Origin of the sequence: Chitinasiproducens palmae (assembly GCF_900095735.1) — a bacterium.
Lineage (GTDB): Bacteria > Pseudomonadota > Gammaproteobacteria > Burkholderiales > Burkholderiaceae > Chitinasiproducens > Chitinasiproducens palmae.
This window is the reverse complement of sequence record NZ_FNLO01000011.1, coordinates 56,468-112,410: the sequence shown is the minus strand read 5'-3', so window position 1 is coordinate 112,410 and position 55,943 is coordinate 56,468. Positions and strand designations below refer to the sequence as shown.

The window sequence follows — 55,943 nt, the reverse complement described above, 5'->3', positions numbered from 1 at the left end:
AACGCCTTAAACGCCATTCAAGCCTCCGCTTCGTTGCGCTTTCAACGCATCCGGAATGCCGGGGAAGGCCAGGCCCGACAGCGCCTCGAATTCCCGCACGCTCTGGTACTGCGCCACCGCGCTGTCCGTATTGTCGAGCACCACCGCGAACGCCATGCGACGCGAAGGCACGTAGACCACCTTGTACAACTGCGTGGGCACCAGCACGCGCGATGCGCCGATCGTGCCGATGCGCTGGCCGACGAACAGCGGGCCGGTCACGACATAGACCTCGCCGCTCGATTTCGCCAGCTTGCGCACGCCCTGCTCGATCTTCGCCCACTGGTGCCGGTTGTTGTCGCGATCCTGCGGCACGATGTTCGCCAGTGAGAACGATTCCGCCATGCCCTGTTTCGTACTGCGGTCGCCCGCCGGGCTCATGTGCCCGCGGTCGTAGCCGCTGCGCCGGTAATCGCTGAGCCGTGACCGGTCCGCGGGCGGCAATGCCACCTCCTCGTAGAAACGATTGGTGCGCGTCAACCCGCGTCCATCGGCCAGCCCGGCACGCGTCAGGTGCTCCGCGACCCAGAGCGGGCCGTGCGTCACGCCGGAATGCAGTATCTCGAATTCACTATAGCAGAGCGCTTGCGTGCGCACCGCCAGCTTCGGATTGGTAAGCGCGGGGGCCTTGCCCGCCGGGCTGAACTGAGTGCAGTCGGCGGCATGCGCAGCCGACGCGGCGAGGACAAGCAGGACGCTGGCGAGGAACGCTTTCATACGGATGGCGGCCGGCATGGGGTGGCCATGCCGGCAGAGAAATGGGATGGAATCAAGGCCTTGCGCCGATCAGCGGCGAACAGGCATAGGCGGCCGGTGACTGGAAGCCGGAAACCGGGCATGCACGACGGCATCCCATCGACAGGCGACCGCCGGCTCAAACGGCTCAAACGGCTCAAGCGGCTCAAGCGGCTCAAGCGACTCAAGCACCTCAAGCGGCACCGGGATGGGCGCCAGCCAGTCAGTTGGGCTCGAAGCGCACCACCGCTTCGGGCGGCGCGCACGGCTCCTCGTCGAAGGCGATGTCGCCGTTCGGATCGGGACGCCCGCTGGCCCGCAGCCCGCCGAAGTCGAACAGGCCGTGGTCCATCAAATGCGACGGCACCACGCTGGCCAGGGCGTTGAACATATTGTCGACACGCCCCGGGTGATGTTTTTCCCAGTCGCGCAGCAATGCCTTCATCTCGGCACGCTTGAGATTCGGTTGGCTGCCGCACAGGTTGCACGGGATGATCGGAAACTGCCGCAGCGTCGCGTAGGCTTCGAGATCCGCCTCCTTGACGTAGGCCAGCGGCCGGATCACGACATTGCGGCCGTCGTCCGACTGCAATTTCGGCGGCATGCCCTTCAGCTTGCCGCCGTAGAACATATTGAGCAGGATCGTTTCGAGAATATCGTCGCGATGGTGGCCCAGCGCGATCTTGGTGGCGCCGAGTTCGCCAGCCACGCGGTACAGCACGCCGCGCCGCAGTCGCGAACAGAGCGAGCACGTCGTCTTGCCTTCGGGCACCAGGCGCTTGACGATGCTGTACGTGTCCTGGTTCTCGATGTGATACGGCACCCCGCGCGATTCGAGATAGGCGGGCAGGACCTCGGCCGGGAAGCCCGGCTGCTTCTGGTCGAGGTTCACCGCGACGATATCGAAATCGATCGGCGCGCGTTCGCGCAGGCGCAGCAGAATGTCGAGCAGCGCATAGCTGTCCTTGCCGCCGGACAGGCAAACCATCACCTTGTCGCCCTGCTCGATCATCTTGTAATCGCCGATCGCGCTGCCGACGAGCCGGGCGAGCCGTTTGAACAGCTTGTTGTTCTCGTAGGCGTCGCGTTCCTCGCGGCGGGTCAGCGCGGCTTGCGGCGCGCGCGGCTGCGACGGGATGGCAAAAGGCTGCGGACTGGACATCGCGAAAACTTCGTTAGGGACTGGGAGGCCGCATGGCGGCGGGCCGGACGTATACGGCAGGTCCCGTGCATCGCGCTCGGGGCGTGGCCGCTGCCGCGGCGGGCGGACCGGCGGCGGCCCGCAATGACAGTAGTTCAGAAAGCGAATCTTCTCACATTCGCGCGGGCCGGGCCGCCGCGCTCGGCGGCGCTTCGGCGCGGCGCCCGGACCGCGGGCAAGGCCGGCGCTTCACGGCTTGAGGCGAAAAACCTCGACACCGACCGACTCGCAATCCGGATAGACGTCGGGTTTCTCGGTCGAAACCCGCACCGCCCGCACTTTCGGATGCGCCAGCATCGCCGCCGCAACGTCGTCGCAAAGCGTTTCCTGCAAGTGGATATGGCCCTGGGCAACGCGCTGTGCGACGGTTTCGCGCATGAAGTCGTAGTCGACGACCTCGTCGAGGAGGTCGGCGTGTGGCGTCGACACGGCCAGGGGAATGTACAGGTCGATGTTGACCAGAACCCGTTGCTCGCCGCGCTTCTCGGCTTCGTAGACCCCGATGTTGATCGAGATCTCGTAATTGCGCAGAAAGAGGCGCCGGCAGTCGGCGAGGCTGGGAAGGCTGAGGGCGCTTGTCATACGGCTAGGGGGCGGATTCCAGGAGGCACGAATACGGGTGGCGGCTTCAGGCGCCGGTGAGAAACATGATGTCGCGCTCGGTGGGCAGCAGATGCTGGCCGCCGTCGACCAGCAGCGTGGTGCCGGTGACTGCGTCGGCACCGGCCAGGTAGAGACACGCCGCCACGATGTCCTCGGGACGCGACGAGCGTCCCAACGGCGTCATCGCGTGGGCCCGGGCGAACGATGCATCGCTCTGGTCGCCGGAGCGCAGCGTGATGCCGGGTGCGACCCCGACCACCCGGAGCACCGGCGCAAGCGCCTGGGCCAGCGTGACGGTCGCGGTCTGCAACGCCGCCTTGCTCAGCGTGTACGAGAGGTAATCGGGGTTCAGGTTGAAAAGCTTCTGGTCCAGCAGGTTGATCATCACCGCCGGCCGCGCTGCGGCCTCCGTCGCTGCCGTCCCGTCGGCCCCGCGCACCCGGTCCGCATGGGCTGCATGCAGCGCGCGCGCCAGTGCCAGCGGCGCCGCGACGTTCGCCTGCATCATACGCGTGAACGCCGCGTAACCGAAGTCGGCCGCGGTATCCGGTTCGAACAGGGAGGCGTTGTTGATCACGCAGTCTGGCCGCGCCAACGCGCGCGTGCAGGCGTCGACCAGACCTGCGGCGTACGCTTCGTCGCCCAATTCGCCTTGCAGCACGACGGCTCGTTGCCCGAGCCCGACGATCTGCTCGACCAGCGCGTCCGCCGCCGCGCGCGACGTGTGGCAGTGAACTGCAACGTGCCAGCCCTGCCCGGCGAAGCCAAGGGCAATAGCGCGCCCGAGGCGCCGCGCGGCGCCGGTAATCAGTACGGTACGGGAATGGGCGTCGAAGGCTGCACGTGCGGCCGTTGCATCGGATCGCGTCATGTCGAAAGCGGATTCAAGTCGATGGCGGGGTTCGGACCGGCGCTGCGCGGGCGGCGGCACGAGGACGCTCGATTACAATAGCGGGATGATTCCATCCACGCAGCAAGCCGGCAGTTTACCTGCACCCGACCCTGACGCGGCGGCGCGCTCGCAGCGCCTAGTCGACGCGATCGCGGCCGACTGCGCGGCCGCGGGCGGCTGGCTGTCGTTCGACCGATTCATGGAGCGGGCGCTCTACACGCCGGGCCTCGGCTATTACAGCGGCGCCAACGTCAAGTTCGGCACCAGTCCGCGCGACGGCAGCGATTTCGTGACCGCGCCGGAATTGAGCCCTTTCTTCGCGCGCACGGTCGCCCGCGTGGTCGCGCCCGCGCTCGCCGCGAGCGCGACGGACGAGATTCTCGAATTCGGCGCCGGCAGCGGCCGTCTCGCCGGCGACCTGCTCGCCGTGCTCGATCGCGATGCCCCTGGCCGCTGCCGGCGCTATACCGTCGTCGAATTGTCCGGCGAACTTCGCGAGCGCCAGCGTCAGACCATCGCGCGACTTGCGCCCGAGGCCCTCTCGCGCGTGGTCTGGCTGGATGCGCTGCCGCCCCGCTTCGACGGCGTCGTGCTCGGCAACGAAGTGTTGGACGCCATGCCCGTGCGCCTGTTCGCGCGCCGCGAAGGTGTCTGGCAAGAACGCGGCATTGCCGTCGACGCCGCGTCGGGGCGACTCGCATGGCAAGACCGCGCGGTGCCTGCCGCCGACCTGCCCGAGCAGTTGCAGCGTGTGCCGGGGCGACACGACTACCTGACCGAAACGCACGAGGCCGCCGGCGGTTTCGTGCGCACGGTGGCGACCATGCTGGGGCGCGGCGCCGCGCTGTTGTTCGATTACGGCTTTCCGGCGCGGGAGTATTACCACGCACAGCGCGACGGCGGCACGCTGATGTGCCACTACCGGCACCGCTCGCACGACGCGCCGCTTTTCCTGCCGGGCCTGCAGGACATCACCGCACACGTCGACTTCACGTTCGTCGCCGAAGCGGCAGTGGCAGCCGGCGCGTCGCTTTACGGCTATACGTCGCAGGCGCGCTTCCTGTTGGATGCCGGCATCCTCGACGCACTGGCGGCGTTGGACCCGTCCGACGCGGCGCGCTATCTGCCGGCCGCCAATGCGGTGCAGAAGCTGCTGTCGGAAGCCGAGATGGGCGAACTGTTCAAGGTGATCGCGTTCGGCAAGGGCCTGCCCGACGGTCTGCCGGTGTTCGATCGCGGCGACCGCAGCTGGATGCTCGATGCTCAACCTGACGATGCCGCGGACGACGCCTCGGACGACGGTGAGCCTGCGCCCCGCTCGCCGGGTGACGCACACGCGGTCTGACGATGTTCCGCTTTTTCCTGACCACCTTCATCGCGACGACGATTCTGTCGGCCTGCTGGCCCTGGCTGGCGCGTATCGGTGTCGGCCGCCTGCCCGGCGACCTGCGTTTCAGGATGTTTGGACGGCATTACCTGCTGCCGTTCACGTCGACTGTCATTCTGTCGCTGCTTGGCATGCTGCTGGTTCGGCTGCTCTGACGCCGGCCCGTCACGCGCCTGCCAGGTCGCTCGAAGCGGGGCCCGGGCCGGCGACAGCCGCATCGGGACACCAAGTGGCAAGCCTCACGCCGCGCGGCCGGTGGCTGCAGCGACCGCGGCGACGCGCGCCGCATGCACGGCATCCTTGATCTGTGCCGGCGCATCCCGATACTGTGCCGCGACCGCGCCCGCATCGACGCCAAGCGCCGCTTGCAGCGCCACGCGCAGTAAATCCGCCTGCTCGTAGGGACGCTTCTCGAAACCAAGCCGACCGCGCGCGTCCGCTTCGCAGGCCTGCACTACCTCCGCAAAGCGCGACGGCTTGCGGATCGCGTCGCACCGTTCGAGCAGGCGCACCAGCGCGGCCGCGCCAAGGCTGGCGCAGCGGTGGACGTTGCCGTGTTCGCGCGCGACCACGTCGGCGAGTTCCGCGCAGGCATTCGGCACCCGCAGGCGGGCACACAGCTGTTTCAGCAGCGTCGCGCTGCGGCCTTCGTGTCCGGTGTGCCGCGGCAGCGTCTCGGGCGGTGTGGTCCCCTTGCCAAGATCGTGCGTGAGTGCCGCGAAGCGTACGGCCAGCGCATAGCCGTGTTGCGCGGCGAAGTCGAGCACCATCATCGTGTGTACGCCGGTATCGACTTCGGGATGATAATCGGCGCGTTGCGGCACGCCCCACAGACGATCGACTTCCGGCAGGATGCGGGCGAGCGCACCGCAGCCGCGCAGTACCTCGAACAGCCGCGACGGCACCGCCTCCATCAGGCCGCGCGACACTTCCTGCCAGACCCGCTCGGGCACCAGCGCGTCGACTTCACCGGCCGCCACCATGTCGCGCATCAGCGCAGCGGTTTCATCCGCCAGGCCGAATTCCGGGAAGCGCGCCGCGAAGCGCGCCAGGCGCAGGATGCGCACCGGGTCCTCGACGAAGGCTTCACCGACGTGACGGAAGCGTCGTGCCGCGAGGTCCGCCTGGCCGCCGTACGGATCGATTACCGGCCCGACCAGCGCGCCGTCGGCGCCAACCTCGCGCGCCATTGCGTTGATGGTCAGATCGCGACGGATCAGATCCGCTTCGAGCGTCACGTCCGGCGCGTAATGAAACACGAAGCCGTGATAACCGGCGGCCGTCTTGCGCTCGGTTCGCGCCAGCGCATATTCCTCATGGGTCTCCGGATGCAGGAACACCGGGAAATCGCGGCCCACGGGTCGGAAGCCGCGCGCGATCATCTGTTCAGGCGTCGCGCCGACCACCACATAGTCGCGATCCTTGACTGGCAGGCCGAGCAGGCTGTCGCGGATCACGCCGCCGACTGCATAGATCCTCATGGCAGCACGTCGTATCGTGCGAGCCGATGTCCCTCGACACGTGCGTCCTCCACCCACTGTTGCAAGGCGGGCAGCGCCAATAGCCGCTGCACGTAGGCCTGCGTCGTGGCGGACAGCGTCGGACGGTAGGTCTCGAAGCGCAGCGCAACGGGCGCGTACATCGCATCGGCAATCGAGAAGTCGCCGAACAGGAACGGCCCACCGCTCGCGGCCAGGCATTCCGCGAGGAGCGCCTCGATGCGCGCAATGTCGGCGCGCACTTCCTCGGGCACGACGCGGCCGGCGAAACCGGTCGCGTGCACGTTCATCGGCATCGCCTGCCGCAACGCGGTAAAGCCTGAATGCATCTCGGCACTGACGGCGCGGGCCCACGCGCGCGCGTCCGCGTCGCGTGGCCAGAGCGGATGCTGCGGGAAGCGCTCGGCCAGGGTCTCGACGATGGCCAGCGAGTCCCAGACGCGGCTCGTCCCGTCGACCAGGCAGGGCACGCGACCCGACGGCGACACCGCGGCGATCTGCTCGGCCGTATCGTCCTGGCCAAGCCAGACCTGCCGCTCTTCAAACGGCAGACCGAAGTGACGCATCACCAGCCACGGGCGCAGCGACCACGACGAGTAGTTCTTGTTTGCAATCAGCAGTTCCATGCTCAGACCTGGTTGGCGTCGCCGCCCCGGCGGATGACGCGGCCGCGCGCGGCAAAACAGGAAGGGCCCGCCGCTGCCAGCGAAACGGGCGTCAGTCTCAATTCGTCGGCGAGCGGCGCCTGCAGCACCGCATCGCTCGACATCGAATCGAGATTGTCGCGCGTGAGGAGCGGGCCAGGCAATCGTTCGAAGAAGGTGGCCTGCGCGCGCCCGAGCCAGCGCGGCAACGCCCAGATGCGCCGCGGGTGGCCGCTCAGCTCGCCTGCGATGCGGACCAGTTCGGCCAGCGTGTAGACGTCCGGGCCGCCAAGGTCGTAGGTCTTGCCGGCCGTGCCCGGCAGATCGAGCGCTGTCGCGAACGCCTGCGTGACGTCGCCGACATGGATCGGCTGAAAACGCGCGGATGCGCACGCCAGCGGAATGACCGGAAAGCGCTGCTGCATCGCTGCGAACACCGTCAACAGGTGGTCGTCAGGGCCGAAGATCACGGACGGGCGCATGATCGTCGTCGCGATGCCGGGCGCATCGCGCACCACCGCTTCACCATCGCCACGCGAGCGGAAGTACATGCTGGGTCCGGCCGGATCGGCGCCCAGCGCACTCATGTGCAGCAGGCGCCGGATGCCGAGTTGCGTGCAGGCCTCGACCATCTTGCGCGGCAGCGCGACATGCGCCTCCGCGAAGCCCGGTCCATACGGCGTACCGTGTCCGCCATGCAGGATGCCGACCAGATTGATCACTGCATCGGCACCGCGCAGGAAGCGCGCGAGCTGCGCGGGGTCGTGCACATCGCAGGCGGCCACCGAGACCCGCAGCGTGCCGAGCCGCTGCGCGTGGCGCAGTCGCCGGGTTGCGACGCGGACGTCATGGCCGCTGGCGGCGAGCCGCGCGACCAGTTGCCGACCGACGAAGCCGGTTCCGCCAAGCACGGCGATGGTGCGATAGGTCATGCCAGGCCTCCGATGGCGCCAGCGCGACGCCGGGCGGCCAGCGCCGCCCGTGCCGACGCGTACCGCCGGCTCAGGGCGAGATCACGCCGAGCCGGCTGGTCAGGGATTGCGGCCGGCCCTCGAACAGCACGCCGTAGTAGACGGTGTTCGACAGCACGTTCTTCACGTAGTCGCGCGTTTCGGTGAACGGGATCGACTCGGCGAAGATTGCGCCTTCGACCGGCTGGGTCAGCGTGCTGCGCCACTGGCGCGACCGTCCCGGGCCCGCGTTGTAGCCGGCGGTCGCGAGCACTGGCGAACGATCGAACTGATCATAGATCATCGCGAGATAGGCGGTGCCGAGCTGAATATTGGTATCGAGCTCGTTGACCTGCGCGCGCGACAGCTTGCCCAGGCCGAGCTTGCGCGCGACCAGGTCGGCGGTGCCCGGCATCAACTGCATCAGACCCGACGCGCCAACGCCCGAACGAGCGCTCAGGATGAAGCGCGACTCCTGACGAATCAGTCCATACGCCCATTCGTCGTCGAGGTCGGTCTGCCGCGAATACCGCGCCACGGTATCGCGGAACGGCGCCAGATAGCGCAGCGTGAAATCATGCTCGCCCTTCGTGCGGTCCGCAGTATTCACCGTGCGGTCGAGCAACTGGATGCGCTCGGCGTAGCGCGCCGCGGCGATCAACTGCCGGTCGTTCATGCCGCGCAGCTGCCAGTTCCATTCGCGATTGCCTTCCAGCCGCAGATTCAGCGTGTAGAAGCGCTGCGCCAGCTGGAAGCCCGGATTGCCGGCCATGCGCTGCACGTCGGCGTCGCTGACCGTGGTGCGCGGCGGCACGGTGACCGGACGGCCCAACGCCTCGGTGGCCAACTGTCCGTAGAAGTCGAAGCGATCCGCGACGCGCGCGAAATCCTGATTGGCGGCTGCGACGTTGCCTGTCTTGGCCAGAGCGCGGCCATGCCAGTACAGCCAGGCAGGTTGTTCGCGCAGTTCGGGCGACATGCTCTCGATCGCCCAGCGCACCGTCGGCCAGTCCTGCGCCAGCAGCGCGCTGCGTACGCGCCATTCCTGCGCCGGCTGCGACAGCCGCCCGTTGACCGACAGGCGGTAGTAGTCGAGCGCCTGCGGCGAACGCTTCAACGCGGCCCGGTAACCGATCGTGCCCCACGCGGTCGCACGGTCTTCCGGCGAGAAGTTCATCTGGATCGACGCGAACTGCTGCGCGGCCTGATCCGGGTCGTTGGCGGCCATGCGCGTGACGGCGAGCAGCGCAACCTGCCGCATCGTGTCGCTGACGATCTGCCGCGCCAGCAGCAACGGCGGCCGGCTCGACGCCATCGACAACAGCGCATTGTCGGGACGCGCCGGCCCGAGCGCATCCGCGATGCGCGAGCCGAGCGACGTGTAGTTGCCTTCGTACGCGAGCCGGACCTGATCCCAGACGTCGGCCGGCCCGAACTGGCGGTAGTCGGCCAGTGCGGCGATCAGGTCGACGCAGCCGTCGCCATACCAGCGCGGATCGACCAGCAGACGGCGCGCGTCGTCGGCCACCTGCTGGCCGCTTGCGGCGCGCGCCTCGAGGGCATAGCACTTGACCTGCGTGTCGTCGTCGAGTGCGAAGCGTGGATACTCCTGCTGGAACGTGCGCCAGTCGCGGCGCGCACCCAGCACGACGAGATAGTCGTTGCGCAGACGATCGGCGATCGCGGTGCCGTCGTAGCGGGAGAGGAAGCTGCGGATCTGTTCGTCTGGGACATCGACGCGCGCCCGCCCGCTCGCGTCGAACATCTGCGGCTTGATCGTGAAGTACTCGACGTAGCTGGGCGCCGGATAGTCCACCAGCCGCGCGGCAAGCGTCTGAGCCAGCGGCGCATCGTTGCGGCGCGCCGCTTCGCGCAGGCTCACGAAGGTCTGATCGTCACTCGCGCCGACACCTTGTGCGAACGCACTGCCGCCGAGGCCGGCCACGCTGGCCAGCAACGCGCCGGCCAGCAGACATGCGCGATATACTCGACCACCGGCCCGGCTGTTTTGTCCCATATTTCCTCGATCTTGTTGTCTCTGTCGGGCCCGGCGGCCCTGCCCCATCCCTACGATCCGTCACAAGGCAGGCGGAGCGTGCGCGATCGGTGCAGCGGGCAGCTACAGCGCAAGACACAAACCGGCTCGCCGGGCGACCAGCGCCGGCGCATCGCGGATTTTCGGGATGAGAAACAGGATAGCATGGGCGTCCGCCGCGGCCAGCGCATCGCGGGTGGACCGCAGCGCGACCGCCAACGAGGCAGAAAGCGTCGGCATCGCGCCGTCGAACGCAGCTCGAACGGACGATGCTCGAATCGACCGCGTGCTTGAGGTGGACCATGAAAGTGGACCATGAAAGCGCCGCTGCCGCAGCCTCGAGCAAGGACGTGTCCGACGCCGTCGGTTCGGTCGAAACAGCGGCAGACGCCGACGCGAAACTCGACAAGCGCGCCCTTCGTACCGCACTGCTGGCGGTCCGCCAACAGGCCGGCGCGCATGACACGCATCTCGCGCACCGTCTGTACGCGCTGCTGGAGGCGCGCGCACCGCGCTGCGTGGCGTTCTACTGGCCGCTTGCCGGCGAATTCGATGCGCGCGAGACGATCGCTGCCTGGCTTGCCGCGTATTCGACCGCCAGCGCGGCTCTGCCCGTGGTCACGCGTGCCGACGCGCCGCTGGCCTTTCATCGCTGGCACCACGACAGTCCGATGACACTCGGGCGCTACCGCATCCCGGTTCCTGCCGATGCGGTGACGGTCACGCCCGATCTCTTGTTGATCCCATGTGTCGGCTTTGACGCGCGCCGCTTCCGGCTTGGTTACGGAGGCGGCTTCTACGACCGCACGCTTGCGGCGCTGAGTCCGCGTCCGCTGACCGTCGGCATTGCGTTCGACCGCACCGAGGTCGAAGCGCTGCCCGGCGAAGCGCATGACATCCCGCTCGACATCGTGCTGACGGAATCGCGCACGCTCCCGGACGATTGATGCATCGAGACGCCGTGCTCGGCACGGCGAGGCGGCCCGGCGGCGATCACGACGCTGACTGCAAGGATGACGGCTGACCATGACCGGGGCTGGTGGCGGGCGACGCGTGCGGTCGCCGCCCGGCCGCGCACGCGTCGAGCTCGGCGCCAGCGGCTTGCCAAACGGGGCGCGCCGCGCGCCGATGTCCGCCGCGGCGTCGTGCGACCAGCTACGGCACCGCGCGTGACCGCCGCACCGGCGGGCAGATCAGGCAGGGCTGACCTTGTAGCCGAAGCTTCGCAACATCGCCAGCACGCCGTGCGGCCCGCCCAGATGCAGGACGCCGACCGCAACGAAAATGGGATCGCGCGGGCTTGCGCGCTGCAGCGCGCGCACGACGAAGCGGCGGTTGCGCCGATACACGGTCTGATCTTCGATGCGGGCGGCCAGCGTCCGGTCGCGCGTCAGCTTGGCGGTTTTCGCCGCCTGCCACGCCGCGAGCGCGTCGGCGTCGCCCGCGCGCCACAGCGCGTGCAGCCGGCGCAGATCGGCGGCGTTCTCCGTCGGTTTCTGCGCCAGGTTCTGCGCCAGCATCTCGCGTTGCGACGGCAGGTCGAGCGTCGCGAATGCGTCCACCTGCTCACGCAACGTTTCCAGACCAACGACGCGCCCTTTCAGATAGGCATTCTCGATCTGCGCCTCGGCGCCGAACTCGGTCTGCAGTCCGCTGGACATCGAATCGTAGGTTTCCAGCATCAGCGCCGCGAACCAGGGCCGCATGCGCCGCACCGCTTGTTGCGCGGCGCGGTTGCCCTGCAGCCGGCTCATCACGCGTGCGTAGAGCGCGGGCGTCGCCAGGCGCGACAGGCACGCATCGGGGCAGAAGCCGGCCTTGCGCACGACAGCCTCCGAACTGATCAGGTCGTCGGGCGACAGCTCGAAGGCGACCAGCGCCGAGCGGTTGAGCGCGGCCTGGATCGCCGGCCGGAACGGATGCTCGACCGGGAAGTCGCGTGCCTCGCCCGCATGCAGGGTACCCAGCACATAGATCGTCGTCTGGCCCTTGCGTGCCACGTAGAACGGCAAGCGGGGCGCCGGCGCCATCCGTTGACCGCGCGGCAGCGCCGCCGGCGGCACGCGATAGCCGAACCACTGTGCCGACGGGAGCGTTTGCGTACGACCGCCGTTTCCCGGCTGCACCGCCACCGGTCGGCGCGGCGAGACGGCGCGGTGCGGCGGTTGCGCGTCCGCGGCCGGCACGCCACCTGTCCATCCGACCAGGGCGGCCAGCAGCAGCGCACGCGCGCGCCGGCCACCAGCGAGCATCGACGGGCCGCTCATCGGCTTCTCAATGCCGACAATGGGCACCGGAGCCGAATGGGCTGCACGAGCGAAAGCCGGGGCAGAGCGGACGGACGGAGGACGGACAACGGCTTGGTCGAGCGAGGGTTGGCGGAAACCGCCCTGCTGTCGGCCGAGAGCCCAGGCTGCGACCGCAAGGTGGCCGAGCGGGCCGGCGGCCGGACGCGGCGCAGCGGCGTTGCGGCCTGGACGTGGACCGCGCAGGCCAGATTAACAGGATCGGGCGTTGCGCGCATACAACACAACGATGCGCTTGGTGACATGTCCGCCGTTGCGTCGCCTCTGCGCCGTTCAGCCCAGCCGAACGGTTTCCTCCGCACGATGGCAGGCCACCGTGCGGCCGTCGACTTCGCGCAATGGCGGCACTTCGCTCACGCAGCGTGGCACCGCCCAGGCGCAGCGACGGTGAAACGGACAGCCGGGCGGCGGCTCCAACGGCGACGGCGGCTCGCCCGGCAATGGCGCGTGCGTCGCCTCCGCATCCCGGCGACTGCGCGACAGCGATGGCGTCGCGGCCATCAGCACCTGCGTGTAGGGATGCCGCGGCCGAGCGAACAGCGTCGCCGTGTCGCCGCTTTCGACCACGCGCCCGAGATACATCACCATCACGCGATCGGCCAGATACGAGACGACGTCGAGGTTGTGCGTGATGAACACATAACTGGTGCCGAAACGCTGCTGCAGGTCACGGAACAGGTTCAGGACCTGAGCCTGTATCGACACATCGAGTGCCGATACCGGTTCGTCGGCGACGATCAACGCGGGTTCGAGGATCATCGCGCGCGCAATGGCGACGCGCTGGCGTTGTCCTCCCGAAAACATGTGCGGATAGCGTTGCGCGTGTTCCGGACGCAAGCCGACCTGTTCGAGCATCGCGGCCACTCGTGCGCGCCGTGCGGCGCCGTCGAGCGTGGTATTGATCGCCAGCGGCTCGGCCAGTATCTGCTCGACCGTCTTGCGCGGGTTCAACGACGCGAGCGGATTCTGAAACACCATCTGCACGCGACGGCGCAGCGCGGCGCGCGCATGCCGGTCGAGCGACGCATCGAGCCGCTGCCCCTCGATGAACAACTCGCCGGCGCTCGGCGTTTCGATCAGCGTCAGTTGCCGTGCGAGCGTGGACTTGCCGCAGCCGGACTCGCCGACCACACCGAGCGTCGAGCCGGCCGCGACCGACAGCGACACATCGTTGAGCGCCTGGACCACGCCGCGCGAGAACAGCCCGCGACGCACCGGGTAGGCTTTCGACAGATGATGCGCGACCAGCACGTCCCTGCGCGGCGCACCCGCTTCGCCCGATGCGTCCGGGCCCGTGCGTGCAGCGCTCGGAATGGTGCCGCCAACGGCAGTGGTGCCACTCATCGAAAGTCCCCCGGCAGCTCGTCGGCGGCCGCGCCCGGCCGCGCAGCGACGACGGACGCCGCGTGCAGATCGTGATCATTGGCGTCCGCGACGTCGAGATTGAGCGGCTTGATGCAGCGGACCAACGCACCCTGGGCACGCTCCGCCAGCATGGTCAGCGCGCGCGAGGACGGCGCCTCGCCGTACGTCCGATCGCGCGCCTGAGCCACCGTGACGACAGCGCACGCCGCCTGCCCGACGCGGTCGTCCGGCGCACCGCGTCCAGCTGTCGGGGCCGGCGTCGATGCGGTCGCCAGTCCGGCTGGCGAGTCGCTCGGCAGCCTGCGCTGGACGGGCGGCGCGAGCAGCGCCGGTCGGGCGGCGCGGCAGGCGGCTACCGCATGTGCACAGCGCGGCTCGAACAGGCAGCCGGGCGGGCGGTCGTCGCGGCCCGGCACGACGCCCGGCAGCGCCGCGAGCCGCGCATTGCCGTGGCTGCGCGCCGGGATGGCGGCGAGCAAGGCAGCGGTATAGGGATGATGCGGTGCGTCGAACAGCGTCGGCACCGCGTTGTGCTCGACAACCTCGCCCGCATACATGACGGCGACCCGGTCGGCCGTTTCGGCGACCACCGCCAGATCGTGCGAGATCAGGATCAACGCCATGCCGCGTTCGCGCTGCAGGCGGCGCAGCAGCGCAAGAATCTGCGCCTGGATCGTCACGTCGAGCGCGGTGGTCGGCTCGTCGGCAATCAGCAGGCGCGGCTCGCACGCGATCGCCATCGCGATCATCACGCGCTGGTTCATGCCGCCGGACAACTGATGCGGAAACGCATGCTGCCGCCGCGCGGCGTCCGGTATCTCGACCTGCTCCAGCAATTCGACGACACGGCGCCGGCGCGCCGCGCCGCGCAGGCCCAGATGCGTGCCGAGCACTTCGCCGATCTGCGCGCCCACTGTGTAGCTCGGATTCAAGCTGGACTGCGCATCCTGGAACACCATCGCGATATCGCGGCCGACGATCCGCCGCCGCTCGCGAGCCGGCAGCGCGAGCAGATTCCTGCCGTCGAAGTCGATCCGCGTTGCGGTGACACGTCCCGGTGCATCGACCAGCCCCATCGTTGCCAGCATGGCGACGCTTTTCCCCGAACCGGACTCGCCGACGATGCCAAGCGTTTCGCCGGCGGCAACGTGCAGCCGCACGTCGTGGCAGGCCGGGAAACCGTCGAAGTCGACCGACAGGCCGTCGATGTCGAGCAGGGCACTCATGCATCCACCCGCTTCAGCCGCGGGTCGAGCGCATCGCGCAAGCCGTCGCCGAGGAGATTGATGGCAAGCACCGTGATCAGGATCGCCAGGCCCGGCATCGTCACGATCCACCACGCGCTTTCGATATAGTCGCGCGCCGAGGCCAGCATGGCGCCCCACTCCGCACGCGGCGGCTGCACGCCCAGGCCGAGGAAGCCGAGCGCCGCCGCATCGAGAATCGCGGTCGAAAAACCCAGCGTCGCCTGGACGATCAATGGCGCCGCGCAATTCGGCAGCACCTGCGAGAACATCAAGCGCGCCGTGCCGGCGCCGGCCACGCGCGACGCCACCACATAGTCCTTCTGCAGTTCGCCGGTCGCCGCCGCGCGCGCCAGGCGCGTATAGCCGGGCAAGCCGACGATGCCGATGGCCAGCATCGTGTTGAGCAGGCCCGGGCCGAGCACGGCAACGACGGCGACGGCCAGCAGCAAGGACGGTAGCGCAAGCAGCACATCCATCAGGCGGCTGACCGGCGCATCCAGCCAGCGGGGGAAGAACGCGGCGAGCAGGCCCAGCAGGATGCCGGGCACCATCGACAGCGCGACCGACACGAGGCCGATCAGCAGGCTCAGGCGCGCGCCATGGATCAGGCGCGAAAGGATGTCGCGTCCCGCTTCATCGGTGCCGAGCACGAAGCGCAGGCTGCCACCCGACTGCCACGCAGGCGGCACGCGCACCGCGTCGCGGAACTGCGCGACCGGGTCATGCGGTGCGAGCAGCGGCGCCGCCAACGCAGCGGCCACCAGCAGCAGCACGACAACGGCGGCGCATAGTGCGCCGCGATTGGCGCGGAATTGTCGCCAGAAGCCTTGCCACGCCAATCGGCGTGACGACGGCGTGGCACGGGCCGGCAGCGAGACGGGGCCGCTCATGTCGACCTCGGATGACGAATGCGCGGGTCGAGCACGCCATACAGCAGGTCGACCAGCAGCGTGACTACGATGACCAGCGAGGCGATCAGCAGGATGCCGCCCTGCACCACCGGGTAGTCGCGCCGGCCGATCGCGTCGATCAGCCACTTGCCGATACCCGGCCAGGAGAACAGCGTCTCGGTAAGCACCGCGCCGGCCAACAGCGTGCCGACCTGCAGGCCGATCACCGTGACCACCGGAATCAACGCGTTGCGCAACGCATGCACCACGACGACGCGGATCGGCGACAGCCCTTTCGCACGCGCGGTCCGGATGTAGTCCTCGCGCAGCACTTCGAGCATCGCGGAGCGCGTCATGCGCGCGATCACGGCAAGCGGAATCGTGCCCAGCACGACAGCGGGCAACACCAGATGCGACAGCGCCGAGCGCCATGCGCCTTCGTCGGGCGAGAAGATGGCATCGATCAGCATGAAGCCAGTGCGCGCCGGCACGTCGTACTCCAACGCAATACGGCCCGACACGGGAGTGATGCCGAGCCTGACCGAGAACACCATGATCAGGATCAGCCCCCACCAGAAGATCGGCATCGAGTAGCCGGTCAACGCCACACCCATCACGCCGTGGTCGAGCGTCTTGCCACGCCGCAGCGCCGCCGCGACGCCGGCCGGCACCCCGACCACGACCGCGAACAGCAATGCACACACGGATAGCTCGACGGTGGCCGGGAAACGCGCGAAGAACTCGCCGGCGACGCTGGTATTGGTGATCAGCGAGGCGCCCAGGTTGCCGTGCAGGACCTGGCCGACATAGTGCGCATATTGCGCGGGCAGCGGCCGATCGAGTCCGAGTTGGCGAAGCGCCGCCGCGTGCTGCGCGGGGTCGAGCGCGCGCTCGCCCATCATCAGCTCGACCGGGTCACCCGGGATCAGATGGATCAGCGCAAAGGCGAGAAGCGTCACGCCGATGAAGGTCGGCACGATCATCGCGATCCGGCGCAGCGCGAATCGAAACATCGATGTTCCTGTCGTGGGGAAGAGCCCGCCGATGTGGTCTCGGCAGTCCGAAAGGCAAGCATAACGTCCCCGGCGCGAACGCGCGCGCCGTCACTTCGGCGGCCGACGCGTTCGGCGCTGTGTTCGGCGCTGTGTTCGGCGCTGCGTTCGGCGCTGCGTTCGACACTGCGATCGATCGCGCGATCGGCGGCTCCATGCACGAGGAGGTCGGCGCAGGCGACGATGCGTTTGTGGCGCCGTGGCTCGGGCGCGCGGCATATGATCCTGCCGGCCGCCTCGCGCCGCGCCAGCCCGGCAGCCGGGGGCGTCAGGCTTCGTCAGTCGGCGGGCAAGTGGCGGGCGGGTGGCGCCGGGGCTGCGCTCAGCCAGCAATCACGCCGCGCCCAGTCCGAGCCGCCGGCACACGGCCTCGGTGGCCGCCGCGCCGTTGAGCGTGTAGAAGTGCAGGCCCGGCACACCCTCGGCGAGCAAGCGCTCGCACATTGCGCTGACCACGTCGAGACCGAACGCGCGGATCGATTCCCGGTCGTCGCCGAACGATTCCAGACGCCGGCCGATCCAGCGCGGCACTTCCGCGCCGCACATCGCGGAAAAACGGCTCAGCTGCGCGTAGTTGGTGATCGGCATGATGCCGGGCACGATCGGCGCAGCGATGCCGCGCCGGCTGGCATCGTCGCGCAGCCTGAAATATGCATCGGCGTTGAAGAAGTATTGCGTGATCGCCGAATCCGCACCGGCCTCGAACTTGCGCACGAGGTTATCGAGATCGTCGCGCGGAGAGCGCGCCTGCGGATGATATTCGGGATAGGCCGCGACCTCGATATGGAACCAGTCGCCGGTCTCGCGGCGAATGAAGCGCACCAGATCCGAGGCATAGGGGAACTCGCCGATCTCGACCATGCCGGACGGCAGATCGCCGCGCAGCGCGACGATGCGCCGGATGCCGTTTTCACGGAACTGGCCGAGGATCGCGGCAATGCTCGCGGCCGACGCACCGATGCACGAGAGATGCGGCGCCGCCTCGACGCCGGAGCGTGCGATTTCGATCACGGTGTCGAGCGTGCCCTGTTGCGTCGAACCGCCGGCGCCGAAGGTCACGGACACGAAGCGCGGCTTGAGCGGCATCAGACGCGCGCGCGTTGCACGCAGCTTCTCGATGCCGTCCGCGGATTTGGGGGGAAAGAATTCGAACGACAGTTCCATCGCTTCTCGACGCGATCAAGGAAGAATGACGACAGGCGCGGCGCGTGACCGCCCTGTCATGGCACGGCGCAGTGTGTCGCCTAGACGAACGGCGTGCCGCGGCCGCCCAGCACCAGTGCCGACAACACCCAGGAAATGATGCTGTACAGAATTGCGCCGAAGAATGCCGCCCAGAAGCCCCTCACCTCGAACCCTTTCAGCAACCAGGCCGCGAACTGGAACAACAACGCGTTGATCACGAGGATGAACAAGCCGAGCGTCAGTATCGTCACCGGCAGCGTCAGGAGCACGAGCACCGGACGCAGCAGAGTATTGATCAGGCCCAGTACGACCGCGATCAGCAGGGCGGTGCCGAAGCCGCGGATGCGGATCGACGGGATCAGGTAAGGGATGATCAACAGCGCAAGGGCATTGATCAGCCAGGTCAGAAGGATCGACATCTCGTTGCTCCGGGTGAACCGTCCGCCGCCTGGCGTGAAGTGACGCGGCCCTCTCGGCGCCGCGTCCGCCGGCGTGGTTTAGTAGCGATAGTGCGCCGGCTTGAACGGGCCGGCCTTGTCCACGCCGATGTAGCTGGCCTGCGTATCGGTCAGTTCGGTCAGTTCGGCACCGATGCGGCCGAGGTGCAGGCGCGCCACCTTTTCGTCGAGGTGCTTCGGCAGCACGTAGACCTGCCGTCCATATTGCTCGCCGCGCGTGTACAGCTCGATCTGCGCGAGCGTCTGGTTCGCGAACGAATTGGACATGACGAACGACGGGTGGCCTGTCGCGCAGCCCAGATTCACCAGACGCCCTTCCGCCAGCAGGATGATCCGCTTGCCGTCCGGGAAGATGATGTGATCGACCTGCGGCTTGATGTTTTCCCAGCGGTATTGCCGGGTCGATGCGACGTCGATCTCGGAGTCGAAGTGACCGATGTTGCAGACGATTGCCTGGTTGCGCATCGCCTTCATGTGGTCGTGCGTGATCACATGGTAGTTGCCGGTGGCTGTCACGAAGATGTCGGCCTTGTCCGCGGCATATGCCATCGTGACTACGCGATAGCCTTCCATCGCAGCCTGCAGGGCGCAGATCGGATCGACTTCGGTCACCCAGACGGTCGCGCCGAGACCGCGCAGCGACTGCGCGCAACCCTTGCCCACGTCGCCGTAGCCGGCCACCACCGCGACCTTGCCGGCAATCATCACGTCCGTCGCGCGCTTGATGCCGTCGACCAGCGATTCGCGGCAACCGTAGAGGTTGTCGAATTTCGACTTGGTCACCGAATCGTTGACGTTGAAGGCCGGGAACGGCAGGCGCCCTTCCTTTTCCATCTGGTACAGGCGATGCACGCCGGTGGTGGTTTCCTCGGTCACGCCGCGAATCTGCTGCAGGCGCGTCGAGTACCAGCTGCCGTCGCGTTCGAGCTGGGCGGCGATCGACTTGAACAGCGCGACTTCCTCTTCGTTGCTCGGCTTGGCGATCACGCTGCGGTCCTGCTCGGCCTTGGCGCCCAACACCAGCAGCATCGTGGCATCGCCGCCGTCGTCGAGGATCATGTTCGCATGCTCGTCATTGGGCCAGGCGAAGATGCGATGGCAGTAGTCCCAATATTCATCGAGCGACTCGCCCTTCACCGCGAAGACCGGCGTGCCGTTGGCCGCGATCGCCGCGGCGGCATGGTCCTGCGTCGAGAAGATGTTGCACGAAGCCCAGCGCACCTGCGCGCCCAGCGCTTCGAGCGTCTGGATCAGCACCGCGGTCTGGATCGTCATGTGCAGCGAGCCGGCGATGCGTGCACCCTTCAGCGGCGCTTGCTCGCGGTATTCGTCGCGAATCGCGATCAGACCGGGCATTTCGGTCTCGGCGATCGCGATTTCCTTGTTGCCCCATGCGGCCAGGCCGAGGTCGGCAACGATATGGTCTTGTTTCGACGTGGCGTCGAGTACGGCAGCGTTCATCACGCCTCCTTTTCAAGTCGCAGAAAATGAAAGACGTGAGCGCCGTTGGGTCGCGCCGCGCGTTGCGCGGCGGGAGAAACGCGTTCCGAGCCTGGCGGGCAAACCCGTCGCAACGCTCCTCGAAACAGACGGAGATTGTAGCAGAGCCGTTACGCTCAGTTGAGCAGCCGACTCAGCAGCGGGGCGATCAGAACCATCGTCACGCCGGCGATCATCATGGTCATGCTGGCGACGACGCCTTCCTCGTTGCCCAGCTCTCGTGCCCGCGCCGTGCCGACCCCATGCGCGCCCGCGCCGAACAACGCGCCACGCGCCAGCCGGCTGCGCAGCGGCAGGAGCAGCAGGACGAGTTCGCCCAGGATCAGGCCGATCAAGCCGGTGATGATGACCAGCACGGCGGTCAGGTCGCGCGGCGTGCCGACCTGGTCCGAAACCAGCAAAGCGAACGGCGTCGAGATCGAACGGATCGCCAATGCGCGTTGCAGGTCCGGCGAGAGATCGAGCAGGCGCGCGAGTCCGTAAGAGCCGGCCACCGCGCTGACCACGCCGGCGCTCACGCCGATCGCCAGGGCCAGCCAGTGCCGGCGGATGACGTCGCGGCGTTCGTAGATCGGCACCGCGAACGCTATCGTCGCCGGACCGAGCAGCCAGCCCAGCCAACCCGTGTCTTCCAGATACACACGGTATGGGATGCCGGTCACGAGCAGGAAAGCGCCGAGCACGGCCGGGACAATGACGAGCGGCTGCAACAGCCGCCATCCGAACTGGCGATACAGCCGCTTCGACAGAAAGTAGAGCCCCAGCGTCAGTGCCAGGCATAGCCAGGCGGCGGCCGGCTCGCTCAGCAGCCGGATGCTCATCGCCGACGGGCCGCCCGACGCTGCGCCGCCTGCCGCACGAGCTTCCGCTCCAGGCGCACGCCGAGGTCCACCGCGCAGGCAGTGACGCACATGACCAGCAACGTGCCGGCGACGACCACCGCGGCGAGCCGCAGGCCATCGTCACGCAACAGGTGGCCGTACTGGACGACGGCGACGGCCGCGGGCACAAAGAAGAGCAGCAGTTCGGCAAGCAGCCAGTCGGCCCCAGCCTTGAACCAGCGTGGCGCGACCCGGCCGGTGAACAGCAGCGTCAGCAGGATCGCAAGGCCCAGGACGCTGCCCGGAATCGGCAAGGCCAGGTGCCGCGACGCTGCATCCGCCGCCAGCCACAGTACCGCGAGCAGCCCGCACTGTGCGCCGGTCAGCGCCAGGCGCTGCAAGGCTACTCCGGCTCGTGCCGGCATCGCGGCGGGGATGGCGGTGGCCGCAGCAGTCGTGGTCGCGGCAGTGCTCGCAGCGAAGGAACCGATCAAGCGCAGAGGGTTCATGGCAGGGGTCAGGCGCACGGTGATGAATCGAGGGTTTTCCCTGATACTACGCACAGGTCGACTGGCATGCCAATGAATTAAAATAATTCAAATCATTCCATTCTGGAATAATCAATGGATCTGCGAGCGCTCCGCTATTTCATCGAGCTCGTGCACAGCCAAAGCTTCACGCTGGCCGCCGAGCGCCTGCATGTCACGCAGCCGACCGTCAGCAAGATGATCCGCGCGCTGGAAAGCGAAGTGGGCTCGCCGGTGCTGCGCCGCGAAGGGCGTGCGTTGCGCCTGACCGATACAGGCGAAGTGGTGCTGCGCCATGGGCGCCAGGTGCTCGCTGCCTACGGTGAGTTGACGCAGGCGCTGGCAGATCTCGACACCGCGGTCGGCGGAGAGTTGAAGATCGGCATTCCGCCGATGAGCGGCGTGCTGTTCACGTCGGTGATCGCGGCATTCCGGCGCAACTATCCGGCCGTCGAATTGAAGCTGTTCGAACAGGGTGCGAAGGGCATCGAGGCAGCCTTGCTGGCCGGCGAACTCGAACTCGGCGCCCTGCTGCAACCCGCCGACCGCACCATCTTCGACCTGTTGCCGGTGGCGCGTCATCCGCTCTGGCTGGTGGCCCCGGCGACCTCGCGCTGGCAGGGGCGCGAGAAGGTGGAGTTGGCCGAACTCGCTGCGGAGCCCTTCGTCCTCTATGGCGAGAGCCTGGCGCTGAACGGCATTGTTCAGAACGCATGCCGCAAAGCCGGTTTCGAGCCGGCGGTGGCGGGCCGCAGCGGACACTGGGATTTCATCGCCGCGCTGGTCGAAGCCGGCGTCGGCATTGCCCTGCTGCCCCGTCTCTACTGCGAGAAACTCGACGCGGCGCGCTTCACATTCGCGGCGATCACCCCTGAACTGCCATGGGACATTGCGCTGGCATGGCAGCGCGACCGCTATCTGTCCCGCGCGGCGCGGGCCTGGCTCGACCAGGCGCGCCACGCGTTGAGCGAGCCGGACACTGCGTCGACGATCGGTGGCGTCGGCCACGCCGCACCGGTGCGTTGAGCCGGTGCGTTGAGCCGGGGCGCACACATGTTCGATGGCAGTTGCTGCCGCCGTACGGGGCACAGCCCTGCCGCACCGCGATGGTCGGCGCGTCCAACCGGCACGACGATCAGCTCGCCGCCGGGTACCGGATACCGGGCGCAGGGCGATCCGCCGGACGTCGAACATCGGTGAGTGACGCGCGAGACATCGTTGCCCTGCCCGCCGACGCACACGACGGCCCTCAATCGCTCACGACCGCTCATGACCGCCGACCATGATGCGCGGGCGACGGACGCGAGGCACGGACGACGCGGCAATGCAAAAGCCGGCCGCCCCTTCGGGCGGCCGGCTTCGATGACGCGGAACGACACGCGCTCCGTGCGGTGCCCGCGGTCGCGGGCGTGTCGGGTCAGGCTGCGGCCTTGGTGCCGGCAGCGTCGGCCAGCGCCTGCGCGCGGTCGGTCGCTTCCCAGCTGAATTCCGGCTCTTCGCGACCGAAGTGGCCGTAGGCGGCAGTCTTCTCGTAGATCGGACGCAGCAGGTCGAGCATCTGGATGATGCCCTTCGGACGCAGATCGAAGTGCTTCAGTACCAGATCGGTGATCACCGCATCGGACACCTTGCCCGTGCCGAAGGTGTTCACCATCACCGAAGTCGGGCGCGCAACGCCGATCGCGTAGGACACCTGCACCAGGCAACGCGAGGCAAGACCGGCCGCGACGATGTTCTTCGCGACATAACGGCCGGCATAAGCAGCCGAACGGTCCACCTTCGACGGGTCCTTGCCGGAAAACGCGCCGCCGCCATGCGGCGCCGCGCCACCATAGGTGTCGACGATGATCTTGCGTCCGGTCAGGCCGCAGTCACCCTGCGGACCGCCGATCACGAAACGACCGGTCGGGTTCACCAGATACTTGATCTCGCCCTTGACGAGTTCCTTTGGCAGGACCGGCTTGATCACCTCTTCGATCACCGCCTCGCGCAGCGTTTCGAGCGACGTTTCAGGCGCGTGCTGCGTCGACAGCACGACCGTGTCGATCGAATGCGGACGACCGTCCACATAACGCACCGTGACCTGCGACTTCGCATCCGGACGCAGCCACGGCAGGCGGCCGTCGCGGCGCAGGTCGGCCTGACGTTCGACCAGACGGTGCGACAGGTGGATCGGCAGCGGCATCAGTTCGGGCGTTTCGTCGCACGCATAGCCGAACATCAGGCCCTGGTCGCCGGCGCCCTGGTCGAGATTGTCGTCATGTGCGCGGTTGACGCCCTGCGCAATGTCCGGCGACTGCTTGTCGTAAGCGACCAGCACCGCGCAGCCGCGATAGTCGATACCGAAATCGGTATTGTCGTAGCCGATGCGGCGGATCGTGTCGCGAGCGATCTGGATGTAATCGACGTTCGCGGTCGTCGTGATCTCGCCCGCGAGCACGACCAGGCCGGTGTTGCAGAGAGTTTCGGCGGCGACGCGCGAATACTTGTCCTGCTGAAGAATCGCGTCGAGGATCGCGTCGGAGATCTGATCCGCCACCTTGTCCGGATGGCCTTCGGAAACCGACTCGGATGTGAAGAGATAATCGCTAGACACTACAAGGCTCCTTGTGCGCGGCTGATACAACTTTCACGTAGCCGGCTCCGACCTTGAAGCGGCGACGCTTTAGCGGATTTTCGTCCAACCGGAGTCGGCGCTCGCCCCGCAAGTTGTCTGTTAACTCGGCGAAGCCCTATTATAGCGACTTCTTCCGTTTCCGCCGGATACCCTTGACGGCTCCGCGGACGTTTCCCGCCAGCATGCTCAAACGTTTCGGGATCGCCACGGCGATCGCACTCCTGCGCTTTCTCGCAGTCCTGCCCTATGGTGTCACGGCCCGCTTCGGCGACGCGCTCGGCGCGCTCCTGTATCGCGTGCCGAGCCGTCGGCGACGCGTGGTCGAGACCAACCTTGCGCTGTGCTTCCCGCAGTGGAGCGAGGCCGAGCGCGCCCGCGTCGCCGGCCTGCACTTCCGCCACGCGATCCGCAGCTACGTCGAGCGCAGCGTGCAATGGTTCGGTTCGGCGCGCAAGCTCGAGAAGCTGATCCAGCTCGAATCGGCGATCGACCTGCGCGATCCGGATCTGCCGCCGACCATCTTCCTCGGCTTTCATTTCGTCGGGATCGAGGCCGGTTCGATCTTCCTGAATTACAGCCTGCATCGACGTTGCGGTTCCTTGTACACGCCGATGTCGAACAAGAAGGTCGACGACATCGCCCGCGCCGCGCGCGGACGCTTCGATGCCGAAATGGTGCCGCGCGGCGACAGCGCCCGTGCGGTGCTGCGCATGCTGCGCGAGCGCAAGCCGGTGATGCTCGGCGCCGACATGGATTACGGTCCGCGCAATTCGACCTTCGTGCCCTTCTTCGGCATCGACGCCTGCACGCTGACGGCGGTTTCGCGCCTTGCGAAGGCTGGACGTGCGCAGGTCGTGCCGTTCATCGGCGAGGTGCTGCCCAACTACCGCGGGTACAAGCTGAAGGTATTCGAACCTTGGCGCGACTATCCGACCGATGACGAGATCGCCGATGCGCGCCGCATGAACGCGTTCCTCGAAACGCAGATCCCGGCCATGCCCGAGCAGTACTATTGGGTCCACAAGCGCTTCAAGACCCGCCCGCCCGGCGAGCCGTCGCTGTATTGAGACGGCCGCCGGCCGCGCCTTCCTTTCTCCTCGTCCTTCGATGCCGCTGACTATCCGTTTCACCAAGATGCAGGGCGCGGGCAACGACTTCGTCGTGCTCGACGGCACCCGCGAGCCGTTCGCGCTGAGTCCGGCACAGATCCGCCGTCTGTGCGACCGCCACTTCGGCGTCGGCGCCGATCAGTTGCTGCTGGTCGAGCGCAGCACGCGGGACGAGGCGGATTTCCGTTACCGGATCTTCAATGCGGACGGCGGCGAAGTCGAACACTGCGGGAACGGTGCGCGCTGCTTCGTGAAATTTGTCCGCGATGCCGGCCTGACCGACAAGACGACGATCGTCGTCGAGGTGATGCAAGGCCTGATTACGTTGACGATGCGCGCCGACGGCCAGGTGAGCGTCGACATGGGCGCGCCGGTCTTCGCGCCGCCGCAGGTGCCGTTCGACCAGACGGGGCTGACGCCGCGCCGCGATAACGACGACGACGTATGGCCGCTCGCGCTCGACAGCGGCACCGTGGAGGTTTCGGTGCTGTCGATGGGCAATCCGCACGCGGTGCAGATCGTCGCATCGGCCGAACAGGCTCCGGTCGCGCAGACCGGGCCCGAGATCGAACGCCACCGGCGCTTCCCGGCGCGCGTGAACGCCGGTTTTCTCGAAATCGTCGACCGGCACACCGCGCGGCTGCGCGTCTTCGAACGGGGCGCGGGCGAGACCCTCGCCTGCGGTACCGGCGCCTGCGCAGCCGCGGTCGCCGGCATTCGGCGCGGCGTGCTCGATTCGCCGGTTGCCGTCCACACGCACGGCGGCGTGTTGACCATTGCCTGGGACGGACGCGCCGATCCGCAGGCCAGCGTACTCATGACCGGGCCCGCGGTGACGGTCTTCGCAGGCGAAATCGACATTGTCTGAGCGCCGCGGCGGCCCACCGCGGCCGCCGCACCGTCAATGCCAGGCCCTTGCGTTGAAGGCGGCCGGCCGCACCGGCGGGTCGAACGTGAACGAGGCGACGAGCGCCGCGGCCGGTGTACGCCAACGGCCCGCGCGTCTGACCGGATAGGTCAACCTGAGGAACGCCAACTGGTTGCCCGAGGCGATGATCTTTTCGGTCATCTGCTGAGCGCCGATGCGGCACGACAGCGTCGCGAGCGTCTTGCTCGACGGGCCCAATCGCACGGCGGACGTGCATTGCTTGCGCAGCGGCACTGCCAGTTCCGCGGGCGTCGCGCCAACGGCGTTGCTCATGCCCCACACCTGCAGGCGCGCCGCGTCGCCGCTGCCCTCGAACGTGCGCCGGCCGCCGTCCTCGGACTCGGGTCCGGCACGCAGCAGCTTGGGCGGGTAGACGAGGTGGAAGCCGAAACGCTCGTTGTGGTAGGTTTCGCCGACATCGGCGGCGAGGCACGGTGTACCGACGAGCAGTGCGACGAGCAGCGAGGCTCGTATCGTCAGGTTCGAAAGCACGGACACAGCCTTGGGTCGAAACGCAGGCCGCCAATATACTCCGCCGTGCGTCTGGCGGGAACCGGCGTGGCAGGCACGCGTCGCTGCATGGTCCGGGCGCGCCGCCCTGCACAGCCGGTCTACAATGGCGACCGAACGCCCCGCTCAGCCGCTTGAGCCGTGGCGCGCGCTTTGGTCGCAGCCTGTACCGCGCCCCGACCGCTTTGCGCTATCGCCGTATCGCCGTCCACCGTATCGCTTTACCGCCGCCCGCCTACCCGTCCGCCTCTGCCCACCATGCCTGCCAAGCCGCCGCCGATGACCGAAAGCGACATTGCCGAATTCCTGCTGGCCAATCCCGCGTTTTTCGACGAACACGCCGACCTGTTGTCGCGTATCCGACTGAGCAGCCCGCACGGCGACCGCGCGGTGTCCCTGCCGGAGCGTCAGATGGAGAAGATGCGCGAAAAGACGCGCGTGCTCGAACACCAGCTCTCCGAACTGGTTCGCTACGGTCACGAAAACGACAAGCTGTCGCAGAAATTCGTGCGCTGGACCACGCGCCTGCTTGGCGAGCGCGACCCTGCCGGGCTGCCCGAGGCGGTGACGACGGGGCTGCGCGATGCTTTCGATGTGCCGGATGCGGTGGTCCGGTTGTGGGCGGTCGACGACGCTTTTCGCGACCTGCCCTGCGCGGCCTCGGTCAGCGACGCAGTGCGCCTGTTCGCCAGCGGCCTGAGCGTGCCCTACTGCGGCGGCGAAGGCGGCGTGGGCGGCACCGAGGGCTTCGCCGACTGGTTCGAACCGGCGCCGGCGTCGCTGGCCGTTGTCGCCTTGCGCGACCCGGTCCGGCCGGACGACGCGCCGTTCGGTTTGCTGGCGCTGGCCTCGCCCGATGCCGCACGCTTTCGCGCCGGCATGGGCACCGACCTGCTGGAGCAGATCGGCGCGGTGGCGGCCGCCGCGCTGAGCCGGCTGCGCAGCCCGGCATGAACGCGCCCGACGACGCCGCGCTTGGTCAGGCCGATCTCGCGGCGCTCGCCGCGCATCGCGATTCGGCATCGCTGCATGCCTACCTGGCGACGCTGGAGAACGAGCGGCAGTACTCGCCGCATACCTTGCGCGCCTACCATCACGCGCTGGCGGAACTCGTCCGCGTCGCCGAGTCGCGCCCGCTCGAATCGCTGACTCATGTGGACATCCGCAACGCGGTCGCCCGCGCGCATGGCGGCGGCCTCGGCGCGCGCTCGATCGCGCACCGCCTGTCGGTGTGGCGCGGCTTCTTCCGCTGGCTGGCGTTGAATTCGCCGACGCTGGCCGCCAACCCGGTCGATGGCGTGCGCGCGCCGAAACGGCGCAAGGCGCTGCCGAAGGCGCTTTCGACGGACGATGCGCGCACGTTGATGGAAGCCGGCGCCGACGACGTGTCGCCGGAAGCGCTGCGCGACCGGGCGATGCTCGAACTGTTCTATTCGTCGGGCCTGCGTCTGGCGGAATTGATCGGGCTCGACACGCATTATCGGGAGAACGGCGCCTACCGCTCGGCCGGATGGCTCGACCTCGACAGCGCGGAGGTGGTGGTAACCGGCAAGGGCGGCAAGCGCCGCGCCGTGCCGGTCGGCAGCAAGGCGTTGAGCGCATTGCGCGCGTGGCTGGCGGTGCGGGACACCATGCTGCGTGACGACCCGAATCCGCTCTTCGTGTCGACCCGCGGCGCGCGACTCGCGCCGGCGTCGGTACGTCAGCGCGTGAAACGGCTCGCACAGGCGGCTGGCATCCCCGCCAACGTGCATCCGCACGTACTGCGGCACTCGTTCGCCAGCCACGTGCTGCAATCGAGCGGCGATCTGCGCGCGGTGCAGGACATGCTCGGCCACGCCAGCATCGCCGCGACGCAGGTCTACACGTCGCTGGACTTCCAATACCTGAGCAAGATCTACGACAACGCGCACCCGCGCGCGCGCAAACGCGACGGCGAAAGCTGAGCGCATCGCCCGCGCATCGTCTGCCGCCGAGCGCGCGCCCCGGCACTTTTTGTGCTTCAATGATGCGTTTCGACCCGAGCGGTCATGCCCTGCGTCGGGGTGACTGCTCGCCGCCGGCCGCGTCTCTGGACCCGCCGGCGTTTGGGGCTTTCCACCGCGCTTCGGTGCGCGACGGGAACGATCCGGCACGGCGTCAACCAGCGAACTGCAATGAACACGATACCCGTCACCATCCTCACCGGCTTCCTGGGCAGCGGCAAGACCACGCTGCTCAAGCGCATCCTCGGCGAATCGCACGGTATGAAGATCGCCGTCATCGAGAACGAGTTCGGCGAGGAGAACATCGACAACGAGATCCTGATCCAGGATTCGAACGAACAAATCGTGCAGATGAGCAACGGCTGCATCTGCTGCACGATCCGCGGGGATCTGGTCAACGCGCTGGAGGACCTCGGCGCACGACGCAGCCGCGGCGAGTTCGACTTCGACCGGGTGGTGATCGAAACCACCGGCCTGGCGAATCCGGGACCGGTGGCGCAGACCTTCTTCATGGATGAAGGCGTGTCGTCGAAATTCCTGCTGGACGCGGTGATCACGCTCGTCGACGCAAAGCACGGCAATCACCAGCTCGACGAACATGAGGTCGTGCAGCGCCAGGTGGCCTTCGCGGACCGCCTGTTCCTGACCAAGACCGATCTGGTCGACGCCGACGAACTCGCCGCCCTGAAGGCGCGGCTGGTGCAGATGAATCCGCGCGCGCCGCAAGTGAACGTCGACTTCGGCAACGCCGACATCAAGCAGATCTTCGATCTGCGCGGCTTCAACCTGAACACCAAGCTCGAAATCGATCCGGACTTCCTGAAGGCCGACGAGCACGATCATGACCACAGTCACGATCATGACCACGAGCACGGCCATGATCACGCGCATTGCGATCACGACCACGGCCACTGCGATCACGGGCATGAGCACGGGCATCACCATCACCATGCCCATCACGACGACAAGATCAAGTCGTTCGTGTTCCGCAGCGACCGTCCGTTCGACGCGCGCAAGCTGGAGGACTTCCTCGGCGGCGTGCTGCAGATCTACGGCGAGCAGTTGCTGCGCTACAAGGGCGTGATCTATATGAAGGGCGTCGACCGCAAGGTCGTGTTTCAGGGCGTGCACCAGATGATGGGCAGCGATCTGGCATCGCGCTGGTTGCCGGCCGAGAAGAAGAACAGCAAGATGGTGTTCATCGGTGTCGATCTGCCGCGCGACCTGATCTTGGACGGCCTCGAACGCTGCCTGGTCTGAGCCCGCAACGCCCGGCCGCGCGCGCGCTGGACCCGGATTCCGTTTCAGTTACAATGGCCTCCCGCCGCAGAACGACAGACAACCGCCGCGGTCGACGGCAGATGAAATCCCGTATTCGGGAGCGGCGGGAGGGCAAGAATGGTCCGGTCGGTATGAGCGATCGGGCGGCGCGGCGCGTGTCGACGCGCCGCGGCATCAGACAATGCGACGGAGTGCGATGCGAGTCGCGCTTCGTGGGCGTTCGGTCTTACCGGCCGCTGGCCGCACCGGGCATTCCGGTCCATTCGCCAGCACGGCTTTTAATGATGGATGACTTAGCCAAATGACGACAAAACTCCTGACCGAAGCCGAAATCCTGAAGATGGGCGAGAAGGATTACATGAACGCCGACCAGCTCGCCTTCTTCAAGAATCGACTGGAACAACTGCAGGCGGAGATCGTTCGCAACGCCGGGCAGACGACCGAGAACCTGCGCGAGACGGTGATCGTTCCGGACCCGGCGGATCGCGCGACGATCGAAGAGGAACACGCGCTCGAACTGCGCACGCGCGACCGCGAGCGCAAGCTGCTGAAGAAGGTGCAGCAGTCGCTGGCGCGCATCGAGTCCGGCGAATACGGTTGGTGCGAGGAAACCGGCGAGCCGATCGGCGTGCCCCGTCTGCTCGCGCGTCCGACCGCGACGCTGTCGCTGGAAGCGCAACAGCGTCGCGAGCTGCGTCAGAAGCTGTTCGGCGACTGATCGCCGCGCCTGACCGACGTGCCGCCATCATCTGACGCGGCACGCCGGACAGCCTGCCAGGGGCGCTTCGGCGCCCCTTTGCTTTTTGGCGTGCGCCGCGGCCTCAAGCAGCGCCACCCGCTGGCGGCCGGCTTGCGGCTGGCTGGCGGCAGACTTATTCCGGCCCTGCGGGCGCGGGCCACGCGCAAGGCGCCGCCCTCGCATGCCGAACCGCGCAGCCCTACCTTCGCCTTCCCGCCTTTGCACCTGCGCGTTGCGCGCCTGTCCCGTCCAGCCCGAGCCGCCGCCCGCCGCCCGCTTGCCCGCTTGCCTGCGCAGCGCTGCCGTCGCGCTCGCCTGTCGCCTCGCGCATGCCGAGCCCGCGCACTCTTGAGTTCGCGCGGACCTGCCCCATATACGGCCGACATGCTGTCCGAAACCGTCCCGGCGCGACAGCCCAGTCGCCACCCGGGCGCGCCGCGCCTGCTAGGCGCGACGTGCACAGTGCGCCTAGCAGGCGCGCGCCGGGACTCAAACACGCAGGGAGCCACATGGAGCAATATCACGGCACGACGATCGTGTCCGTCCGGCGCGGCAAGCAGGTCACCGTCGGCGGCGACGGGCAAGTCACGCTCGGCAACATCGTCATGAAGGGCAGCGCCCGCAAGGTACGACGCATCCATCACAACAAGGTCGTGGTCGGGTTCGCCGGGGCGACGGCCGACGCGTTCGCGCTGCTCGACCGCTTCGAGGCCAAGCTCGACAAGCATTCGGGCCACCTGTCGCGGGCCGCCGTCGAACTCGCGAAGGACTGGCGCACCGACCGCATGCTGCGGCGGCTGGAGGCGATGATGATCGCCGCCGACGCCGAGTCGACCCTGGTGATCACCGGCAACGGCGACGTGCTCGAACCCGAGGAAGGCGTCTGCGCGATCGGATCCGGCGGCGCCTACGCGCAAGCGGCCGCACTGGCGCTGGTGCGTGATACCGAACTGTCCGCGCGCGCGATCGTCGAGAAGTCGCTGGCGATCGCCGGCGACATGTGCATCTACACGAACCGCAATCTGGTCATCGAGACGATCGGGGACGAGGAGAAGCAATGAGCCATATGACGCCGCCGGAAATCGTTTCGGAACTCGACAAGCACATCATTGGCCAGCCGAAGGCGAAGCGCGCGGTGGCCGTGGCGCTGCGCAATCGCTGGCGCCGCCAGCAGGTCGACGCCGGCCTGCGCAGCGAGATCACGCCGAAGAACATCCTGATGATCGGGCCGACGGGCGTCGGCAAGACCGAAATCGCCCGGCGTCTCGCGCGCCTGGCGGACGCGCCGTTCATCAAGATCGAAGCCACCAAGTTCACCGAAGTGGGTTACGTAGGCCGCGACGTCGACAGCATCATCCGCGACCTCGCCGAAATCGCGATCAAGCAGACGCGGGAATCGGAAATGCGCAAGGTGCGCACGAAAGCCGAGGACCTGGCCGAGGACCGCGTGCTCGACGTGCTGCTGCCCGGTTCGCGCCAGGATGGCCGGGGCGACGAGAATTCGACCCGGCAGACCTTCCGCAAGCGCTTGCGCGAAGGCTCGCTGGACGACAAGGAAGTGGAGCTCGACGTCGACGCGCAGTCTCCGTCGATGGACATCATGGGTCCGCCGGGAATGGAAGAAATGACCGAGCAGATCCGCGGCATGTTCGCGAATCTCGGCGCCGGCAAGAAGGTCCGGCGCAAGGTGGCGGTGAAGGAAGCACTGCGCCTGCTGACCGACGAAGAGGCCGGCAAGCTTCTCAATGAAGACGAGGTCAAGTCGCTCGCGGTGCAGAACGTCGAGCAGAACGGCATCGTGTTCCTGGACGAGATCGACAAGATCGCGGCGCGCAGCGAAGGCGGCTCGGGCGGCGAGGTATCGCGTCAGGGGGTGCAGCGCGACCTGCTGCCGTTGGTCGAGGGCACCACGGTGAACACCAAGTACGGGATGATCAAGACCGATCACATCCTGTTCATCGCCAGCGGCGCGTTCCACCTCGCCAAGCCGAGCGATCTGATTCCCGAACTGCAAGGGCGCCTGCCGATCCGCGTCGAACTCGACTCACTGTCGGTCGAGGACTTCGAGGCCATCCTGGTCAGCACCGATGCCAGCCTGACCAAGCAGTACCAAGCCCTGCTGGCAACCGAAGGCGTGCAGCTCGAATTCACGCCGGAAGGCATCCGCCGGCTCGCGCAGATCGCCTATTCGGTCAACGAGAAGACCGAGAATATCGGGGCGCGGCGCCTTTATACGGTGCTTGAAAAGCTGCTCGAGGAAGTCTCGTTCAGCGCGGGCACCCACGGTGCCGAGTCGGTGACGATCGATGGTGAATACGTCGATCGGGCGTTGGGCGACGTCGCGCAGGACGAAGATCTGTCGCGTTACGTGCTCTGACGCAACGATGGCGGCGCGCTTGCCGCGTCGCCAACCCGGCTCGCCCCCTGCCCCCTGCCCCCGCCCGCCGCCGCGACGCAGTGTCGGGGCGGCGCCCGAGCGTCACGGCGGCGCTCGGTGATACGGCGCCGCCCGGTGCGCCGCGGACGACGCATCGTCCAGCGAAGGGCCGGTCCGGCGCTGTCGCTTACTGCTTGACCGGGCGCTTCGCGAGCTTGCGCTGCAGCGTGCGCCGGTGCATGTTCAGCGCGCGCGCGGTGGCCGAAATATTGCCCTCGTGCTCGGCCAGCACGCGCTGGATGTGCTCCCATTCCAGCCGCGCCACCGACAGCGGTGTCGGCTTTTCCAGCGCCGACTCGGCAAACTCCGCGCTCGCTCCCTGCTGCAGCGCCGCCAGGATCGTCTCCACGTTCGCAGGTTTGGCCAGATAGTTGTCGGCGCCGTCCTTCACTGCCTGCACGGCGGTCGCAATGCTGCCATAACCGGTCAGCACCAGGATGCGCGCCTCGGGTTGCGCCGCGCGCAGCGGCGCGATCAGCGACAACCCGGAATCGCCGCCGAGATGCAGGTCGACCGAGATCAGATCGAAGTCATGCTCGTCGGCCAGCCGGCGGGCGTCGACCGCGTTGTGGGCCTGCATCGCGTCATAGCCGCGCCGTTTCAGCGAACGTTCCAGCACGCCGGCAAAGACCTCGTCGTCATCGACGATCAAAAATTTTTCTTCAGTCATCTTTACGCTCGTTGTCCATTCGTGCGGTGGGTGGCGGCAGGCAGCGCGACGCCACTCACCGCACATTCCTCAGGCATCCTTCACGCATCCGCCACGCTCTCCGCAAGCCGCCATCAGGCATCAGGCATCAGGCATCAGGCATCAGGCCTCGGCTCTCAAGCGCCATCCGTGCGCGGCAGGCCGCGGCCGCTGGCAGCGTCACCGCATCGCCATCCGCGACGCGCCGGGTCGCCGGTCCGTGCTGCCCTGCATGCCCTCTAGTGCCCCTGTGAGCCGCCCCGTACGTCACCGTCTGTGTCGCTGTGCCGCATGCCCGGATCGCATCCGCATGCAAAAACCGACGGTCATCCGCGCGCATCATGGGTCGCCGGCCGCACGCCACCGCGCAACGGCAGCGACAGTACCGCACACGCGCCCTGCCCGCGCCGGTCGTGCAATTCGATCGTGCCGCCCAGCCTGCCGGCGGTCACGAACGCCAGGTACAGGCCCACTCCGGCGCCACCCTGCGTGCTGCGCACCGGCGTGCGTCCCAGCTGCGCGCGCAGTTCGGCCGGCCAGCCAGGCCCGCGATCGCAGACAGTGAACCGGATTGTAGCGCCGTGCGCCGCCACGCTCAGCGAAACCGCGTGGGCGCTCGCCCGCCCGGCGTTGTCGAGCACGATCGTCAGGATCTGCCCGACCGCGGCCACGTCGTCGATCTGCACATCGGCGATGTCGCTGCCGCTGTCCGTACTCAATACCACCTGCGGCTGGCGCAGGCGCCACTGCTCGACAAAGCCCGGCAGCCACTCGCCCAGCGCGCGTCGCATCTGGCCGGTCGCCTGATTCTGCAGGCGCATCAGCGCGGCCTTGCACACGCCGATCTGCTGCTCGAGCAAGGCCAGGTCCTCGGCATAGGCGCCGAGTTGCGGGTCGTCCTCGGCCGCCTCGCGCAGCTCCTCGGTGAGCAGCGCGATCGTCGACAGCGGCGAGCCGATTTCGTGCGCCGCCGTCGCCGCCTGCGCGCCGAGCGCCACCACGCGCTCGTCGCGCATCATGCGCTGCTGCGCGTCAGCGAGCGATGCATCGCGGCGTCTGAGCGTCGCCGACATGCGGCCGACGAACCAGGTGATCAGCCCCGCGCTCAGCACGAAGTTGATCCACATGCCGATGCGGTAGTAGTCGAACAGATTGCCCGGCGTGTCGATTTCCAGCGGCACCGACACGAAGGACAACAGCACGTAGCACGAGATCGCCAGCAAGGCGAGCACGGCAGCCAGGCGCGCCGGCAACACGGCGGCGCCGATCGCCAGCGCGGGCAGGTAAAGCGAGATGAATGGATTGATCGTGCCGCCGGACAGAAACAGCAGCACGGTCAGCGCGCTGACGTCGACGACCAGCTGCCCGAACAGCTCGATATCGGTTTCGCGCCGGAAGCGGCCCAGCCGCCAGCGCGTCAGGGCATTGAACAGGATCTCGAGCGCGACCACCACGCTCATCGCCATCATCGGCAGCTGCGCGCCGAAGAACAGCTGCGTGACCCCGATGGTCGTCAGCTGGCCGGCGATCGCCAGGCAGCGCAGCCAGAACAGATGCCGCAGGTTCAGCCGGCCATTGTCGAGAAAGCTTTCCATTTGCGCAGCAGTCTAACCCGGCCGGCAGCCGACGTCGCGGCGCAACGGTGCCGCACCCGCGCCGCACGCGGGCACGCTCCGCCCGCCCGGCCCCGCGTGCGTCCTGTACAATGCCGCTCTCAAATTCCCCCGTTTTTGCCAGCCGCCATGTCCGACCTCCCAGACCTGTCGCAGCTCACCCCGGTACTCAAGGCCGAGATCCTTGCCGAGGCCCTGCCGTACATCCGCCAGTACCACGGCAAGACGGTGGTGATCAAATACGGCGGCAACGCGATGACCGAGGAACGCCTCAAGCAAGGCTTCGCGCGCGATGTGGTGCTGCTCAAGCTGGTCGGCATCAATCCGGTGATCGTTCACGGCGGCGGCCCGCAGATCGACCATGCGCTGAAGAAGATCGGCAAGCAGGGCACGTTCGTGCAGGGCATGCGCGTGACCGACGAGGAAACGATGGAAGTGGTCGAGTGGGTGCTCGGCGGCGAGGTCCAGCAGGACATCGTGATGCTGATCAACCACTTCGGGGGTCACGCCGTCGGCCTGACCGGCAAGGACGGCGGCCTGATCCACGCGCGCAAGATGATGATGCCGGACCGCGAGCGACCGGGGGAGTTCCTCGACATCGGTCAGGTCGGCGAGGTCGAGGCGATCAATCCGGCAGTGGTGCGGGCGCTGCAGGACGATGCGTTCATCCCCGTCATCTCGCCGATCGGCTTCGACGAGGCGGGACTGTCGTACAACATCAACGCCGACCTGGTCGCCGGCAAGCTGGCGGTGGTCCTCAACGCCGAGAAGCTGGTGATGATGACCAACATCCCCGGCGTGATGGACAAGGCCGGCACGCTGCTGACCGACCTCAGCGCCCGCGAGATCGACGCGCTGTTCGCGGACGGCACGATTTCGGGCGGCATGCTGCCGAAGATCTCGTCGGCGCTGGACGCCGCGAAGAGCGGCGTCAACTCGGTGCACATCGTCGATGGCCGCATCGAGCACTCGGTGCTGCTGGAAATCCTGACCGAACAGCCGTTCGGCACCATGATCCGCTCGCACTGAGTGACCGGGACGCGCCGCGTGCGGGCCGCTAGGCCGGTCAGAAGCGACCGCCCTGCACGCGCCGTCGGCGCGCTTGCCGGCGGCGTGCTGCCGACTGGGGCGCTGCCGCCCCGCGCCCGGGGCACGCGCCGGCCGGCACGACGTCGACCGCGCCGACACGCGGCCGATGCGCCGGTCTGGCTGTTCGACCTCGACAACACGCTCCATCACGCGTCGCACGCGATCTTCCCGTTCATCAACCGCGCGATGACCGCGTACATCTGCGAGCGGCTCGACGTGGCACGGCCGATCGCCGACCGTCTGCGGGTCGAGTACACGCGCCGCTACGGCGCGACGCTGCTCGGCCTGGTGCGGCGCCATGCGATCGATGGGCACGACTTCCTGCACGCGGTCCATCCGAACGAAGGGCTGGCGGCGCTGCTGCGCAGCGAATATGGCCTGCGGCGCGCACTGGCGCGCCTGCCCGGCCGCCGCATCATCCTCACCAATGGCGCCGCGCAATACGCGCGCGATGTGCTGATCGGTCTCGGCATCGCCGACCTGTTCGAGGACATCGTCGCTGTCGAGCAGATGCGCCGCGGCGCGCGCTGGTTCGCCAAGCCCGACGCCCTGCCGATGCGCGCGCTGCTGCGTCGGCTGGGCGCCAGCCCGGCCCGGACGGTGCTGGTCGAGGACACACACACCCATCTCAAGCGCTATCGTCGCCTGCACCTGCGCACCGTCTGGATGACCGGCCACCTGCCGCCGCGTACCGGCGGCGCGCCGCATCGCACGCAAGGCCGGCCCCACTACGTCGATCTGCGCATCGCGTCGCTGCATCAGTTGCGCGCCGGGCGCGGCGGCCGGCCCGAGCGGGCCTGAGCCGCATGGCCCGGCACCTCGCCTGGACAGGTGCCCGGCGTGTGCTTGGCATGCGCTCGATACCAGGTAGACATCGGGTCGGCATCACCCTGGCGAATGCACGGCGAATGCACGGCGGTGCTGAGAAGCCGGCTATACTAGCGGCTTGAAACGCGCCGATTTGTCGACACGATTGCGGGCGCGTGAGACGGACCATGCGATCAATGCGCGGCCTCCGGCTCGATATAAATGCGGCTAAAGCGGTCGTCCGAGCGCCTTGTTTCGCCCTCCGACCCTTTGGCTTTTTCCAAAGCGGCTCATGGCTTCGACACTCGGCATCGTTTCTCCCATTCAGATGCACTTCGACACCCCGCTCATGCTGCAGAGCGGCGAGGTGCTGCCCGCCTACGACCTGATGGTCGAGACCTACGGCACATTGAACGCGGCGCGCAGCAATGCCGTGCTCGTGTGTCACGCGCTGAACGCCTCGCACCATGTCGCGGGTGTCTACGCGGACGCCTCCGGCAAGGCCGGCGAGCTTGGCTGGTGGGACAATATGGTCGGTCCCGGCAAGCCGCTGGACACCGATCGTTTCTTCGTGATCGGCATCAACAACCTGGGCTCCTGCTTCGGCTCGACCGGGCCGATGAGCATCGATCCCGCCACCGGCAAGCCATTCGGCGCGCGCTTCCCGCTGCTCACCGTCGAGGATTGGGTCGACGCGCAGGCCAGGGTGGCGGACCGTTTCGGCATCGAACGCTTCGCGGCAGTGATGGGCGGCAGCCTTGGCGGCATGCAGGCCGTCGCGTGGAGCCTGCGCTATCCCGAGCGGGTCGGCGATTGCCTGGTGATCGCCTCGACGCCGCGTCTGTCCGCGCAGAACATCGCGTTCAACGAGGTGGCACGCTCGGCCATCCTGTCCGACCCCGAATTCCACGGCGGCGACTACTACGCCCACGGCGTGGTGCCGCGCCGCGGGCTGCGCGTCGCGCGCATGATCGGACACATCACCTACCTGTCCGACGACGACATGGCCAGCAAGTTCGGGCGCGCGCTGCGCCGCGCCGACGGAGCGCTCGACGCGTGGCGCTTCAGCTTCGACGTGGAGTTCGAGGTTGAATCCTATCTGCGCTATCAGGGCGACAAGTTCGCCGGCTATTTCGACGCCAACACCTATCTGCTGATCACGCGGGCGCTCGACTACTTCGACCCCGCAAAGTCGTTCGACGGCGATCTGACCGCCGCGCTCGCCACCAGCCAGGCGCGCTTCCTGGTCGCATCGTTCATGACCGACTGGCGTTTCGCGCCGGCCCGCTCCCGCGAGCTGGTCAAGGCGCTGCTCGACAACAAGCGCGACGTCACCTACGCGGAAATCGACGCGCCGCACGGCCACGACGCCTTCCTGCTCGACGACGCCCGCTATCACGCTTTGATTCGCGCGCGCTACGCGCGCATCGCGGAGGAGATTGCATGAGCGCCGTGCTTGACGCCTATGAAACGCTGGCCCAGCGCGCCGACTTCCGGGCCATCGCGCGCTGGGTCGAGGCGCGCGCGAGCGTGCTCGACCTTGGCTGCGGCGATGGCGCGTTGCTCGAGGTGCTGGTGCGCGAGCTGGACGTGCGCGGCTACGGGATCGAGATCGACGACGCCGACGTGGCCGCGTGCGAACGCCGCGGCGTGAACGTGATCCAGCAGAACCTGGAGGATGGACTGCGGCTGTTCGAGGCGCAGTCGTTCGACTTCGCGATCCTGTCGCAGACGCTGCAGACCATCCATCGCACGGCCGAGATCCTGCGCGAGACCGTCCGCGTGGCCCGCGAGGCGATCGTCTCCTTCCCGAACTTCGGCTACTGGCCGCACCGGCTCGCGGTCCTGCGCGGGCGGATGCCGGTCTCGGAGTCGCTGCCCTATCAATGGCACAACACGCCAAACGTGCGGGTGTTGACGATTCGTGACTTCGAGGCCCTCGCCTCGGAAGTCGGTTTCACCATCGTTGAACGCGTCGTTCTGAAAGATACGGCGCCGATCAGCTGGGGAGCGAACTGGCGTGGTAGTCTTGCGGTTTATCGCGTCCGCCAGGCCTGAGCGCCGCGGCGCCATCGGCTCCGACGACGGCATGCAGCGTTGATGCCCGGCAGCCCGCTGCGCGCCACCGCCCACGCCGTGCACGTTGCTTTCGCCCTTTCGCGCCTTGCGCGCGCCCACTGCTGGTCCAGCCGGGTGCGTCGCCGACAGCACGCGTGAGGGGCGCGGCGGGCACCGCTGCCTGTCGGACCGGTGCGTTGCCCCGCTTTTCCCCGCGGCCGTGCCGCGTCCGTTTCGTTTTCAGCCTCAAGTGATGCAGAACCCCTCTGGCCAGCCTCCTGTCGCGGGCTGGCGCGCCCTGGTCAACGGCCGGATGTTGATCTGCGTCTTCCTCGGCTTCATGTCGGGGTTGCCGCTGTTCACCTCGATCAGCCTGCTGCAGGCCTGGCTGCGCTCGGACGGCGTCGATCTGCGCCAGATCGGCCTGTTCGCGCTGATCCAGTTTCCCTACACCTGGAAGTTCGTCTGGGCGCCGTTGATGGACCGCTTCGTGCCATCGTTCGCCGGCTGGCGGCCCGGCCGGCGGCGCGGCTGGATGCTGCTGACCGAAGTGCTGACGATGGTGACCATCGCTGTCTTCGGCATGTTCTCGCCGACCCGGGAAATCTGGCTGGTCGCCGCCCTTTCGGCGTTGCTGGCCTTCTTCAGCGCCAGCCTCGACATCGTTGTCGATGCCTATCGGCGTGAACTGCTGAGCGATCGCGAACAGGGCCTCGGCACCGCGATCCACGTCAACGCGTACAAGGTCGCCGGCCTGGTGCCCGGCGCGCTATCGCTGGTGCTCGCCGACCACCTGCCCTGGTCGCTGGTGTTCCCGATCACCGCCGCCTTCATGTTGCCCGGCATCCTGATGACGCTGGTGATCAGCGAGCCGGACCTCGGCGTGGCGCGGCCGCGCTCGCTGCACGATGCGATCGTGCTGCCGTTTCGGGAATTCGTCGGTCGCAACGGCCTGCGCAGCGCGCTGCTCGTGCTGGCCTTCATCTTCCTTTACAAGCTCGGCGACAGCATGGCGACCGCGCTTGCGACCTCGTTCTACCTGGACCTGGGCTTCACGAAGACCGACATCGGCCTGATCGCGAAAACCAGCGGCTTCTGGGCCAGCATTGCCGGTGGCCTGATCGGCGGCGTCTGGCTGATCCGACTCGGCATCGCGCGCGGCCTGTGGATCTTCGGCGTCGTGCAACTGGTGGCGGTGCTGGGCTTTGCCTGGCTTGCGCACGCCGGCGCCAGCCAGCTCGGCCTGGCGCTGGTGATCGGCCTGGAAGCGTTTTCCGCCGGCCTCGGCACGGCCGCCTTCACCGCCTATATCGCCAGCACTACCGATCCGCGCTATACGGCGACGCAGTTCGCGCTCTTCACCAGCCTGGCGTCGGTGCCGCGCACCTTTGCCAATGCAGGTACCGGCTACATCGTCGCCCAGGTCGGCTGGTTCGACTTCTTCCTGGTCTGCGCGGCGCTCGGCCTGCCGGGTCTGTTGTTGCTGCCCAAGGTGGCGCCCTGGAGCAGCACGCAATGACCGGACGATCGACACCGTGCAAACGGGGCGCGGCGGCGTCGCTCAGGGCTGCCTCGCCGCTGCCGGCGACCACGCAGCGGCCGTGCCGGCGGCTAGGCTTATCGGATCCAGGCCGCGAAGCGGCACGCCTGCCGGACCGCCCGGCCGGCCGCCTGCCGATGCTGCATCGGCTGACCCGGCTGCGTAAGCTGCTGGCGTGCTGCGTCGCGCTGCCATTCGCTACCGCCGCACTCGCCCAGGCGACGCCGCCGAGCGCCGCCTCCGCGACCGAACAGCAGTTGCGCGACGGCGGCGGGGATGCGTTCCGCCATGCGATGCCAGCCGCCGATCTCGAACTGCAGGGCGACGCCACCTACCAGCGCCTGATCGGCAACGCGCGCGCCAGCCGCACGCTGCTGCCGGCGAACGACGCGCGCGTGCGCCGCTCGCGCGCGATCCTGCAGAAGCTGGTGCCATATGCATTGAAATGGAACGATCGGGCGCGCGACTGGCGTTGGGACATCGAGGTGGTTCGCTCGCCGATGATCGACGCCATCGCGCTGCCGGGCGGCAAGTTCGTCGTCTACTCCGGCATCATCGACAAGCTGTCGTTGCGCGACGACGAGCTGGCGCTGCTGCTTGCACACTTGAGCGCGCATGCATTGCGCGAGCATGCACGCGGCCGACTCGCGAGCGTGGCCCAGGACCGCGTCGCCGATGAGCGCATCAGCCGCTTGTTCGGACTGGTGCCGCCGGTCGGCGCGCAGGGTCTGCGCACCGATCGTCTGCTCGGCCTGCGCTATGGCACGGCCGACGAGACCGAAGCCGACGTCATCGGCGCGGACATCGCCTCGCGCGCCGGCTACGATCCGCGCGCGGCGATCAATTTCTGGCAGAAGGTTGCGCTGGCCAACCGGCGACATCCGCTGGACTTCGCGCTCGTCCATCCCTACACGTACAAACGCGAGCTGGCGCTGCGCAAGCGGCTCAACGACATGTTGCCGCTGTTCGCGAAGGCGCTCGGCTACACGGTGCAGACGCTGCCGCCGTTCCCGCTGACCACCGCGCAGCGCAAGGACCGCCTGCCGGCACGCGCGAAGGCGGCAGCCGCGGCACCGGCGACGGCCGCGTCGTCCTGAGCCGCGCGCGGGCTCGCGGGCTCGGTCGGGCAGCGCGTTGGCCACCACTCGACCGCGCACCGCGTTGACTGTTGCGGCCGTAAGGGACGGATACCCAGCGACGCAAACGGTTACAAGCGCGGGCCGGCGCACTCCCTAGAATGGAATCGCACGGTCGACCTATGGAACCGGTGCGGCCGGGACACTCGTTCCGGTCCAGAGGAGCGCAGACATGGCCAGTCGTTTCGGATCGATGCACCGCCGTCAGAACCGCCTGTACGCGGTCGGCATTCTCAGCGCGGTACTCGCCGGCGCGCTCGCTCCGGTCACGGCGTCCGCGCAAAACAATTTTCCGGGCGGCGGGCATGGCCCGGGTAATGGTAGCCCGCAGGGCGGTCAGCCCCAAGGTGCGCCACCGCAAGGCGGGCAGCCGCAGGGGGGCCGTCCACAAGGCGGACAGCCTCAAGGCGGTCACCCGCAGGGGAACCCAGGCGCCCAGAACGGCGGCGTGCATGGTCAACCGCTGCCCGGTCGAACCCCCGGTGGCGTGGGCCGGCCGGCGAACGGCGGCCCTGGCGCGGGCAACGCGCCGCAGGGAAGCAATCCAGGGCCGGGCGGTCCCGGTGGGCAAGGCGGTCAACACGGGTGGAACGGCCCGGGCAATGGCGGCAACGCGCCGCGCGGCTGGACCAATGGCCCTGGCGGCAACGGCGGCCCGGGATGGCATGCGGCGCCAGGGCGCGAAGTGTCGCCCGGTGGGCCGCCGCACGGCTACTACGGCCCTGGCGGACCGCAGTATCGCGGCCGAGGCCCGGTTGGCGGGCCGCCCCCCGGCTATGCGTTCCGCGACCGCGATCGCGTGTATCTGCGCAATTACTACGCACCGTCGTTTGGCGCCTTCGACTGGCAGCGCCGCCCGACCTTCCAGCCGGGCTGGCAAATCCCAGGCGCGTACTGGCGCTACATCGAACCGTTGCCGCCGCCGCTGATCGCGACCTTGCCGCCGCCGCCGCCGGGATACCAGATCGGCTATTACCAGGGGTGGGCCATTGTCTACGATCCGACCACCTGGGTGGTGTTGACGGTGATCGATCTGATGGGCGGCTGACCGTCGCGCCCAGCGCCGGGCCGGCCCGCTTTCGCGGCGGCCCGACCGTTTCGCTCAACGCACCGGGAAGCGATAGTCGATCGTAAGCGGCGCGTGATCGCTGAACTTGATGTCCTTGAAGACCGCCACGGTATGCGCGGTCTCGGCGATCTTCGGCGTGGCGAGATGGTAGTCGATCCGCCAGCCGACGTTCTTCGCGTAGGCCTGCCCGCGGTTGCTCCACCACGTGTACTGCTCGGGGCGCGGATCGAGCCGGCGATGCACGTCGACGTAGCCGACCTCGTCGAACAGACGGGTCAGCCAGGCGCGCTCCTCGGGAAGGAAGCCGGAATTCTTCAGGTTGCCCTTCCAGTTGCGGATATCGATCTCGCGGTGCGCGATGTTCACATCGCCGCACAGCAGGACCTCGCGCCCTTCGGCGACCAGTCCGCTCAGATGGGGCATGAACGCGTCCATGAAACGAAACTTGGCAGTCTGGCGTTCCTCGCCGCTCGAACCGGACGGCACGTAGACCGAAATCAGCGACAGCTTGCCGTAACGCAGCTCGACGTAGCGCCCCTCGTCGTCGAACTCCTGCGTGCCGAAGCCGACCACCACCTCGTCGGGCTCATGACGGGCGTACACGCCGGCGCCGCTATATCCCTTCTTCACCGCATGCTGGAAATAGCCGGTATAGCCGTGCGGCGCCAGGTGTTCGGGCGTCATGTCGCATTGCTGCGCCTTCAGTTCCTGCACGCAGACGAAGTCGGCGTCCTGGTCCTTGAACCAATCGAAGAAGCCCTTGCGGGCCGCCGACCGGATGCCGTTCAGATTGGCAGTGATGACTCGCATCTCGCTCCTCGATTCCGGCCGGTCAGGCCAGTTTCTGCTTCAACAGTTCGTTCACCTGTTGCGGGTTGGCCTTGCCGCGGGTCGCCTTCATCGCCTGACCCACCAGTGCATTGAACGCCTTCTCCTTGCCCGCGCGGTATTCGTCGACCGACTTCTGATTGGCGGCCAACACGGCATCGATGATTCCTTCCAGCTCGCCGCTGTCCGAAATCTGCTTTAGGCCGCGCGCCTCGATGATGCGGTCCGCGGCATCGGCAGCGCCGGACGGCTCGTCCCACATCGCCTGGAACACCTCCTTGGCGATCTTGTTGGAGATCGTGCCGTCCGCAACGCGGCGCAGCAGTGCAGCCAGTTGTTGCGGCGTGACAGGCGCCGCCTCGATCTCGATACCGGCCCGGTTCAGCTGCGAGGCGAGTTCGCCCATCACCCAGTTCGCGGCGGTCTTGGCCTGCGTGCCGTCCAGCGCACCCACCACCGCCTCGAAATACGCCGCATAGGCGCGCGACGCGGTCAGCGTCGCGGCGTCCTGCTTCGACAGGCCGTAGGCGTCGCCAAGGCGGCGCTGCATGGCCTGCGGCAGTTCGGGCAGCGACGCGGCCACCTCGTCGATCCACGCCTGCCCGATCGCCAGCGGCAACAGGTCCGGGTCCGGGAAATAACGATAGTCGTGCGCGTCTTCCTTGCTGCGCATCGAACGGGTCTCGTGCCGGTCGGGATCGTACAGCCGCGTTTCCTGCACCACTTCGCCGCCGTCTTCGATCAGCTCGATCTGGCGCCGCACTTCGTAGTTGATCGCCTCCTCGAGGAAGCGGAACGAATTCAGGTTCTTGATCTCCGCGCGCGTGCCGAAGGCCGTCGCGCCGACGCGTCGCACCGAGACGTTCGCGTCGCAGCGGAACGAGCCTTCCTGCATGTTGCCGTCGCACACACCCAGCCACACCACCAGGCTATGCAGCGCGCGCGCGTAGGCCACCGCCTCGGCCGCGCTGCGCATCTCGGGTTCGCTGACGATTTCCAGCAACGGCGTGCCGGCCCGGTTCAGGTCGATGCCGGTCATGCCGGCAAAGTCCTCGTGCAGCGACTTGCCCGCGTCTTCCTCGAGGTGCGCGCGGGTCAGGTTGACGGTCTTTTCGTACGCCTCGCCCGTCGCGGGCACCACCTGCACGGTGAGCGAGCCGCCCTGCACCACCGGAATCTCGTACTGGCTGATCTGATAGCCCTTCGGAAGATCCGGATAGAAGTAGTTCTTGCGCGCGAAGATGCTGCGCGGCGAGATCGTTGCGCCCAGCGCCAGCCCCAGTCGGATCGCGCGCTCGACCGCCGCGCGATTCAACACCGGCAGCGTGCCGGGCAGCGCCAGGTCGACCACGCTTGCCTGCGTGTTCGGCGCGGCACCGAATGCGGTCGGCGCCGCCGAGAAGATCTTCGAGACAGTCGAGAGCTGGGCATGCGTCTCGAGGCCGATCACGACCTCCCAGCCAGGGAATCGTTCAAGCATGGTCAGAGGTCCTTCGGCGTGCGGGTGTGCCAGTCGGTCGCGCGTTGGAACGCATGCGCGATCTGCAGCATGCGCGCTTCGTCGAAATAATTGCCGATGATCTGCAGACCGACCGGCCGATCGCCGGCACCGAAGCCGCACGGCACGCTCATGCCCGGCAGGCCGGCCAGGCTGACCGACAGCGTGTACACGTCGGCCAGGTACATCGACAGCGGGTCGTCCTGCTTCTCGCCGAGATTCCACGCCACAGTCGGCGACACCGGCCCCATCAGCACATCGCACTCGGCGAATGCCTTCTGGAAGTCGTCGGCGATGATGCGCCGGATACGTTGCGCCTGCAGGTAGTACGCGTCGTAATAGCCATGCGACAGCACATAGGCGCCGACCAGGATACGACGCTGCACCTCCGCGCCGAACCCTTCCGCGCGGCTCTTCTTGTACATGTCGAGCAGGTCGCCGTACTCGGCGGCGCGGTGGCCGAAGCGCACGCCATCGAAGCGCGACAGATTCGACGAGGCTTCAGCCGGCGCGATCACGTAATAGACGGGAATCGACAGTTCCGTCTTCGGCAGCGAAACATCGACCAGCGTGGCGCCCAGCGACCGGTACACCGACAACGCCTGCTCGACCGCGGCGCGTACGTCCGCGGACAGGCCGTCGCCGAAATATTCGCGCGGCAGACCGATGCGCAGGCCCGCCAGCGGACGGGCGGCGTCCGCGCCGGCCAGCGGCTGGTCGAGATGGCGCGCGAAATCCTCGCCGTCGCGATCGATGCTGGTCGAATCGCGGGGATCGACGCCGGCAATCGCCGACAGCACATGCGCGCAGTCCGCCGCCGAGCGCGCCATCGGCCCAGCCTGATCGAGCGACGAGGCGAAAGCGATCATGCCGTAGCGCGACACGCGGCCGTAAGTCGGCTTGATGCCGGTGATGCCGGTCAGCGCGGCCGGCTGACGGATCGAGCCGCCGGTATCGGTACCTGTCGCGGCCACGCACAGATTCGCGGCCACCGCTGCGGCGGAGCCGCCGGACGAACCGCCCGGCACCGCAGCATGGTCCCAGGGATTGCGCACCGGTCCGAAGTACGAGTTCTCGTTCGACGAGCCCATCGCGAACTCGTCCATATTGGTCTTGCCGAGGCACACCGCGCCGGCGGCAGCCAGCTTTGCCACGACGGTCGCGTCGAACGGGCTGCGATAGCCGGCCAACATCTTCGACCCCGCGGTGGACGGCCATTCGCGCGTGACGAACACGTCCTTGTGCGCGATCGGCACGCCGAGCAACGGCGCGCGCTCGCCAGCCGCCAGGCGGGCATCGGCCGCGGCTGCCTGCGCCAGCGTGCGCGCCGCGTCGACGCTGACGTACGCGTTCAGCGCGTTGGCCGCCTCGATGCGCGCCAGGTATTGCCGAGCCAGTTCAACGGCCGAGCAGCGCCGCGCGTCGAGCGCCTCGCGCAGCCCGGTCAGGCTAGTGTCGTCCATCGGAAGTCCTTCCTTCTAGAAATTCGGTACGCCGCCGAGGGCGGCGCGAGCCAGCGGTGCCTGACGTGGCGGTGCCTCGTGCAGCAGACGCTTCGGCGGGCGGCCCAGCCGGCCGCGCGAACCGGTCCGCCAACGCCGCGGACGGCGGCCACCCGCACGAAGCCGACGCGGCGCCGACGCCAGGCCGGGCGCTGCTTACTCGATGACCCGCGGCACCAGGTACAGCCCGTCCTCGGTCGCGGGCGCGCTCGCCTGATTCGCGGTGCGGTCGATTTCCGCTGCCACGGCATCCTCGCGCAACCGCAGCGCCACCGGCTCGACCACCTCGATCGGGTGCGCGAGCGGGGCGATGCCGGTGGTATCGACCGCCTGCATCTGCTCGACCAGTCCGAAGAACGCGTTGAGCTGGCCGAGCAGCGGTGCCACCGCGGCCTCGGGCAATTCCAGGCGGGCGAGATGCGCGATGCGCGCGACGTCGTTCGGGGTCAGGGACATGCTCTCGATTCAGTAAGGGCGGGCGCCAGGGGCGCAGGGGCGGCGCAGCGGCACCGCATCCGTCGCTTCGCGGCGGCCGCCGGCCGCCTTCGCGGCGTGCCGTTGCCCGCCACGCCACGATGCGCCGGGGTTGTGTGACAAGCTGCTGAAATGCTGCGGGAATCCTGCTTATAGGGCTCGGATTATAAGGTATGATTACGCACTTGACTCGCAGGGCACCCTTAGGCATCAAGGAGGGTTTCGCCCGGAATGTCCCAAGCCGCGCCGCTGCTCGCCCGACGTGACTCGCTAGACCGGGGCGCGGGGCGCGTCCCGACGGCCAACGGTAATCCCCCGCCGTCCAAATTTTTGCGCTCGAGGCACGATCGTGCCTCGGCGAGACAGGAACCTGAATGTTCGGTTTTTTTCGCAGCTATTTCTCCAACGATCTGGCGATCGACCTCGGCACCGCGAATACCCTGATCTATATGCGCGGCAAAGGCATCGTGCTTGACGAACCGTCCGTGGTGGCGATTCGTCAGGAAGGCGGCCCGAACGGCAAAAAGACGATCCAGGCCGTCGGCAAGGAAGCCAAGCAGATGCTCGGCAAGGTGCCCGGCAACATCGAGGCGATCCGGCCCATGAAGGACGGCGTGATCGCCGATTTCACGGTGACCGAGCAGATGATCAAGCAGTTCATCAAGATGGCGCACCAGTCGCGCATGTTCAGGCCGTCGCCGGCCATGATCGTGTGCGTGCCGTGCGGTTCGACCCAGGTCGAGCGCCGCGCGATCAAGGAAGCCGCCCACGGCGCGGGCGCATCGCAGGTGTACCTGATCGAAGAGCCGATGGCCGCCGCGATCGGGGCCGGCCTGCCGGTGTCCGAGGCCACCGGCTCGATGGTCGTCGACATCGGCGGCGGCACCACCGAAGTCGGCGTGATCTCGCTGGGCGGAATCGTCTACAAGGGGTCGGTGCGCGTCGGCGGTGACAAGTTCGACGAGGCCATCGTCAACTACATCCGCCGCAACTACGGCATGCTGATCGGCGAACAGACCGCCGAAGCGATCAAGAAAGAGATCGGTTCCGCCTTCCCCGGCTCCGAAGTCAAGGAGATGGAGGTCAAGGGCCGCAATCTGTCCGAGGGCATCCCGCGCAGCTTCACGATCTCGAGCAACGAGATCCTGGAAGCGCTGACCGACCCGCTGAACCAGATCGTCTCGTCGGTGAAGATCGCCCTCGAACAGACGCCGCCGGAACTCGGCGCCGACATCGCGGAACGCGGCATGATGCTGACCGGCGGCGGCGCGCTGCTGCGCGACCTCGATCGCCTGCTCGCCGAGGAAACCGGTCTACCGGTGCTGGTCGCCGAGGATCCGTTGACCTGCGTGGTGCGGGGCTCGGGCATGGCGCTCGAACGGGTCGACAAGGTCCGCAGCATCTTCTCCTACGAGTAAGCGTTGCGGCGGCGGGATGGCTGCACTCGCAGGCGGGATTGCATGAACCGGAACCTGCGTAGCCGGCCGGACCGGCGTCGATCGGCCGCTGCGGACCGCACGCGTGTCTGCGCGGTTACTGTGCGACGGGTCGCGACGCCAGGCGGCGCGGCTACCGCCTCCTTCCTTCCGCATGCCGTCCCTGCGTGTACGCACGCCGGCGACATCGGGCGTGCCGGCCGGCAGCGTGCGCCGTTCCGCTTCACGCCGACCGCCTGAACGCCGTCGATATGGACCAAAGTCCACCGCTATTCAAACAGGGACCATCGGCGCTGCTGCGCCTGATCGTGTTCGTACTGCTGGCCATCGCCCTGCTGGTCACCGACGCGCGTTTCAAGACGCTCGGCGTGGTACGCCAGACGATTGCCACCGCCCTGCAGCCGCTCCAGCGCGCCGCCCTCGTGCCGCGCGACGTCGGGCTCGGCATCGCCGGCTACTTCGCGTCCAACGTACGATTGCAACAGGAAAACAAGGCGCTGCGCGAGCGCAACGCGGTGCTGGGCTTCAACGCGTCGCGCGCCGCCGAGTTCGAGCAAGAGAACGGTCACCTGCGCGCGTTGCTTGAATTGCGGCAGCAGGCCACCGTCGGCTTGATTGCCTCGCGCGTGCTTTATGAGACGCGCGACCCGTTCGCGCGCGTGGTCGTGATCGATCGTGGCGCGCTCAACGGCGTGCAGAACGGCGCCCCGGTCGTCAACGAGGAAGGCCTGATCGGCCAGGTGACCCGGCTCTATCCGTTGCAGGCCGAAGTCTCGCTGCTGACGGACAAGGATCTGGCCGTGCCGGTGCAGAATATGCGTACGGGCGTGCGCAGCGTGGTCTACGGCATGTCGAGCGGTTCCCTGCTGGACCTGCGTTTCGTGCCGCTGTCGGTCGACATCCGGGTGGGTGACGAACTGGTCACCAGCGGCCTCGACGGGCTCTATCCGCCGGGACTGCCGGTGGCCCGCGTAGTGCGCATCGACAAGCAATCCGACACGGCCTTCGCGCGCGTGCTCGCCACGCCGGTGGCGGCCAGCGAAGGCACCCGCACGGTCCTGGTCCTGAAATACGACCCGCAACTGCTGCCCCGCCCGGATCCGGCCAGTGCGCTGGACGCCAACGGCAAGCCTGCCTCCGCCGCCTCCGCCGCTTCAGGCGCCGCCAGCGTGTCGGGCGCGGCGCGTGCCGCCGGGGCGGGTGCGTCGGCCGCGGCGCCCGCCAGCGCGGCCGCCCGGTCCGCCGGCGGAGCGGGTCAACGGACGACGGCGCGTGCCGCCTCGCCCTCCTCCGCCGCGAGGCCTGCCCGATGATGAACGAGCCGCAATACATCCTGCTCCCCGCGAGCCGCTGGTTCATCTACGTGAGCCTCGCGGTCGCCTTCGCGCTCGACCTGCTGCCCTGGGGCCGACTGCCGGGCGTGCCCGACTGGGTCGCGCTCACCCTGCTGTTCTGGAATCTTCACCAGCCGCGCAAGGTCGGCATCGGCATCGCGTTCGCGCTGGGCATCCTGATCGACGTACACGAGGCGAGCCTGTTCGGCGAGCACGCGCTCGCCTACACGCTGCTGTCCTATGGCGCCATCTCGATTCACCGCCGCGTGCTGCCGCTGCCGTTCTGGGTGCAGGCGGTCTACGTACTGCCCCTGCTGGTGGTCACCGAGATAATCCCCTTCGTGATCCGCCTGGCCACCGGCGCGCCGTTCCCCGGCTGGACTTTCCTGATGGACGGTGTGGTCGAGGCCATCGTCTGGCCGGTGGTCGCCGCACTGCTCATCGCGCCGCAGCGACGCGCGACCGATCCGGACGATACCCGTCCGATCTGACCGTCAGGGTTTCGCATGACCGAATTCCAGGATAATGAGCTGACGCTGCGCCGCTTCCGCATGCGCGTCGCGGTCGCCGTGGCCTTCGTCCTGCTCTGCTTCTGCCTGCTGGGCACGCGCTTCGCGTATCTGCAGATCTTCCGTTTCGGCAAGTACGCGCTGCAGGCAAACGAGAACCGCATTTCCGTCGCGCCGATCGTGCCGAACCGCGGCGTGATCACGGATCGCAACGGCGTCGTGCTGGCGCGCAACTATTCCGCCTATACGTTGGAAGTCACGCCGTCGCAGATCAAGCGCCCGCTCGAAGGCCTGATCGACGAACTCGCGCAGGTGATTCCGATCGATGCGCGCGACCGGCGGCGTTTCAAGAAACTGCAGGAAGAATCGAAGAACTTCGAGAGCCTGCCGATTCGCACTCGCCTGACCGACGACGAAGTGGCGCGCTTCACCGTGCAGCGCTACCGCTTCCCCGGCGTCGCGGTGCGCGCCCGCCTGTTCCGTCAATATCCGCTCGGCGCGACCGCCGCGCACGTGATCGGCTATATCGGCCGGATCTCGCAGCGCGACCAGGATCGCATCAACGAGGCCAGCGCACGCAACGAGGACGCCGAGGACTACGATCCACGCCTGGACGCGACGAACTACAAGGGCACCGACTACATCGGCAAGATCGGCGTCGAACAGAGCTACGAGACCGAACTGCACGGCCTGACCGGCTTCCAGCAGGTCGAGGTCACGGCGGGCGGCCGTCCGGTACGCACGCTGTCGCGCACGCCATCGGTGCCCGGCCGGAACCTGAAGCTGTCGATCGATATCGGCCTGCAGCAAACCGCCGAACAGGCCTTCGCCGGCAAGCGCGGCGCGCTGGTGGCGATCGAGCCGAAGACTGGCGACGTGCTCGCCTTCGTTTCGTCGCCGAGCTTCGATCCGAACCTGTTCGTCGACGGCATCGACCAGCAGAGCTGGGACGAGCTGAATAACTCGCCCGACCATCCGTTGCTGAACCGGCCGCTGCGCGGCACCTACCCGCCCGGCTCGACCTACAAGCCGTTCATGGCGCTGGGTGCGCTGACGCTGAAGAAACGCACGCCGCAGTGGTCGTTCCGTGACCCTGGGTTCTACATGCTCGGCGGCCACAAGTTCCGCAACGACGTGATCGCGGGACACGGCATCGTCGACCTGTACCGCTCGATCGTGGTCTCCAACGATACCTATTACTACATGCTCGCCCACGACATGGGCGTCGATGCGATCCACGACTTCATGAAGCCGCTCGGTTTCGGTCAGAAGACCGGGATCGACATCAACGGCGAAGGCACGGGCGTGCTGCCGTCGACCGAGTGGAAGCGGCGCGCGTACCGCCGGCCCGAGCAGCAGAAATGGTATGAGGGCGAGACCGTGAGCCTGGGCATCGGCCAGGGCTACAACTCGTTCACGATCCTGCAGCTCGCGCATGCAACGGCGACCCTGGCCAACGAAGGCGTGCTGATGAAGCCTCACCTGGTCAAGGAAATCGTCGATCCGGTCACCGGCACCTCGCGGCTGACGGTGCCGACGCCAAACGGCAGGCTGGCGGTGAAGGACAGCGACATCGACTTCGTCAAACGCGCGATGGTCGGCGTCGTGCGCGAGGGGACGGGCGCCAAGGTCTTCGCGGGCGCGCAGTATCAGGCGGCAGGCAAGACCGGCACGGCGCAGGTGTTCACGATCGGGCAGAACGAGAAGTACCGCGCGCATCTGATTTCCGAACGCATGCGCGACCACGCGCTGTTCATCGCGTTCGCGCCGGCCGACAACCCGCAGATCGCGCTGGCGCTGATCGTCGAGAACGGGGGCTGGGGCGCGGCGACCGCTGGGCCGGTCGCCCGGCGCGTGCTCGACTACTACCTTGTCGATCGACAGAAGCCCGGTGCCGAGGCGGCCGCAGTGGCACTGGCCGCCTCGGCGACGGTCGGGGCGTCGGAGCCGATGATCGGCGGCCAGCCGAACGCCGCGCAGGCGGTCCTGCCGGCCTCGATGGCTGCCGCGTCCGGCGTGGCCGGCGTCTCTGGCGCATCGGCCGCGGCCCCGCTCAGCACGTCCGGATCGACCGCGGCATCGGCGGCGTTGGCAGCCTCGGCGGCATCGGCAACGGCGGGCGCTCAGCCGGCCAGCGCGGCATCGGCGTCAGCGGCAAGCGAGGCCACGGCCTCGGTGCCGCAAGCCAGCGTCGCGCAGGCGCTGAGCCATGCGCCGCTCGCCGCGCACGCCCGCCCCGATGGACAGACGGGCGGCAAGACGCCCGCCCCCACACGCCGCCATGCCGCCGCGGCCGCTGCCGCCGAACGGCGCCGCGCCGCGCCGGCGCCAGCGGCTCGCTGAGGAAAGACTGTCATGACTTTCGATTTCGCGACATGGCTGGGCCGCATCAAGCGGCTGTTCATGGGCTATGACAAGGCCTTCGCACTGTTCGTGTTCCTGCTCGTCTGCGTCGGTCTGCTGACGCTGTACAGTGCCAGCATCGACGTGCCGAGCCGCGTCGGCGACCAGGTACGCAATGTCGTCGTCACCTTCGCGCTGATGTGGCTGATCGCCAGCCTGCCGCCGCAGACGCTGATGCGGTTCGCGGTGCCGCTATATCTGGCCGGCGTTGCCCTGCTGGTCGGGGTCGCGCTGTTTGGCTTGACGCGCAAGGGCGCGCGTCGCTGGATCAACGTCGGCGTCGTGATCCAGCCCTCGGAGATCATGAAGATCGCCACGCCGCTGATGCTGGCCTGGTACTACCAGCTGCGCGAGGGTGCGATCCGCTGGTTCGACCACATGGTGGGCCTGGTGCTGGTTGGCATCCCGGTGTTGCTGATTGCGCGTCAGCCCGACCTTGGCACTGCGTTGCTGGTCGCCGCGGCCGGACTTTTCGTCGTGTATTTCGCGGGGCTCAGCTTCCGCATCATTGCGCCGCTGTTCATCGTCGGCACGTTGGCGATCGGTGCCGTCTTGGTCAGCGAGGAGCACATCTGCCAGCCGGAAGTGAACTGGCCGTTGCTGCACGACTACCAGAAGCACCGGGTGTGCACCTTGCTCGATCCGACCACCGATCCGCTCGGCAAGGGATTCCACACCATCCAGGCTGTCATTGCGATCGGTTCGGGCGGCCCCTTCGGCAAGGGCTGGTTGAAAGGCACGCAGGCCCATCTCGAATTCATTCCCGAGAAGCACACCGACTTCATCTTCGCGGTGTTTTCCGAGGAGTTCGGCTTCGTCGGGGGGATCGTCCTGCTCGTGCTCTACTTCTTGATCATCCTGCGTGGCCTGATGATCGCCGCCGGCGGCACGACAATGTTCGGGCGTCTGCTGGCGGGTGGCGTGACGATGACCTTCTTCACCTATGCGTTCGTCAACATGGGCATGGTCAGCGGCATCCTCCCGGTGGTCGGTGTGCCGCTGCCGATGATGAGCTATGGCGGCACCGCCCTCGTCACGCTGGGCGTCGCCGCTGGCATCATCCTGTCGATTGCGCGACAGCGGCGTCTGGTCGAGACCTGACCGAGCGTCGCGCGGGCCGAACGAAGTCCGCAACGAAGGTACGCGTCTCGCCATCGTCGAAGGTAACCGACACGCGGTCCCCGGCCACGGATTCAACACGGCCCTCGCCATAGCGCCGGACGCTGACCGCATCGCCCGGCTGCCAGGCTGGCGCCTGCGTCGGTGCGTTCTTGATCGACTTCTCGGTGCGTGACACACGGTCCGCCTCGACGGTCGGCGTCGCCACGCTGGCCGACTCGGCAGGCGCGGTGTCGCTTGCAAAGCTGGCAAACTCGACCGGATGCCGGCAGTTGTCGCAATGCCCGCAGCCGCGCCCCTCCGGCCAAGTGGCACGGTGGCCGAAATAGTCGAGCAGGCGCTGCCAGCGGCACTGCGCGTTCTGGGCGTAGGCGATCACCGCCTCCAGCGACTGCCGGTCGTGTTCCGCCAGCCGGCCATACTCGTCGAGCGTGCGCGTGATGTTCTCGTGCCCATCCTCGCAGTCGAGCGGCTGATAACGGCGTTGCCGGTCGCGCCGGGCGAGCTTGGCATCGATCAACATCTTCAGCACCGTCTGCAGCTTGTTGCGCGCCGGTGCCACGCCGCCGCCCGCTTCGCTCATCGCCTCGCGCAGCGCATCGGCGCCAACCCAGCCACCCGAGCGTCCGACCCGATGCTCCGGCATCTCCGCCAGTTGGCAAAGCATGTTGTGCGTGCGGTTCGCCAGTTCGATGCTCGGATAGCGACCGGACAGGAAGAACTGCTGCAAGCGCCGGTCGTTGCGATCGAACAGCATCGTGCACTGTGCCTTGAGGCCGTCGCGACCGGCCCGGCCTGCCTCCTGATAATAGGCTTCCAGGCTGCCAGGCATCTGGTAGTGCAGGACGAAGCGGATGTCCGCCTTGTCGATGCCCATCCCGAAAGCATTGGTCGCCACCACCACGCGGCAGCGGTCGCCCATGAAATCTTCCTGCGCTTCCTCGCGCTCGGCCTTGCCCATCTTGCCGTGATAGCGCGTCACCGACGCGCCGCTCTCCCGCAATGCCTCGTACACCGCTTCCACGTCACGCACCGTCGCTGCATAGACGATGCCGCTGCCTTCGGCGCGGTTCACGTAGTCGAGCGCCTGCCGCATCTTGTCGTCCGCATTGACGACATTGATCACCGCGAACTCGAGATTGTCGCGATAGACACCGGTGTTATAGATCCGCGGCTCGACCATCTTCAACTGCGCAACGATGTCGTCCACCACGCGCGGCGTGGCCGTCGCGGTGAGGGCCAGGATCGCCGGCCGGCCCAATGCCTTCACCGCTGCGCCGATCTCAAGGAAGTCCGGCCGGAAGTCGTGGCCCCATTGCGAGACGCAGTGTGCCTCATCGACCACCACCAGACTGATCGACTGGCGCGAGATCACCTGCTGGAACTCTGGCTTCGCCAGCCGCTCGGGCGTGGTGAACACAATTTTGATGCGGCCATCCTCGATTGCCTGAATGGCCTCTTTCTCGTCAGCACGCGACAGCGTGCTGTTCAATACCGCCACCGCAACGCCTGCCGCCGCCAAACCGTCGGCCTGATCTTTCATCAGCGAAATCAGCGGCGACACCACCAGCGTCAACCCCGGCAACAACAACGCCGGCAATTGGTAGCAGAGCGACTTGCCGGCGCCCGTCGGCATCAGGGCCAGGGTATCTTCGCCGGCCAGCACGCTACGGATGATGGGCCGCTGGCCGGGCCGCAGCGACTCGAAGCCGAAGGTCTGCTTGAGCGTACGGCGCAGGCGGCGGAACGCGCTGGGCGCAACCGGCGCATCCAGGATCGCCGGGCCTCCGCTCAGCGTATCGGCGAGGTCATTTCTCATTGCCGGGCACGATCTTGACGCGATGCGAGGTGCGCGCATGGTTGTGCGGCAGCGGGTCGTGTCCATCGATCAACGTGCT

At 67.7% G+C, this 55,943-nt stretch carries 53 protein-coding genes, 1 pseudogene and 1 riboswitch (2 of these 55 running past the window's edge); of the genes and pseudogenes, 24 read left to right on the top strand and 30 right to left on the bottom strand.

Annotated elements, in window-relative coordinates:
* The 5 genes from BLU54_RS17385 to BLU54_RS17365 all read right to left on the bottom strand — a co-directional run.
* Positions 1-17, bottom strand: the 5' end (the start) of a protein-coding gene (locus BLU54_RS17385) for a hypothetical protein (RefSeq protein WP_091911212.1). 244 nt of this gene lie to the left of the window's left edge; only the first 17 of its 261 coding nucleotides appear in the window; it begins with the start codon at positions 15-17; its stop codon lies beyond the left edge, outside the window.
* Positions 7-756 (bottom strand): DNA/RNA non-specific endonuclease, encoded by a 750-nt coding sequence (locus tag BLU54_RS17380; RefSeq protein WP_091911420.1) that lies wholly within the window; start codon positions 754-756, stop codon positions 7-9. The genes BLU54_RS17385 and BLU54_RS17380 overlap by 11 nt, the downstream gene beginning before the upstream one ends.
* Before the next feature lie 241 nt (positions 757-997).
* Complete coding sequence (ttcA, locus tag BLU54_RS17375) at positions 998-1,936, bottom strand: tRNA 2-thiocytidine(32) synthetase TtcA (RefSeq protein WP_091911209.1); 939 nt, start codon at positions 1,934-1,936, stop codon at positions 998-1,000.
* Positions 1,937-2,164: 228 nt separating this feature from the next.
* A complete protein-coding gene (locus BLU54_RS17370) occupies positions 2,165-2,557 on the bottom strand; it encodes a dihydroneopterin aldolase (RefSeq protein WP_091911207.1) in 393 nt (130 codons plus the stop codon).
* Positions 2,558-2,603: 46 nt separating this feature from the next.
* On the bottom strand, positions 2,604-3,449 hold the full coding sequence (locus tag BLU54_RS17365; protein WP_091911206.1) for an SDR family oxidoreductase: 846 nt from the start codon (positions 3,447-3,449) through the stop codon (positions 2,604-2,606).
* Positions 3,450-3,534: 85 nt separating this feature from the next.
* Between BLU54_RS17365 and BLU54_RS17360 the strand changes: the two genes are divergently transcribed.
* Together BLU54_RS17360 and BLU54_RS17355 are read left to right on the top strand one after the other, a co-directional pair.
* Positions 3,535-4,815 carry a class I SAM-dependent methyltransferase gene (locus tag BLU54_RS17360; protein ID WP_091911204.1) on the top strand — a complete coding sequence of 427 codons (1,281 nt, stop codon included), beginning with the start codon at positions 3,535-3,537 and terminating at the stop codon, positions 4,813-4,815.
* Between the two features lie 2 nt (positions 4,816-4,817).
* On the top strand, positions 4,818-5,012 hold the full coding sequence (locus BLU54_RS17355; RefSeq protein WP_091911201.1) for a DUF2905 domain-containing protein: 195 nt from the start codon (positions 4,818-4,820) through the stop codon (positions 5,010-5,012).
* 84 nt (positions 5,013-5,096) lie between these two features.
* Here the strand turns inward: BLU54_RS17355 and BLU54_RS17350 are convergent, their stop codons facing one another.
* The 5 genes from BLU54_RS17350 to BLU54_RS23845 form a co-directional block, all read right to left on the bottom strand.
* Complete coding sequence (locus BLU54_RS17350; RefSeq protein WP_091911199.1) at positions 5,097-6,338, bottom strand: multifunctional CCA addition/repair protein; 1,242 nt, start codon at positions 6,336-6,338, stop codon at positions 5,097-5,099.
* A complete protein-coding gene (locus tag BLU54_RS17345; RefSeq protein ID WP_091911196.1) occupies positions 6,335-6,982 on the bottom strand; it encodes a glutathione S-transferase family protein in 648 nt (215 codons plus the stop codon). Before BLU54_RS17345 ends, BLU54_RS17350 begins: the two co-directional genes overlap by 4 nt.
* 2 nt (positions 6,983-6,984) lie before the next feature.
* Positions 6,985-7,932, bottom strand: a complete 948-nt coding sequence (locus BLU54_RS17340; protein ID WP_091911194.1) for a complex I NDUFA9 subunit family protein — start codon at positions 7,930-7,932, stop codon at positions 6,985-6,987.
* 70 nt (positions 7,933-8,002) lie between these two features.
* A complete protein-coding gene (locus BLU54_RS17335; protein ID WP_091911192.1) occupies positions 8,003-9,967 on the bottom strand; it encodes a lytic transglycosylase domain-containing protein in 1,965 nt (654 codons plus the stop codon).
* Between the two features lie 102 nt (positions 9,968-10,069).
* Complete coding sequence (locus BLU54_RS23845) at positions 10,070-10,225, bottom strand: hypothetical protein (RefSeq protein ID WP_170845203.1); 156 nt, start codon at positions 10,223-10,225, stop codon at positions 10,070-10,072.
* Positions 10,226-10,287: 62 nt separating this feature from the next.
* Here BLU54_RS23845 and BLU54_RS17330 point away from each other — a divergent pair, with 62 nt between their 5' ends.
* The gene (locus BLU54_RS17330; protein WP_091911190.1) at positions 10,288-10,932 is read left to right on the top strand and encodes a 5-formyltetrahydrofolate cyclo-ligase; all 645 of its coding nucleotides are present in this window, start codon (positions 10,288-10,290) and stop codon (positions 10,930-10,932) included.
* Positions 10,933-11,178: 246 nt separating this feature from the next.
* On the opposite strand, the gene BLU54_RS17325 is transcribed toward BLU54_RS17330, so the two are convergent.
* The 10 genes and pseudogenes from BLU54_RS17325 to BLU54_RS17275 form a co-directional block, all read right to left on the bottom strand.
* Positions 11,179-12,252 (bottom strand): TraB/GumN family protein, encoded by a 1,074-nt coding sequence (locus tag BLU54_RS17325; RefSeq protein WP_139169742.1) that lies wholly within the window; start codon positions 12,250-12,252, stop codon positions 11,179-11,181.
* A gap of 312 nt (positions 12,253-12,564) precedes the next feature.
* Positions 12,565-13,635: a dipeptide ABC transporter ATP-binding protein gene (locus BLU54_RS17320; RefSeq protein WP_091911187.1), complete on the bottom strand. Its 1,071-nt coding sequence runs from the start codon at positions 13,633-13,635 to the stop codon at positions 12,565-12,567.
* 278 nt (positions 13,636-13,913) lie between these two features.
* Positions 13,914-14,882, bottom strand: a pseudogene (locus BLU54_RS17315) (ABC transporter ATP-binding protein); the annotation flags it as partial.
* The gene (locus tag BLU54_RS17310; protein WP_091911183.1) at positions 14,879-15,793 is read right to left on the bottom strand and encodes an ABC transporter permease subunit; all 915 of its coding nucleotides are present in this window, start codon (positions 15,791-15,793) and stop codon (positions 14,879-14,881) included. The gene BLU54_RS17310 and the pseudogene BLU54_RS17315, both read right to left, overlap by 4 nt.
* Entirely contained in the window at positions 15,790-16,806 is a 1,017-nt protein-coding gene (locus BLU54_RS17305) for an ABC transporter permease subunit (RefSeq protein WP_091911181.1), read from the bottom strand. Before BLU54_RS17305 ends, BLU54_RS17310 begins: the two co-directional genes overlap by 4 nt.
* 372 nt (positions 16,807-17,178) lie before the next feature.
* Positions 17,179-18,009, bottom strand: coding sequence for a methylenetetrahydrofolate reductase [NAD(P)H] (gene metF, locus BLU54_RS17295; protein WP_091911177.1), 831 nt, complete (start codon positions 18,007-18,009; stop codon positions 17,179-17,181).
* Positions 18,010-18,089: 80 nt separating this feature from the next.
* Positions 18,090-18,449, bottom strand: a complete 360-nt coding sequence (locus tag BLU54_RS17290; protein ID WP_091911175.1) for a phage holin family protein — start codon at positions 18,447-18,449, stop codon at positions 18,090-18,092.
* Positions 18,450-18,527: 78 nt separating this feature from the next.
* On the bottom strand, positions 18,528-19,949 hold the full coding sequence (gene ahcY / locus BLU54_RS17285) for an adenosylhomocysteinase (protein ID WP_091911173.1): 1,422 nt from the start codon (positions 19,947-19,949) through the stop codon (positions 18,528-18,530).
* Positions 19,950-19,979: 30 nt separating this feature from the next.
* Positions 19,980-20,076: riboswitch (S-adenosyl-L-homocysteine riboswitch) on the bottom strand.
* 28 nt (positions 20,077-20,104) lie between these two features.
* A complete protein-coding gene (locus BLU54_RS17280; protein ID WP_091911171.1) occupies positions 20,105-20,809 on the bottom strand; it encodes an LrgB family protein in 705 nt (234 codons plus the stop codon).
* Positions 20,806-21,234 carry a CidA/LrgA family protein gene (locus BLU54_RS17275; RefSeq protein ID WP_091911418.1) on the bottom strand — a complete coding sequence of 143 codons (429 nt, stop codon included), beginning with the start codon at positions 21,232-21,234 and terminating at the stop codon, positions 20,806-20,808. The genes BLU54_RS17280 and BLU54_RS17275 overlap by 4 nt, the downstream gene beginning before the upstream one ends.
* Before the next feature lie 198 nt (positions 21,235-21,432).
* Here BLU54_RS17275 and BLU54_RS17270 point away from each other — a divergent pair, with 198 nt between their 5' ends.
* Positions 21,433-22,362, top strand: coding sequence for a LysR family transcriptional regulator (locus BLU54_RS17270; protein ID WP_091911170.1), 930 nt, complete (start codon positions 21,433-21,435; stop codon positions 22,360-22,362).
* Between the two features lie 391 nt (positions 22,363-22,753).
* On the opposite strand, the gene metK is transcribed toward BLU54_RS17270, so the two are convergent.
* Positions 22,754-23,932: a methionine adenosyltransferase gene (metK, locus tag BLU54_RS17265; RefSeq protein WP_091911168.1), complete on the bottom strand. Its 1,179-nt coding sequence runs from the start codon at positions 23,930-23,932 to the stop codon at positions 22,754-22,756.
* Between the two features lie 203 nt (positions 23,933-24,135).
* On the opposite strand from metK, the gene BLU54_RS17260 reads away from it, so the two are divergent.
* Complete coding sequence (locus BLU54_RS17260) at positions 24,136-25,020, top strand: lipid A biosynthesis lauroyl acyltransferase (RefSeq protein ID WP_091911166.1); 885 nt, start codon at positions 24,136-24,138, stop codon at positions 25,018-25,020.
* Between the two features lie 46 nt (positions 25,021-25,066).
* Entirely contained in the window at positions 25,067-25,930 is an 864-nt protein-coding gene (gene dapF / locus BLU54_RS17255) for a diaminopimelate epimerase (protein WP_170845209.1), read from the top strand.
* 33 nt (positions 25,931-25,963) lie between these two features.
* Here the strand turns inward: dapF and BLU54_RS17250 are convergent, their stop codons facing one another.
* Positions 25,964-26,482 (bottom strand): hypothetical protein, encoded by a 519-nt coding sequence (locus BLU54_RS17250; protein ID WP_139169741.1) that lies wholly within the window; start codon positions 26,480-26,482, stop codon positions 25,964-25,966.
* Positions 26,483-26,779: 297 nt separating this feature from the next.
* Between BLU54_RS17250 and BLU54_RS17245 the strand changes: the two genes are divergently transcribed.
* The 6 genes from BLU54_RS17245 to hslU all read left to right on the top strand — a co-directional run bounded on the left by BLU54_RS17245 (position 26,780) and on the right by hslU (position 32,882).
* Positions 26,780-27,454 (top strand): DUF484 family protein, encoded by a 675-nt coding sequence (locus BLU54_RS17245; protein ID WP_091911416.1) that lies wholly within the window; start codon positions 26,780-26,782, stop codon positions 27,452-27,454.
* Positions 27,451-28,446: a tyrosine recombinase XerC gene (locus BLU54_RS17240; RefSeq protein WP_091911156.1), complete on the top strand. Its 996-nt coding sequence runs from the start codon at positions 27,451-27,453 to the stop codon at positions 28,444-28,446. Before BLU54_RS17245 ends, BLU54_RS17240 begins: the two co-directional genes overlap by 4 nt.
* Positions 28,447-28,656: 210 nt before the next feature.
* A complete protein-coding gene (locus tag BLU54_RS17235) occupies positions 28,657-29,745 on the top strand; it encodes a CobW family GTP-binding protein (RefSeq protein WP_091911154.1) in 1,089 nt (362 codons plus the stop codon).
* 322 nt (positions 29,746-30,067) lie between these two features.
* Positions 30,068-30,484, top strand: a complete 417-nt coding sequence (gene dksA / locus BLU54_RS17230) for an RNA polymerase-binding protein DksA (protein WP_091911153.1) — start codon at positions 30,068-30,070, stop codon at positions 30,482-30,484.
* A gap of 530 nt (positions 30,485-31,014) precedes the next feature.
* Positions 31,015-31,566, top strand: coding sequence for an ATP-dependent protease subunit HslV (gene hslV / locus BLU54_RS17225; RefSeq protein WP_091911152.1), 552 nt, complete (start codon positions 31,015-31,017; stop codon positions 31,564-31,566).
* Entirely contained in the window at positions 31,563-32,882 is a 1,320-nt protein-coding gene (hslU, locus tag BLU54_RS17220) for an ATP-dependent protease ATPase subunit HslU (protein WP_091911151.1), read from the top strand. The genes hslV and hslU overlap by 4 nt, the downstream gene beginning before the upstream one ends.
* Before the next feature lie 187 nt (positions 32,883-33,069).
* Here hslU and BLU54_RS17215 read toward each other — a convergent pair whose 3' ends face one another.
* Entirely contained in the window at positions 33,070-33,612 is a 543-nt protein-coding gene (locus BLU54_RS17215; protein WP_091911148.1) for a response regulator transcription factor, read from the bottom strand.
* Positions 33,613-33,956: 344 nt separating this feature from the next.
* Positions 33,957-35,225, bottom strand: a complete 1,269-nt coding sequence (locus tag BLU54_RS17210; protein ID WP_091911145.1) for a sensor histidine kinase — start codon at positions 35,223-35,225, stop codon at positions 33,957-33,959.
* 147 nt (positions 35,226-35,372) lie between these two features.
* On the opposite strand from BLU54_RS17210, the gene argB reads away from it, so the two are divergent.
* The 7 genes from argB to BLU54_RS23840 all read left to right on the top strand — a co-directional run bounded on the left by argB (position 35,373) and on the right by BLU54_RS23840 (position 42,921).
* The gene (gene argB / locus BLU54_RS17205; RefSeq protein ID WP_091911142.1) at positions 35,373-36,272 is read left to right on the top strand and encodes an acetylglutamate kinase; all 900 of its coding nucleotides are present in this window, start codon (positions 35,373-35,375) and stop codon (positions 36,270-36,272) included.
* An 84-nt stretch (positions 36,273-36,356) separates the two neighbouring features.
* Entirely contained in the window at positions 36,357-37,133 is a 777-nt protein-coding gene (locus tag BLU54_RS17200; protein ID WP_091911414.1) for a pyrimidine 5'-nucleotidase, read from the top strand.
* A 298-nt stretch (positions 37,134-37,431) separates the two neighbouring features.
* Entirely contained in the window at positions 37,432-38,586 is a 1,155-nt protein-coding gene (metX, locus tag BLU54_RS17195) for a homoserine O-succinyltransferase MetX (protein WP_091911139.1), read from the top strand.
* A complete protein-coding gene (gene metW, locus BLU54_RS17190; RefSeq protein ID WP_091911136.1) occupies positions 38,583-39,197 on the top strand; it encodes a methionine biosynthesis protein MetW in 615 nt (204 codons plus the stop codon). The genes metX and metW overlap by 4 nt, the downstream gene beginning before the upstream one ends.
* A 253-nt stretch (positions 39,198-39,450) precedes the next feature.
* Positions 39,451-40,716: an AmpG family muropeptide MFS transporter gene (locus BLU54_RS17185; RefSeq protein ID WP_091911133.1), complete on the top strand. Its 1,266-nt coding sequence runs from the start codon at positions 39,451-39,453 to the stop codon at positions 40,714-40,716.
* Positions 40,713-41,834, top strand: a complete 1,122-nt coding sequence (locus BLU54_RS17180) for a M48 family metalloprotease (protein ID WP_235838002.1) — start codon at positions 40,713-40,715, stop codon at positions 41,832-41,834. Before BLU54_RS17185 ends, BLU54_RS17180 begins: the two co-directional genes overlap by 4 nt.
* 211 nt (positions 41,835-42,045) lie before the next feature.
* Positions 42,046-42,921 carry a hypothetical protein gene (locus tag BLU54_RS23840; protein WP_170845202.1) on the top strand — a complete coding sequence of 292 codons (876 nt, stop codon included), beginning with the start codon at positions 42,046-42,048 and terminating at the stop codon, positions 42,919-42,921.
* Between the two features lie 54 nt (positions 42,922-42,975).
* On the opposite strand, the gene BLU54_RS17170 is transcribed toward BLU54_RS23840, so the two are convergent.
* The 4 genes from BLU54_RS17170 to gatC form a co-directional block, all read right to left on the bottom strand.
* Positions 42,976-43,752 (bottom strand): exodeoxyribonuclease III, encoded by a 777-nt coding sequence (locus BLU54_RS17170; protein ID WP_091911125.1) that lies wholly within the window; start codon positions 43,750-43,752, stop codon positions 42,976-42,978.
* Positions 43,753-43,774: 22 nt separating this feature from the next.
* Positions 43,775-45,250 (bottom strand): Asp-tRNA(Asn)/Glu-tRNA(Gln) amidotransferase subunit GatB, encoded by a 1,476-nt coding sequence (gene gatB, locus BLU54_RS17165; RefSeq protein WP_091911123.1) that lies wholly within the window; start codon positions 45,248-45,250, stop codon positions 43,775-43,777.
* A gap of 2 nt (positions 45,251-45,252) precedes the next feature.
* On the bottom strand, positions 45,253-46,731 hold the full coding sequence (gene gatA / locus BLU54_RS17160; protein WP_091911121.1) for an Asp-tRNA(Asn)/Glu-tRNA(Gln) amidotransferase subunit GatA: 1,479 nt from the start codon (positions 46,729-46,731) through the stop codon (positions 45,253-45,255).
* A 195-nt stretch (positions 46,732-46,926) separates the two neighbouring features.
* Positions 46,927-47,226, bottom strand: coding sequence for an Asp-tRNA(Asn)/Glu-tRNA(Gln) amidotransferase subunit GatC (gatC, locus tag BLU54_RS17155; RefSeq protein ID WP_091911118.1), 300 nt, complete (start codon positions 47,224-47,226; stop codon positions 46,927-46,929).
* A 392-nt stretch (positions 47,227-47,618) separates the two neighbouring features.
* On the opposite strand from gatC, the gene BLU54_RS17150 reads away from it, so the two are divergent.
* The 5 genes from BLU54_RS17150 (at position 47,619) to rodA (ending at position 54,027) form a co-directional block, all read left to right on the top strand.
* Positions 47,619-48,662, top strand: a complete 1,044-nt coding sequence (locus BLU54_RS17150) for a rod shape-determining protein (RefSeq protein WP_091911116.1) — start codon at positions 47,619-47,621, stop codon at positions 48,660-48,662.
* Positions 48,663-48,931: 269 nt separating this feature from the next.
* Positions 48,932-49,993: a rod shape-determining protein MreC gene (gene mreC, locus BLU54_RS17145; protein WP_091911115.1), complete on the top strand. Its 1,062-nt coding sequence runs from the start codon at positions 48,932-48,934 to the stop codon at positions 49,991-49,993.
* Positions 49,993-50,505: a rod shape-determining protein MreD gene (gene mreD, locus BLU54_RS17140; RefSeq protein WP_091911112.1), complete on the top strand. Its 513-nt coding sequence runs from the start codon at positions 49,993-49,995 to the stop codon at positions 50,503-50,505. Before mreC ends, mreD begins: the two co-directional genes overlap by 1 nt.
* A gap of 15 nt (positions 50,506-50,520) precedes the next feature.
* On the top strand, positions 50,521-52,866 hold the full coding sequence (gene mrdA, locus BLU54_RS17135; protein WP_091911110.1) for a penicillin-binding protein 2: 2,346 nt from the start codon (positions 50,521-50,523) through the stop codon (positions 52,864-52,866).
* A 12-nt stretch (positions 52,867-52,878) separates the two neighbouring features.
* Positions 52,879-54,027 (top strand): rod shape-determining protein RodA, encoded by a 1,149-nt coding sequence (gene rodA / locus BLU54_RS17130; protein ID WP_091911108.1) that lies wholly within the window; start codon positions 52,879-52,881, stop codon positions 54,025-54,027.
* On the opposite strand, the gene BLU54_RS17125 is transcribed toward rodA, so the two are convergent.
* On the bottom strand, positions 53,984-55,864 hold the full coding sequence (locus tag BLU54_RS17125) for a RecQ family ATP-dependent DNA helicase (RefSeq protein ID WP_091911105.1): 1,881 nt from the start codon (positions 55,862-55,864) through the stop codon (positions 53,984-53,986). The two genes, rodA and BLU54_RS17125, sit on opposite strands and share 44 nt — an antisense overlap.
* Positions 55,854-55,943 carry the 3' portion of a DUF3005 domain-containing protein gene (locus tag BLU54_RS17120; RefSeq protein WP_170845201.1) on the bottom strand. The gene runs 534 nt beyond the window's last position, so 90 of the gene's 624 nt are visible here — the last part of the coding sequence; its start codon lies beyond the right edge, outside the window; the stop codon is at positions 55,854-55,856. The genes BLU54_RS17125 and BLU54_RS17120 overlap by 11 nt, the downstream gene beginning before the upstream one ends.

Bases quoted from the DNA above. Each gene is read 5' to 3' on its own strand.
- BLU54_RS17335 (WP_091911192.1), bottom strand. From the start codon at position 9,967: ATGGGACAAAACAGCCGGGCCGGTGGTCGAGTATATCGCGCATGTCTG.
- dksA (WP_091911153.1), top strand. From the start codon at position 30,068: ATGACGACAAAACTCCTGACCGAAGCCGAAATCCTGAAGATGGGCGAG.
- hslU (WP_091911151.1), top strand. From the start codon at position 31,563: ATGAGCCATATGACGCCGCCGGAAATCGTTTCGGAACTCGACAAGCAC.
- argB (WP_091911142.1), top strand. From the start codon at position 35,373: ATGTCCGACCTCCCAGACCTGTCGCAGCTCACCCCGGTACTCAAGGCC.
- metW (WP_091911136.1), top strand. From the start codon at position 38,583: ATGAGCGCCGTGCTTGACGCCTATGAAACGCTGGCCCAGCGCGCCGAC.
- BLU54_RS17235 (WP_091911154.1), top strand. From the start codon at position 28,657: ATGAACACGATACCCGTCACCATCCTCACCGGCTTCCTGGGCAGCGGC.
- BLU54_RS17275 (WP_091911418.1), bottom strand. From the start codon at position 21,234: ATGCCGGCACGAGCCGGAGTAGCCTTGCAGCGCCTGGCGCTGACCGGC.
- BLU54_RS17210 (WP_091911145.1), bottom strand. From the start codon at position 35,225: ATGGAAAGCTTTCTCGACAATGGCCGGCTGAACCTGCGGCATCTGTTC.
- gatB (WP_091911123.1), bottom strand. From the start codon at position 45,250: ATGCTTGAACGATTCCCTGGCTGGGAGGTCGTGATCGGCCTCGAGACG.
- BLU54_RS17240 (WP_091911156.1), top strand. From the start codon at position 27,451: ATGAACGCGCCCGACGACGCCGCGCTTGGTCAGGCCGATCTCGCGGCG.
- BLU54_RS17325 (WP_139169742.1), bottom strand. From the start codon at position 12,252: ATGAGCGGCCCGTCGATGCTCGCTGGTGGCCGGCGCGCGCGTGCGCTG.
- BLU54_RS17170 (WP_091911125.1), bottom strand. From the start codon at position 43,752: ATGCGAGTCATCACTGCCAATCTGAACGGCATCCGGTCGGCGGCCCGC.
- BLU54_RS17345 (WP_091911196.1), bottom strand. From the start codon at position 6,982: ATGGAACTGCTGATTGCAAACAAGAACTACTCGTCGTGGTCGCTGCGC.
- BLU54_RS17245 (WP_091911416.1), top strand. From the start codon at position 26,780: ATGACCGAAAGCGACATTGCCGAATTCCTGCTGGCCAATCCCGCGTTT.
- BLU54_RS17340 (WP_091911194.1), bottom strand. From the start codon at position 7,932: ATGACCTATCGCACCATCGCCGTGCTTGGCGGAACCGGCTTCGTCGGT.
- BLU54_RS17370 (WP_091911207.1), bottom strand. From the start codon at position 2,557: ATGACAAGCGCCCTCAGCCTTCCCAGCCTCGCCGACTGCCGGCGCCTC.
- BLU54_RS17215 (WP_091911148.1), bottom strand. From the start codon at position 33,612: ATGACTGAAGAAAAATTTTTGATCGTCGATGACGACGAGGTCTTTGCC.
- BLU54_RS17360 (WP_091911204.1), top strand. From the start codon at position 3,535: ATGATTCCATCCACGCAGCAAGCCGGCAGTTTACCTGCACCCGACCCT.
- BLU54_RS23845 (WP_170845203.1), bottom strand. From the start codon at position 10,225: ATGCCGACGCTTTCTGCCTCGTTGGCGGTCGCGCTGCGGTCCACCCGC.
- BLU54_RS23840 (WP_170845202.1), top strand. From the start codon at position 42,046: ATGGCCAGTCGTTTCGGATCGATGCACCGCCGTCAGAACCGCCTGTAC.
- BLU54_RS17355 (WP_091911201.1), top strand. From the start codon at position 4,818: ATGTTCCGCTTTTTCCTGACCACCTTCATCGCGACGACGATTCTGTCG.
- metF (WP_091911177.1), bottom strand. From the start codon at position 18,009: ATGGAACTGTCGTTCGAATTCTTTCCCCCCAAATCCGCGGACGGCATC.
- BLU54_RS17350 (WP_091911199.1), bottom strand. From the start codon at position 6,338: ATGAGGATCTATGCAGTCGGCGGCGTGATCCGCGACAGCCTGCTCGGC.
- ahcY (WP_091911173.1), bottom strand. From the start codon at position 19,949: ATGAACGCTGCCGTACTCGACGCCACGTCGAAACAAGACCATATCGTT.
- mreD (WP_091911112.1), top strand. From the start codon at position 49,993: ATGAACGAGCCGCAATACATCCTGCTCCCCGCGAGCCGCTGGTTCATC.
- mrdA (WP_091911110.1), top strand. From the start codon at position 50,521: ATGACCGAATTCCAGGATAATGAGCTGACGCTGCGCCGCTTCCGCATG.
- BLU54_RS17150 (WP_091911116.1), top strand. From the start codon at position 47,619: ATGTTCGGTTTTTTTCGCAGCTATTTCTCCAACGATCTGGCGATCGAC.
- BLU54_RS17180 (WP_235838002.1), top strand. From the start codon at position 40,713: ATGACCGGACGATCGACACCGTGCAAACGGGGCGCGGCGGCGTCGCTC.
- BLU54_RS17330 (WP_091911190.1), top strand. From the start codon at position 10,288: ATGAAAGTGGACCATGAAAGCGCCGCTGCCGCAGCCTCGAGCAAGGAC.
- BLU54_RS17310 (WP_091911183.1), bottom strand. From the start codon at position 15,793: ATGAGCGGCCCCGTCTCGCTGCCGGCCCGTGCCACGCCGTCGTCACGC.
- BLU54_RS17185 (WP_091911133.1), top strand. From the start codon at position 39,451: ATGCAGAACCCCTCTGGCCAGCCTCCTGTCGCGGGCTGGCGCGCCCTG.
- BLU54_RS17320 (WP_091911187.1), bottom strand. From the start codon at position 13,635: ATGAGTGGCACCACTGCCGTTGGCGGCACCATTCCGAGCGCTGCACGC.
- BLU54_RS17365 (WP_091911206.1), bottom strand. From the start codon at position 3,449: ATGACGCGATCCGATGCAACGGCCGCACGTGCAGCCTTCGACGCCCAT.
- BLU54_RS17290 (WP_091911175.1), bottom strand. From the start codon at position 18,449: ATGTCGATCCTTCTGACCTGGCTGATCAATGCCCTTGCGCTGTTGATC.
- mreC (WP_091911115.1), top strand. From the start codon at position 48,932: ATGGACCAAAGTCCACCGCTATTCAAACAGGGACCATCGGCGCTGCTG.
- gatA (WP_091911121.1), bottom strand. From the start codon at position 46,731: ATGGACGACACTAGCCTGACCGGGCTGCGCGAGGCGCTCGACGCGCGG.
- hslV (WP_091911152.1), top strand. From the start codon at position 31,015: ATGGAGCAATATCACGGCACGACGATCGTGTCCGTCCGGCGCGGCAAG.
- BLU54_RS17260 (WP_091911166.1), top strand. From the start codon at position 24,136: ATGCTCAAACGTTTCGGGATCGCCACGGCGATCGCACTCCTGCGCTTT.
- metX (WP_091911139.1), top strand. From the start codon at position 37,432: ATGGCTTCGACACTCGGCATCGTTTCTCCCATTCAGATGCACTTCGAC.
- BLU54_RS17380 (WP_091911420.1), bottom strand. From the start codon at position 756: ATGAAAGCGTTCCTCGCCAGCGTCCTGCTTGTCCTCGCCGCGTCGGCT.
- ttcA (WP_091911209.1), bottom strand. From the start codon at position 1,936: ATGTCCAGTCCGCAGCCTTTTGCCATCCCGTCGCAGCCGCGCGCGCCG.
- BLU54_RS17270 (WP_091911170.1), top strand. From the start codon at position 21,433: ATGGATCTGCGAGCGCTCCGCTATTTCATCGAGCTCGTGCACAGCCAA.
- gatC (WP_091911118.1), bottom strand. From the start codon at position 47,226: ATGTCCCTGACCCCGAACGACGTCGCGCGCATCGCGCATCTCGCCCGC.
- rodA (WP_091911108.1), top strand. From the start codon at position 52,879: ATGACTTTCGATTTCGCGACATGGCTGGGCCGCATCAAGCGGCTGTTC.
- BLU54_RS17280 (WP_091911171.1), bottom strand. From the start codon at position 20,809: ATGAGCATCCGGCTGCTGAGCGAGCCGGCCGCCGCCTGGCTATGCCTG.
- BLU54_RS17125 (WP_091911105.1), bottom strand. From the start codon at position 55,864: ATGAGAAATGACCTCGCCGATACGCTGAGCGGAGGCCCGGCGATCCTG.
- BLU54_RS17305 (WP_091911181.1), bottom strand. From the start codon at position 16,806: ATGTTTCGATTCGCGCTGCGCCGGATCGCGATGATCGTGCCGACCTTC.